General features: G+C 72.2%; 64 protein-coding genes (1 of these 64 running past the window's edge). 55 read left to right on the forward strand and 9 right to left on the reverse strand.

Features of this window, described 5'->3' with window-relative positions; translation table 11 throughout:
* Nucleotides 1-2,577: DUF11 domain-containing protein (locus GTY84_RS16105; protein WP_202551221.1), on the forward strand; the 2,577-nt coding region annotated here is incomplete at its 5' end.
* A gap of 195 nt (nt 2,578-2,772) precedes the next feature.
* Nucleotides 2,773-3,105 (forward strand): cupin domain-containing protein, encoded by a 333-nt coding sequence (locus tag GTY84_RS16110; protein WP_161226980.1) that lies wholly within the window; start codon nt 2,773-2,775, stop codon nt 3,103-3,105.
* 65 nt (nt 3,106-3,170) lie between these two features.
* Here the strand turns inward: GTY84_RS16110 and GTY84_RS16115 are convergent, their stop codons facing one another.
* A complete protein-coding gene (locus GTY84_RS16115) occupies nt 3,171-4,280 on the reverse strand; it encodes a DUF2776 family protein (protein WP_161226981.1) in 1,110 nt (369 codons plus the stop codon).
* A gap of 112 nt (nt 4,281-4,392) precedes the next feature.
* Between GTY84_RS16115 and GTY84_RS16120 the strand changes: the two genes are divergently transcribed.
* Nucleotides 4,393-4,572 (forward strand): hypothetical protein, encoded by a 180-nt coding sequence (locus GTY84_RS16120; protein ID WP_161226982.1) that lies wholly within the window; start codon nt 4,393-4,395, stop codon nt 4,570-4,572.
* A 99-nt stretch (nt 4,573-4,671) separates the two neighbouring features.
* Here the strand turns inward: GTY84_RS16120 and GTY84_RS16125 are convergent, their stop codons facing one another.
* Nucleotides 4,672-4,977, reverse strand: a complete 306-nt coding sequence (locus GTY84_RS16125) for a hypothetical protein (RefSeq protein WP_161226983.1) — start codon at nt 4,975-4,977, stop codon at nt 4,672-4,674.
* Nucleotides 4,978-5,693: 716 nt separating this feature from the next.
* Between GTY84_RS16125 and rpsJ the strand changes: the two genes are divergently transcribed.
* The 31 genes from rpsJ to truA all read left to right on the forward strand — a co-directional run bounded on the left by rpsJ (nt 5,694) and on the right by truA (nt 23,090).
* Nucleotides 5,694-6,002 carry a 30S ribosomal protein S10 gene (gene rpsJ / locus GTY84_RS16130; RefSeq protein ID WP_003948644.1) on the forward strand — a complete coding sequence of 103 codons (309 nt, stop codon included), beginning with the start codon at nt 5,694-5,696 and terminating at the stop codon, nt 6,000-6,002.
* Between the two features lie 17 nt (nt 6,003-6,019).
* Nucleotides 6,020-6,664, forward strand: coding sequence for a 50S ribosomal protein L3 (rplC, locus tag GTY84_RS16135; RefSeq protein WP_161226984.1), 645 nt, complete (start codon nt 6,020-6,022; stop codon nt 6,662-6,664).
* An 8-nt stretch (nt 6,665-6,672) separates the two neighbouring features.
* Nucleotides 6,673-7,332: a 50S ribosomal protein L4 gene (gene rplD / locus GTY84_RS16140; RefSeq protein WP_161226985.1), complete on the forward strand. Its 660-nt coding sequence runs from the start codon at nt 6,673-6,675 to the stop codon at nt 7,330-7,332.
* Nucleotides 7,332-7,751: a 50S ribosomal protein L23 gene (gene rplW, locus GTY84_RS16145; RefSeq protein ID WP_161226986.1), complete on the forward strand. Its 420-nt coding sequence runs from the start codon at nt 7,332-7,334 to the stop codon at nt 7,749-7,751. The genes rplD and rplW overlap by 1 nt, the downstream gene beginning before the upstream one ends.
* Nucleotides 7,752-7,803: 52 nt before the next feature.
* Complete coding sequence (gene rplB / locus GTY84_RS16150; RefSeq protein WP_161226987.1) at nt 7,804-8,640, forward strand: 50S ribosomal protein L2; 837 nt, start codon at nt 7,804-7,806, stop codon at nt 8,638-8,640.
* A 12-nt stretch (nt 8,641-8,652) separates the two neighbouring features.
* Complete coding sequence (gene rpsS, locus GTY84_RS16155; protein WP_161226988.1) at nt 8,653-8,934, forward strand: 30S ribosomal protein S19; 282 nt, start codon at nt 8,653-8,655, stop codon at nt 8,932-8,934.
* A gap of 42 nt (nt 8,935-8,976) precedes the next feature.
* Nucleotides 8,977-9,324 carry a 50S ribosomal protein L22 gene (gene rplV, locus GTY84_RS16160; protein WP_006130776.1) on the forward strand — a complete coding sequence of 116 codons (348 nt, stop codon included), beginning with the start codon at nt 8,977-8,979 and terminating at the stop codon, nt 9,322-9,324.
* A complete protein-coding gene (gene rpsC / locus GTY84_RS16165) occupies nt 9,324-10,148 on the forward strand; it encodes a 30S ribosomal protein S3 (protein ID WP_161226989.1) in 825 nt (274 codons plus the stop codon). The genes rplV and rpsC overlap by 1 nt, the downstream gene beginning before the upstream one ends.
* A 5-nt stretch (nt 10,149-10,153) precedes the next feature.
* Complete coding sequence (gene rplP / locus GTY84_RS16170) at nt 10,154-10,573, forward strand: 50S ribosomal protein L16 (RefSeq protein WP_018564810.1); 420 nt, start codon at nt 10,154-10,156, stop codon at nt 10,571-10,573.
* Complete coding sequence (gene rpmC / locus GTY84_RS16175; RefSeq protein ID WP_161226990.1) at nt 10,573-10,797, forward strand: 50S ribosomal protein L29; 225 nt, start codon at nt 10,573-10,575, stop codon at nt 10,795-10,797. Before rplP ends, rpmC begins: the two co-directional genes overlap by 1 nt.
* Nucleotides 10,797-11,081, forward strand: coding sequence for a 30S ribosomal protein S17 (gene rpsQ, locus GTY84_RS16180; protein ID WP_161226991.1), 285 nt, complete (start codon nt 10,797-10,799; stop codon nt 11,079-11,081). Before rpmC ends, rpsQ begins: the two co-directional genes overlap by 1 nt.
* A gap of 106 nt (nt 11,082-11,187) precedes the next feature.
* Nucleotides 11,188-11,556, forward strand: a complete 369-nt coding sequence (gene rplN / locus GTY84_RS16185) for a 50S ribosomal protein L14 (protein WP_003998823.1) — start codon at nt 11,188-11,190, stop codon at nt 11,554-11,556.
* Nucleotides 11,557-11,558: 2 nt separating this feature from the next.
* A complete protein-coding gene (gene rplX / locus GTY84_RS16190) occupies nt 11,559-11,882 on the forward strand; it encodes a 50S ribosomal protein L24 (protein WP_030685463.1) in 324 nt (107 codons plus the stop codon).
* Nucleotides 11,882-12,439 (forward strand): 50S ribosomal protein L5, encoded by a 558-nt coding sequence (gene rplE, locus GTY84_RS16195; RefSeq protein ID WP_019329632.1) that lies wholly within the window; start codon nt 11,882-11,884, stop codon nt 12,437-12,439. Before rplX ends, rplE begins: the two co-directional genes overlap by 1 nt.
* A 5-nt stretch (nt 12,440-12,444) precedes the next feature.
* Entirely contained in the window at nt 12,445-12,630 is a 186-nt protein-coding gene (locus GTY84_RS16200) for a type Z 30S ribosomal protein S14 (protein ID WP_003948630.1), read from the forward strand.
* 234 nt (nt 12,631-12,864) lie between these two features.
* Complete coding sequence (gene rpsH / locus GTY84_RS16205) at nt 12,865-13,263, forward strand: 30S ribosomal protein S8 (protein ID WP_161226992.1); 399 nt, start codon at nt 12,865-12,867, stop codon at nt 13,261-13,263.
* Between the two features lie 24 nt (nt 13,264-13,287).
* Nucleotides 13,288-13,827 (forward strand): 50S ribosomal protein L6, encoded by a 540-nt coding sequence (gene rplF, locus GTY84_RS16210; RefSeq protein ID WP_161226993.1) that lies wholly within the window; start codon nt 13,288-13,290, stop codon nt 13,825-13,827.
* A 3-nt stretch (nt 13,828-13,830) separates the two neighbouring features.
* Nucleotides 13,831-14,214: a 50S ribosomal protein L18 gene (rplR, locus tag GTY84_RS16215; protein ID WP_161226994.1), complete on the forward strand. Its 384-nt coding sequence runs from the start codon at nt 13,831-13,833 to the stop codon at nt 14,212-14,214.
* A gap of 41 nt (nt 14,215-14,255) precedes the next feature.
* Complete coding sequence (rpsE, locus tag GTY84_RS16220; RefSeq protein ID WP_019753099.1) at nt 14,256-14,861, forward strand: 30S ribosomal protein S5; 606 nt, start codon at nt 14,256-14,258, stop codon at nt 14,859-14,861.
* A gap of 2 nt (nt 14,862-14,863) precedes the next feature.
* Entirely contained in the window at nt 14,864-15,046 is a 183-nt protein-coding gene (rpmD, locus tag GTY84_RS16225) for a 50S ribosomal protein L30 (protein WP_003974250.1), read from the forward strand.
* Between the two features lie 2 nt (nt 15,047-15,048).
* Nucleotides 15,049-15,504: a 50S ribosomal protein L15 gene (gene rplO, locus GTY84_RS16230; protein WP_161226995.1), complete on the forward strand. Its 456-nt coding sequence runs from the start codon at nt 15,049-15,051 to the stop codon at nt 15,502-15,504.
* Between the two features lie 238 nt (nt 15,505-15,742).
* Nucleotides 15,743-17,056 carry a preprotein translocase subunit SecY gene (secY, locus tag GTY84_RS16235; protein WP_161226996.1) on the forward strand — a complete coding sequence of 438 codons (1,314 nt, stop codon included), beginning with the start codon at nt 15,743-15,745 and terminating at the stop codon, nt 17,054-17,056.
* On the forward strand, nt 17,056-17,709 hold the full coding sequence (locus tag GTY84_RS16240; protein ID WP_161226997.1) for an adenylate kinase: 654 nt from the start codon (nt 17,056-17,058) through the stop codon (nt 17,707-17,709). Before secY ends, GTY84_RS16240 begins: the two co-directional genes overlap by 1 nt.
* Nucleotides 17,710-17,862: 153 nt before the next feature.
* Nucleotides 17,863-18,699, forward strand: coding sequence for a type I methionyl aminopeptidase (gene map / locus GTY84_RS16245; protein WP_161226998.1), 837 nt, complete (start codon nt 17,863-17,865; stop codon nt 18,697-18,699).
* Between the two features lie 154 nt (nt 18,700-18,853).
* Nucleotides 18,854-19,075, forward strand: a complete 222-nt coding sequence (gene infA, locus GTY84_RS33880) for a translation initiation factor IF-1 (RefSeq protein WP_003948620.1) — start codon at nt 18,854-18,856, stop codon at nt 19,073-19,075.
* Between the two features lie 84 nt (nt 19,076-19,159).
* Nucleotides 19,160-19,273: a 50S ribosomal protein L36 gene (gene rpmJ, locus GTY84_RS16255; RefSeq protein ID WP_003974245.1), complete on the forward strand. Its 114-nt coding sequence runs from the start codon at nt 19,160-19,162 to the stop codon at nt 19,271-19,273.
* Between the two features lie 188 nt (nt 19,274-19,461).
* Nucleotides 19,462-19,842, forward strand: coding sequence for a 30S ribosomal protein S13 (rpsM, locus tag GTY84_RS16260; protein WP_004984507.1), 381 nt, complete (start codon nt 19,462-19,464; stop codon nt 19,840-19,842).
* A 66-nt stretch (nt 19,843-19,908) separates the two neighbouring features.
* Entirely contained in the window at nt 19,909-20,313 is a 405-nt protein-coding gene (rpsK, locus tag GTY84_RS16265) for a 30S ribosomal protein S11 (protein WP_003956432.1), read from the forward strand.
* Between the two features lie 170 nt (nt 20,314-20,483).
* Nucleotides 20,484-21,506, forward strand: coding sequence for a DNA-directed RNA polymerase subunit alpha (locus GTY84_RS16270; RefSeq protein ID WP_024755423.1), 1,023 nt, complete (start codon nt 20,484-20,486; stop codon nt 21,504-21,506).
* 137 nt (nt 21,507-21,643) lie between these two features.
* Complete coding sequence (gene rplQ / locus GTY84_RS16275) at nt 21,644-22,150, forward strand: 50S ribosomal protein L17 (protein ID WP_161226999.1); 507 nt, start codon at nt 21,644-21,646, stop codon at nt 22,148-22,150.
* Between the two features lie 85 nt (nt 22,151-22,235).
* Nucleotides 22,236-23,090 carry a tRNA pseudouridine(38-40) synthase TruA gene (gene truA / locus GTY84_RS16280; RefSeq protein WP_161227000.1) on the forward strand — a complete coding sequence of 285 codons (855 nt, stop codon included), beginning with the start codon at nt 22,236-22,238 and terminating at the stop codon, nt 23,088-23,090.
* A gap of 18 nt (nt 23,091-23,108) precedes the next feature.
* Here truA and GTY84_RS16285 read toward each other — a convergent pair whose 3' ends face one another.
* Nucleotides 23,109-23,984: a hypothetical protein gene (locus GTY84_RS16285; RefSeq protein WP_345943453.1), complete on the reverse strand. Its 876-nt coding sequence runs from the start codon at nt 23,982-23,984 to the stop codon at nt 23,109-23,111.
* A gap of 125 nt (nt 23,985-24,109) precedes the next feature.
* On the opposite strand from GTY84_RS16285, the gene GTY84_RS16290 reads away from it, so the two are divergent.
* From GTY84_RS16290 to GTY84_RS16310, 5 genes are all read left to right on the forward strand, one after another.
* The gene (locus tag GTY84_RS16290) at nt 24,110-25,291 is read left to right on the forward strand and encodes a CapA family protein (protein WP_161227001.1); all 1,182 of its coding nucleotides are present in this window, start codon (nt 24,110-24,112) and stop codon (nt 25,289-25,291) included.
* A 207-nt stretch (nt 25,292-25,498) separates the two neighbouring features.
* Nucleotides 25,499-27,748: a HAMP domain-containing protein gene (locus GTY84_RS16295; RefSeq protein ID WP_202551223.1), complete on the forward strand. Its 2,250-nt coding sequence runs from the start codon at nt 25,499-25,501 to the stop codon at nt 27,746-27,748.
* Between the two features lie 6 nt (nt 27,749-27,754).
* Nucleotides 27,755-29,599 carry a poly-gamma-glutamate synthase PgsB gene (gene pgsB / locus GTY84_RS16300; RefSeq protein ID WP_345943454.1) on the forward strand — a complete coding sequence of 615 codons (1,845 nt, stop codon included), beginning with the start codon at nt 27,755-27,757 and terminating at the stop codon, nt 29,597-29,599.
* Nucleotides 29,596-30,078 carry a poly-gamma-glutamate biosynthesis protein PgsC/CapC gene (locus tag GTY84_RS16305; protein WP_161227003.1) on the forward strand — a complete coding sequence of 161 codons (483 nt, stop codon included), beginning with the start codon at nt 29,596-29,598 and terminating at the stop codon, nt 30,076-30,078. Before pgsB ends, GTY84_RS16305 begins: the two co-directional genes overlap by 4 nt.
* Before the next feature lie 25 nt (nt 30,079-30,103).
* Nucleotides 30,104-31,180 carry an NlpC/P60 family protein gene (locus tag GTY84_RS16310; RefSeq protein WP_161227004.1) on the forward strand — a complete coding sequence of 359 codons (1,077 nt, stop codon included), beginning with the start codon at nt 30,104-30,106 and terminating at the stop codon, nt 31,178-31,180.
* Nucleotides 31,181-31,332: 152 nt separating this feature from the next.
* On the opposite strand, the gene GTY84_RS16315 is transcribed toward GTY84_RS16310, so the two are convergent.
* Nucleotides 31,333-32,211: a hypothetical protein gene (locus tag GTY84_RS16315; RefSeq protein ID WP_161227005.1), complete on the reverse strand. Its 879-nt coding sequence runs from the start codon at nt 32,209-32,211 to the stop codon at nt 31,333-31,335.
* A 292-nt stretch (nt 32,212-32,503) separates the two neighbouring features.
* On the opposite strand from GTY84_RS16315, the gene GTY84_RS16320 reads away from it, so the two are divergent.
* The 4 genes from GTY84_RS16320 to glmM all read left to right on the forward strand — a co-directional run bounded on the left by GTY84_RS16320 (nt 32,504) and on the right by glmM (nt 36,545).
* Entirely contained in the window at nt 32,504-33,721 is a 1,218-nt protein-coding gene (locus tag GTY84_RS16320; RefSeq protein ID WP_161227006.1) for a glycosyltransferase 87 family protein, read from the forward strand.
* Nucleotides 33,722-33,928: 207 nt separating this feature from the next.
* A complete protein-coding gene (gene rplM, locus GTY84_RS16325; protein ID WP_137303147.1) occupies nt 33,929-34,372 on the forward strand; it encodes a 50S ribosomal protein L13 in 444 nt (147 codons plus the stop codon).
* 42 nt (nt 34,373-34,414) lie between these two features.
* Entirely contained in the window at nt 34,415-34,927 is a 513-nt protein-coding gene (gene rpsI, locus GTY84_RS16330) for a 30S ribosomal protein S9 (protein WP_161227007.1), read from the forward strand.
* 259 nt (nt 34,928-35,186) lie between these two features.
* Nucleotides 35,187-36,545, forward strand: coding sequence for a phosphoglucosamine mutase (gene glmM, locus GTY84_RS16335; RefSeq protein ID WP_161227008.1), 1,359 nt, complete (start codon nt 35,187-35,189; stop codon nt 36,543-36,545).
* A gap of 153 nt (nt 36,546-36,698) precedes the next feature.
* Here glmM and GTY84_RS16340 read toward each other — a convergent pair whose 3' ends face one another.
* Both GTY84_RS16340 and coaA read right to left on the reverse strand, forming a co-directional pair.
* Nucleotides 36,699-37,646: a DUF389 domain-containing protein gene (locus tag GTY84_RS16340; protein ID WP_161227009.1), complete on the reverse strand. Its 948-nt coding sequence runs from the start codon at nt 37,644-37,646 to the stop codon at nt 36,699-36,701.
* A gap of 30 nt (nt 37,647-37,676) precedes the next feature.
* Nucleotides 37,677-38,666 (reverse strand): type I pantothenate kinase, encoded by a 990-nt coding sequence (gene coaA / locus GTY84_RS16345; RefSeq protein WP_161227010.1) that lies wholly within the window; start codon nt 38,664-38,666, stop codon nt 37,677-37,679.
* A 371-nt stretch (nt 38,667-39,037) separates the two neighbouring features.
* On the opposite strand from coaA, the gene GTY84_RS16350 reads away from it, so the two are divergent.
* From GTY84_RS16350 to GTY84_RS16360, 3 genes are all read left to right on the forward strand, one after another.
* Complete coding sequence (locus tag GTY84_RS16350; protein ID WP_161227011.1) at nt 39,038-39,859, forward strand: hypothetical protein; 822 nt, start codon at nt 39,038-39,040, stop codon at nt 39,857-39,859.
* Between the two features lie 243 nt (nt 39,860-40,102).
* The gene (gene glmS, locus GTY84_RS16355; RefSeq protein ID WP_161227012.1) at nt 40,103-41,950 is read left to right on the forward strand and encodes a glutamine--fructose-6-phosphate transaminase (isomerizing); all 1,848 of its coding nucleotides are present in this window, start codon (nt 40,103-40,105) and stop codon (nt 41,948-41,950) included.
* A gap of 177 nt (nt 41,951-42,127) precedes the next feature.
* Entirely contained in the window at nt 42,128-42,499 is a 372-nt protein-coding gene (locus GTY84_RS16360) for a holo-ACP synthase (protein ID WP_161227013.1), read from the forward strand.
* Nucleotides 42,500-42,738: 239 nt separating this feature from the next.
* Here GTY84_RS16360 and GTY84_RS16365 read toward each other — a convergent pair whose 3' ends face one another.
* Nucleotides 42,739-44,175, reverse strand: a complete 1,437-nt coding sequence (locus GTY84_RS16365) for an NAD(P)H-hydrate dehydratase (protein ID WP_161227014.1) — start codon at nt 44,173-44,175, stop codon at nt 42,739-42,741.
* Between the two features lie 154 nt (nt 44,176-44,329).
* Here GTY84_RS16365 and alr point away from each other — a divergent pair, with 154 nt between their 5' ends.
* The 4 genes from alr to GTY84_RS33020 all read left to right on the forward strand — a co-directional run bounded on the left by alr (nt 44,330) and on the right by GTY84_RS33020 (nt 48,920).
* Complete coding sequence (gene alr, locus GTY84_RS16370) at nt 44,330-45,511, forward strand: alanine racemase (RefSeq protein WP_161227015.1); 1,182 nt, start codon at nt 44,330-44,332, stop codon at nt 45,509-45,511.
* 89 nt (nt 45,512-45,600) lie between these two features.
* A complete protein-coding gene (locus GTY84_RS16385; protein ID WP_345943455.1) occupies nt 45,601-47,010 on the forward strand; it encodes an alpha/beta hydrolase in 1,410 nt (469 codons plus the stop codon).
* Nucleotides 47,011-47,309: 299 nt separating this feature from the next.
* Nucleotides 47,310-47,834: a tRNA (adenosine(37)-N6)-threonylcarbamoyltransferase complex ATPase subunit type 1 TsaE gene (gene tsaE, locus GTY84_RS16390; protein ID WP_161227016.1), complete on the forward strand. Its 525-nt coding sequence runs from the start codon at nt 47,310-47,312 to the stop codon at nt 47,832-47,834.
* A 924-nt stretch (nt 47,835-48,758) separates the two neighbouring features.
* The gene (locus GTY84_RS33020) at nt 48,759-48,920 is read left to right on the forward strand and encodes a hypothetical protein (RefSeq protein WP_202551224.1); all 162 of its coding nucleotides are present in this window, start codon (nt 48,759-48,761) and stop codon (nt 48,918-48,920) included.
* Between the two features lie 52 nt (nt 48,921-48,972).
* Here the strand turns inward: GTY84_RS33020 and GTY84_RS16395 are convergent, their stop codons facing one another.
* A complete protein-coding gene (locus GTY84_RS16395) occupies nt 48,973-49,527 on the reverse strand; it encodes a hypothetical protein (RefSeq protein WP_161227017.1) in 555 nt (184 codons plus the stop codon).
* Between the two features lie 165 nt (nt 49,528-49,692).
* Here GTY84_RS16395 and tsaB point away from each other — a divergent pair, with 165 nt between their 5' ends.
* The 4 genes from tsaB to GTY84_RS16415 all read left to right on the forward strand — a co-directional run bounded on the left by tsaB (nt 49,693) and on the right by GTY84_RS16415 (nt 52,328).
* On the forward strand, nt 49,693-50,346 hold the full coding sequence (gene tsaB, locus GTY84_RS16400; RefSeq protein ID WP_161227018.1) for a tRNA (adenosine(37)-N6)-threonylcarbamoyltransferase complex dimerization subunit type 1 TsaB: 654 nt from the start codon (nt 49,693-49,695) through the stop codon (nt 50,344-50,346).
* A gap of 74 nt (nt 50,347-50,420) precedes the next feature.
* Nucleotides 50,421-50,924, forward strand: a complete 504-nt coding sequence (gene rimI / locus GTY84_RS16405) for a ribosomal protein S18-alanine N-acetyltransferase (protein ID WP_161227108.1) — start codon at nt 50,421-50,423, stop codon at nt 50,922-50,924.
* Nucleotides 50,917-52,062 (forward strand): tRNA (adenosine(37)-N6)-threonylcarbamoyltransferase complex transferase subunit TsaD, encoded by a 1,146-nt coding sequence (tsaD, locus tag GTY84_RS16410; RefSeq protein WP_161227019.1) that lies wholly within the window; start codon nt 50,917-50,919, stop codon nt 52,060-52,062. Before rimI ends, tsaD begins: the two co-directional genes overlap by 8 nt.
* On the forward strand, nt 52,059-52,328 hold the full coding sequence (locus GTY84_RS16415; protein ID WP_161227020.1) for a hypothetical protein: 270 nt from the start codon (nt 52,059-52,061) through the stop codon (nt 52,326-52,328). The genes tsaD and GTY84_RS16415 overlap by 4 nt, the downstream gene beginning before the upstream one ends.
* A gap of 159 nt (nt 52,329-52,487) precedes the next feature.
* Here GTY84_RS16415 and GTY84_RS16420 read toward each other — a convergent pair whose 3' ends face one another.
* Nucleotides 52,488-53,672 (reverse strand): class I SAM-dependent methyltransferase, encoded by a 1,185-nt coding sequence (locus GTY84_RS16420; RefSeq protein WP_161227021.1) that lies wholly within the window; start codon nt 53,670-53,672, stop codon nt 52,488-52,490.
* A 123-nt stretch (nt 53,673-53,795) separates the two neighbouring features.
* Between GTY84_RS16420 and GTY84_RS16425 the strand changes: the two genes are divergently transcribed.
* On the forward strand, nt 53,796-53,897 hold the 5' portion of the coding sequence (locus tag GTY84_RS16425; RefSeq protein WP_161227022.1) for a polysaccharide deacetylase family protein. Its footprint extends 876 nt past the window's final position; only the first 102 of its 978 coding nucleotides appear in the window; its start codon is at nt 53,796-53,798; the stop codon falls past the right edge of the window.

Consider the following 53,897-nt stretch of genomic DNA (forward strand, 5'->3'; position numbering starts at 1 on the left):
AACACCGGGAACGTCACGGTCAAGGACGTGAAGGTCGTCGAGGGCGAGTTCAGCGGCAGCGGCAAGCTGGGTGCGGTGGACTGTCCGGAGGAGGGGACCGCGTCCCTGGCTCCTGGCGAGACGGTGACCTGCACCGCCGCCTACACGGTCACGCAGGCCGATGTGGACGCGGGTTCGGTGGAGAACTCGGCGACGGCGACGGGTACGCCGCCGTCGGGTGAGCCGCCGGTGTCGCCGCCGTCGAAGACGACGGTGGAGACGGATGACGACCCGGGTCTGTCGGTGGTCAAGTCCGTCTCCGCGGCCGCTCCGGCGGTGGGTGAGGAGATCACCTACCTGTTCGAGGTCACCAACACCGGCAACCTCACGATCAAGGACATCGAGATCAAGGAGGGCGACTTCACCGGCAGCGGGAAGCTCGGCGAGGTGGTCTGCCCCGCCGGGGCGGGTTCGCTGGCGCCGGGTGCGTCGGTGACCTGCACCGCCGCCTACACGGTCACCCAGGCCGATATCGATGCGGGCACGATCACCAACTCGGCGACCGCGACGGGTGTTCCTCCTCGGGGTGAGCCGCCGGTGTCGCCGCCGTCGAAGACCATCGTCACCCCGCCGGCCGAGCCGGGCCTGAGCGTGGTCAAGACGGGCCGCAGTGCCGAGCCCGACAAGCTGGTCCTGGGCGAGGAGGTCACCTACGACTTCACCGTCACCAACACCGGCAACGTCACGATCAAGGACATCAAGGTCAAGGAAGGAGAGTTCACCGGCAGCGGCAAGCTCGGCGACGTGGTCTGCCCGGAGGACGCGGTGTCGCTGGCGCCGGGTGCGTCGGTGACCTGCACCGCCGCCTACACGGTCACCCAGGCCGACGTGGACGCCGGGTCCATCGAGAACAGTGCGACGGTGACGGGTACGCCGCCCTCCGGTGAGCCGCCGGTGTCGCCGCCGTCGAAGACCATCGTCCCGGCGCCGCAGGAGCCTGCTCTCGCGGTGGTCAAGACCGCCTCCGTGGACAGGCTCGTCGCAGGTGAGGAGATCACCTACCGGTTCGCCGTCACCAACACCGGCAACGTCACCCTCACCGACGTCAAGGTCGACGAGGGCGACTTCACCGGCCACGGGAAGCTCGGCGCGGTGGACTGCCCCGCCGGTACGGCCTCCCTGGCGCCGGGCGACAGCGTCCTGTGCACCGCCCTCTACACGGTCACCCAGGCCGACGTGGACCAGGGCTCGGTGGAGAACAGCGCGACCGCGACCGGTACCCCGCCGTCGGGCGAGCCGCCCGTCTCACCGCCGTCGAAGACCACGGTGGACGCGCCCGGCGAGCCCGGCCTGTCCGTCGTCAAGTCCGCCACCGGCGGTGCGGAGGGTGAACTCGTCGTGGGTGAGGAGATCACCTACGCCTTCACCGTCCGCAACACCGGCAACGTCACCCTCAAGGACGTGAAGGTCGAGGAGGGCGAGTTCACCGGCCACGGCAAGCTCGGCGACATCGACTGCCCCGAAGGTGCCGCCTCCCTCGCACCCGGGGACACCCTCACCTGCACCGCCGTCTACACGGTCACCCAGGCCGACGTGGACCAGGGCTCGGTGAAGAACACGGCCACCGCGACCGGCACCCCGCCCTCCGGTGAGGTCCCCGTCTCCCCGCCGTCCGAGGTGAGCGTGCCGCAGGACCCGAAGCCCGCGCTGACCGTGGTCAAGAGTGCCGGCGACGACACCCCCGCCACACTCGTCGCGGGTGAGGAGATCACCTACCGGTTCACCGTCACCAACACCGGCAACGTCACCCTCAAGGACGTCAAGGTCAAGGAAGGAGAGTTCACCGGCACCGGCAAGCTCGGCGCAGTCGACTGCCCCGAGCAGGCCGCCTCCCTCGCCCCGGGTGCCACGCTGACCTGCACCGCCCTCTACACGGTCACACAGGCCGACGCGGACGCCGGGTCGATCACCAACACCGCCACCGCGACCGGCACCCCGCCCTCCGGCGGGACGCCCGTCTCCCCGCCGTCCGGGGTGACCGTCCCGTCCGACGGACGGGCCCTGCTCACCCTCACCAAGACGGCCGACGTCACCGACACCGACCGCGACGGCACCACGGGCACCGGTGACCGGATCGACTGGAAGCTCCTGGCCGCCAACCAGGGCACCCTGACCGTCACCGACATCAAGGTCTCCGACCCCACCGCCGGAGAGGTCACCTGCCCCGCCACCAGCCTCGCCCCCGGCGAGACCATGGAATGCACCACCAGGCCCCACACCATCACCGCCGACGAGGCCGCCACCGGAAAGGTCACCAACACCGCCACCGCCTCCGGCCGCGCCGGCACCACCCCGGTCGTCTCACCCGAGGCCACCGCAACCGTCCCCACCCAGCCCGGCCAGCCCACCCCCGGCCAGCCCGGCCAGCCCGCAACCCCGGGCCAGCCCGGCCAGCCCAGCACCCCGGCCCCCGGCGGGATCTCCGGGATCATGGCCCGCACCGGCACCACGGTGTTCATCGCGGCCGCCCTGGCCACCGCCCTCCTGATCACCGGAGGAACAGCCCTGGCCATCACCAGACGGCGGCGCCGCACCTGACGCCCGCCACCCCGACCCGGTGACCGCGACAACCAGCCACGGCCACCGGGCCCCAACACGCGGGGCACCCTCCCCACCCCGCACCACCCACCACGCCCCCGCCCCGCACCACGGGACGGGGGCGCGGTGCCGTCACGGCCCGGGATACCCCACTCGGCCCTTGGGCGGGGGAGGGGCGGTGGCGAGACTGGGGGCATGCAGAAGATCTCGCTCGACGCGCTCGCCCGGGAACACCTCGAACGCGCCGCCGCCTCCTCCAGCGGGCGCAGCGCCACCACGGTGCACGGCGGCCATGAACTGGTGCTCCGGCAGACCCTGCTCGCCCTCACCGCAGGCACCGGCCTCGCGGAGCACGACAGCCCCGGTGAGGCGACCCTCCAGGTGCTGCGCGGCCGGGTGCGCCTGACCAGCGGCGACGATGCCTGGGAGGGCCGGGACGGCGACCTCGTGGTGATCCCGCCCGCCCGGCACGCCCTGGACGCCCTGGAGGACTCCGCGGTCCTCCTCACCGTCGCCAAGCCCGCCTAGGGCCTCTCGTCCGGATCATGCCGGGCTCGCGGGCCCCGGCCCGATCCAAACGGAAGACCCTTGTACTACAACGGTGCTTGGCCTCCGACGGCGTCGGCCTCTTCCGGGTCGGTGCCACCGCTGCCGCCGGTGCCGCTCTCGAGAATGGAGACGATCGAGAACAACGAGAAGCAAACGCCTCCGAGACCGACCAGGACCCGCGCCGCAATGATCACTGAGGGGTCGGCGGACTCGAACAGGAACGTGGAGAGGAACAGGCAGAGCAGGGCCGTGCCGACCGGTATCAGTGGAACCCGGTTGGCCAGCGGAGCCCTTCGCCGCCAGACCAGGGCCAGCAGCAGCACCTTGCTGAGAATGCTCCAGCAGATCAGTCCGAGACCGATCAGAACGTAGGCGGCGGCGAGCTGGGAGGACCGGGTGTGCACGGAGATGAGAACCAGAGCCCACACGACACCCATGGCGCCGAGCGCGGCGGCCGCAGTGGGCCAGACGACGCGCTCGCGGGGGATGTAGGTGTTCTGGATCTGCCGCAGAATGCTGGCCACCAGTCCGATCAGGCTGGTGCAGACGAGCGCCAGGCCGACCATCACGTGGCCGGCGGTGAAACGCTCGTCCTCTCCTCCGCCGCCTCCGCCCGCGAGCAGGACGATGGCCCATGCCCAGGTGGCGAGGGACGCCAGGGCCGGGAGCGCCGGCAGAGTGCGGACGGTGAGCGGGCCGAAGGGCGCCGGCGTGAGAGGCGGAGATCCCTCGGGCAGCGCGGAGTTCTTGGTGATCTGCACGAACCGGGTGGAGGCACTCGCCACACAGGAGACGCAGACGCAGATCATGCCGAGCCCGAAGACCACGTGTCCGGCGATGAAATCGGCCGGCGGTCCGGGCGTCCCGGCCAGCAGGGAGAGCCCGTAGCCGATGGTGACACCACTGACCGCGAAGCCGAGCACCGGATACATCATCCGGTCCAGGGCCGTGTACCGGTCGATGAGCTGTCTGATGATCGTCGCCGCGGTGGCGAACAGGCACAGGCAGATCGACGCCAGGAAGACGAGGACCAGGCCGGCGACCCGCGCGCTCGGCCCGGACGCGTGTGCGAGGACATAGCCGCCCAGGGCGGCGGACACGGCGCTCATGAGCAGGGGAATGGCCCGGAACAGGACACTGATCCTGTAGTTCATCAGGACTCCTGAGAACGATGTCTCAGCCAATCGTCATGCCGAGTCCGTCGAGCTGCCACCGGGAGATCGTCTGGTGACCTGCGCCGGGAGCGTCTGATCAACGGCGGATCCGATGATCAAGGAAACGCCGGAGACGACCGAGACTGTCGTCGAGCGGGAGTCCGTGGAGAAGTCGGCGGTCACGCCGGTGCCGGCCGCGTCGGACGAGCAGTTCGTCGCGATGCCCGTCAAACTCAACGACCAAGGGCAGAGGTTGAGTTGGCACACCCGCGTGCCGCGGGCACGCACCTGACGCCGGGCGGCCGTCCCACGGGCGACGGCGGCGGTCGCCGGACAGGACCCGGGCCGTCCCGCGTCCCGGCGCCGTCCGGCCAGGGACGCCGACGCCCGCCTACGACCGCGCGTCGCCGCCCGCCGTCAGTCTCGACAGACGGCCCAGCAGCCGCGCGTGGACCGTGGTCGCCGCCGCGACGACGCTCGCGAGGGTCGCCGGGCCGAGCACGCCCAGCGGGGCCGGCCACTGGCGCAGCTCGCTGTCGCAGCCGTGGCCGGGCCGCTGGAACGGGGCCATCAGCGGGCCCTCGCACCGCGGCTCACCGGCGTAGCTCTCGGGGCCGTAGGAGGAGGGCATCAGGACCGCGAGGCACAGCCACAGCGCCGGCGCCACGACCAGGAACGCCATCGACCACTTGTCCATGCGACCCGCGTCCCGCGCCAGGCGCCGCCGCTCGGCGTCCCCGGCGCCCGGGACGCCCCCGTCGGCCCGGCCGTCGCCGGTGGCGGGGACGCTCCCGCCGTCCGCGGTCCGCGGTCCGCGGTCCCGGCTCCGGCCTCGGCTCCGTCGGTGGCCCGGGGCCGGGTTCCGTCCCCGGCCCGGGTCCCGGCCCCGCCCCCGTTTGTCCCGTTCGTGCCGGTCGCCGTCATACCGTCCCCCGGATCAAGATCGTCGGATGAGCGCCGGACGACCTCTGACGCGGGGGTGTGCGGGGGTGGCCGCGTGTGAGCGGCGGTGAGCTGGGGTACAGTCATCCGCTTCGATTGGCCAGTGCGGCGCCCCGTGTGGCAGACTAGCGGGGTTGCTCGGTCGAGTGCCGATGCTGTGCGCCTCCCGCCGGGAGGACCGGAAGCGAGTCCCACAGTACTCGTCGCCCCAACTGCCCACCGGGCAGCGCTGAGGCGGACGTACGGGAATCTTCCGGGAAGTGTCAGCGGGGTACCGGCCAGGCGCCCGGTGGGCCTCTCGCCCCCGGTCCGCGGTTCCGGAAGGGCCCGCACTTCCCCGTGCAGGGATGTTCGAACAAGGGACATCTGTGTCAGCGGAAGCGCGACACGCCCGACCGCGTGGGTCGGAGAAGAGAAGTACGGAACACCGGGCTCCGGAGCGTTTACGAGAGACAGGACTACGAAGTAGCCATGGCGGGACAGAAGATCCGCATCCGGCTCAAGGCCTACGACCACGAGGTCATCGACTCCTCGGCGAAGAAGATCGTCGAGACGGTGACCCGCACTGGTGCGTCGGTCGCGGGCCCGGTGCCGCTGCCCACTGAGAAGAACGTGTACTGCGTCATCAAGTCGCCGCACAAGTACAAGGACTCGCGCGAGCACTTCGAGATGCGCACGCACAAGCGCCTGATCGACATCCTCGACCCGACGCCCAAGACCGTTGACTCTCTGATGCGACTCGACCTCCCGGCCGGTGTCGACATCGAGATCAAGCTCTGAGGGCCGGTGATCTGAAGATGACCAAGCAGATCAAGGGCATCCTGGGCGAGAAGCTCGGCATGACGCAGGTGTGGGACGAGAACAACCGCGTTGTTCCCGTCACCGTCGTCAAGGCCGGCCCCAACGTCGTCACCCAGGTCCGCACGAACGACGCCGACGGCTACGAGTCCGTCCAGATCGCCTTCGGCGAGATCGACCCGCGCAAGGTGAACAAGCCCCTCAAGGGCCACTTCGCCAAGGCCGACGTCACCCCCCGCCGCCACCTCGTGGAGATCCGCACGTCGGACGCCAGCGAGTACACCCTCGGCCAGGAAGTCACCGCCGAGGTGTTCGAGGCCGGCGTGAAGGTCGACGTCACCGGCAAGAGCAAGGGCAAGGGCTTCGCCGGTGTCATGAAGCGCCACAACTTCCACGGTCTCGGCGCCGGACACGGCACGCAGCGCAAGCACCGCTCGCCCGGTTCCATCGGTGGCTGCGCCACCCCGGGCCGCGTGTTCAAGGGCCTCCGCATGGCCGGCCGCATGGGCAACGAGCGGGTCACCACCCAGAACCTGACCGTCCACGCCGTTGACGCGGAGAAGGGTCTGCTGCTCATCAAGGGCGCGGTTCCCGGTCCGAACGGCGGCCTCGTCCTGGTCCGCACCGCGGCCAAGGGGGCCTGAGGTAACCGATGAGCACTGTTGACATCCTTTCGCCTGCCGGCGAGAAGACCGGAAGCGTCGAACTCCCCGCGGAGATCTTCGGCGTGGAGAAGATCAGCATTCCGCTGATCCACCAGGTCGTCGTCGCGCAGAACGCCGCCGCGCGTCAGGGCACGCACAAGACCAAGCGTCGTGGCGAGGTCCGCGGTGGCGGCAAGAAGCCGTACCGCCAGAAGGGCACCGGCCGCGCCCGTCAGGGCTCGACCCGCGCTCCGCAGTTCGCCGGCGGTGGCGTCGTCCACGGCCCGCAGCCGCGTGACTACTCGCAGCGGACCCCCAAGAAGATGAAGGCCGCGGCCCTGCGCCACGCCCTCACCGACCGGGCCCGCCACAACCGCATCCACGTCGTCACCGGCGTGATCGAGGGCGAGACCCCCTCCACGAAGTCCGCCCGGACGCTGTTCGGCAAGATCTCGGAGCGCAAGAACCTGCTCCTGGTCGCCGTCCGCGCCGACGAGGCCGCGTGGCTGTCCGCCCGCAACCTGCCCCAGGTCCACATCCTGGAGCCGGGCCAGCTCAACACGTACGACGTTCTCGTCTCGGACGACGTGGTCTTCACCCAGGCCGCTTTCGAGTCCTTCGTCGCCGGCCCGAACAAGGCCAACGACACCGAAGGGAGCGAGGCCTGATGGCTACGCGTCACCCCTCCATCGCCTCCAAGGCGGCCAAGGCCGCCAAGGCCGCGCGGGTCGCCAAGGCGCGCCGCCACGCCGCCGAGGGCAAGAACACCGTCGTCACCCCGGCCAGCAAGGCGTACACGGACCCCCGTGACGTGCTGCTGAAGCCGGTCGTGTCGGAGAAGAGCTACGCCCTCCTCGACGAGAACAAGTACACGTTCGTCGTCGACCCGCGGGCCAACAAGACCCAGATCAAGGAGGCCGTGCAGTCGGTCTTCTCGGTCAAGGTCACCGGGGTCAACACGATCAACCGCCAGGGCAAGCGCAAGCGCACCCGCACGGGCTTCGGCAAGCGCGCCGACAGCAAGCGCGCGATCGTGACCCTTGCCGAGGGCGACCGTATCGACATCTTCGGCGGTCCGACCTCCTGACGGAGGTCCGGATCGTCCCGGATTTCGGAACACTTCCGAGGACTGAGAGACAATGGGAATCCGCAAGTACAAGCCGACGACGCCGGGCCGCCGTGGCTCCTCCGTCGCCGACTTCGTCGAAGTAACGCGGTCCACGCCGGAGAAGTCGCTGGTCCGCCCCCTGCACAGCAAGGGCGGCCGTAACAACGCCGGTCGTGTGACCGTTCGCCACCAGGGTGGCGGACACAAGCGCGCCTACCGCGTGATCGACTTCCGTCGTCACGACAAGGACGGCGTGCCGGCCAAGGTCGCGCACATCGAGTACGACCCCAACCGCACCGCGCGCATCGCGCTGCTGCACTACGCCGACGGCGAGAAGCGCTACATCCTCGCCCCGCGCAACCTGCAGCAGGGCGACCGGGTGGAGAACGGCCCGACGGCCGACATCAAGCCCGGCAACAACCTGTCGCTGCGCAACATCCCGGTCGGTACCACGATCCACGCGATCGAGCTCCGCCCCGGTGGCGGCGCCAAGCTCGCGCGCTCGGCCGGTACCTCCGTGCAGCTGCTCGCGAAGGAGGGCGCCTACGCCCACCTGCGCATGCCGTCCGGTGAGATCCGCCTGGTCGACGTCCGCTGCCGCGCCACCATCGGCGAGGTCGGCAACGCCGAGCAGAGCAACATCAACTGGGGCAAGGCGGGCCGCAAGCGGTGGCTGGGCGTCCGCCCGACCGTCCGTGGTGTGGTCATGAACCCGGTGGACCACCCGCACGGTGGTGGTGAGGGCCGGACCTCCGGTGGCCGTCACCCCGTGTCCCCGTGGGGCCAGAAGGAAGGCCGTACTCGTTCGCCCAAGAAGGCGTCGAACAAGTACATCGTCCGCCGCCGCAAGACGAACAAGAAGCGCTAAGGACGGGTTGAGATGCCTCGTAGCTTGAAGAAGGGGCCCTTCGTCGACGACCACCTGATCAAGAAGGTGGATTCCCAGAACGAAGCCGGCACCAAGAACGTCATCAAGACCTGGTCCCGTCGCTCGATGATCGTCCCGGACATGCTCGGACACACGATCGCGGTGCACAACGGCAAGACCCACATCCCGGTGTTTGTCACCGAGTCCATGGTCGGCCACAAGCTCGGCGAGTTCTCGCCGACCCGCACCTTCCGGGGTCACGTCAAGGACGACCGGAAGTCGAAGCGCCGCTGACGCGGGGTGGAATGACCAATGACAGACACTGAAGGGACAACCATGGAAGCCAGGGCCCAGGCGCGGTACATCCGCGTCACGCCCATGAAGGCCCGCCGCGTGGTGGACCTCATCCGTGGCATGGATGCCACGGAGGCTCAGGCGGTCCTGCGTTTCGCCCCGCAGGCCGCGAGCGTGCCGGTCGGCAAGGTGCTGGACAGCGCCATCGCCAACGCCGCGCACAACTACGACCACACCGATGTCGACAGCCTCTTCATCTCCGAGGCCTACGTCGATGAGGGCCCGACCCTGAAGCGGTTCCGTCCGCGTGCCCAGGGCCGCGCCTACCGGATCCGCAAGCGGACCAGCCACATCACCGTGGTCGTCAGCAGCAAGGAAGGAACCCGGTAATGGGCCAGAAGGTAAACCCGCACGGGTTCCGGCTCGGCGTCACGACCGACTTCAAGTCGCGTTGGTACGCCGACAAGCTCTACAAGGACTACGTCAAGGAAGACGTCGCCATCCGCCGGATGATGACGTCCGGCATGGAGCGCGCCGGCATCTCCAAGGTCGAGATCGAGCGCACCCGTGACCGTGTCCGCGTGGACATCCACACGGCGCGTCCGGGCATCGTGATCGGCCGCCGCGGCGCCGAGGCCGACCGCATCCGCGGTGACCTCGAGAAGCTCACGGGCAAGCAGGTCCAGCTCAACATCCTCGAGGTCAAGAACCCCGAGACGGACGCCCAGCTCGTGGCCCAGGCCGTCGCCGAGCAGCTCTCCTCCCGCGTCTCCTTCCGCCGCGCCATGCGCAAGAGCATGCAGTCGGCCATGAAGGCGGGCGCCAAGGGCATCAAGATCCAGTGCGGTGGCCGCCTCGGCGGCGCCGAGATGTCCCGCTCGGAGTTCTACCGCGAGGGCCGTGTGCCCCTGCACACGCTCCGCGCGAACGTGGACTACGGCTTCTTCGAGGCCAAGACGACCTTCGGCCGCATCGGTGTGAAGGTCTGGATCTACAAGGGCGACGTCAAGAACATCGCCGAGGTCCGCGCCGAGAACGCCGCCGCCCGTGCCGGCAACCGCCCGGCCCGTGGTGGCAACGACCGCCCGGCCCGTGGCCGCGGTGGCGAGCGTCGCGGGCGCAAGCCGCAGCAGCAGGCTCCGGCCGCCGAGGCTCCCAAGGCCGAGGCTCCGGCGGCTGCCGCTCCGGCTGAGAGCACCGGAACGGAGGCCTGACCACCATGCTGATCCCCCGTAGGGTCAAGCACCGCAAGCAGCACCACCCGAAGCGCGACGGCATGGCCAAGGGTGGCACGCAGGTTGCGTTCGGCGAGTACGGCATCCAGGCGCTGACCCCGGCCTACGTCACGAACCGCCAGATCGAGGCGGCTCGTATCGCGATGACCCGCCACATCAAGCGTGGCGGCAAGGTCTGGATCAACATCTACCCGGACCGTCCCCTCACCAAGAAGCCTGCCGAGACCCGCATGGGTTCCGGTAAGGGTTCTCCGGAGTGGTGGATCGCCAACGTCAAGCCCGGACGCGTCATGTTCGAGCTGTCGTACCCCAACGAGAAGATCGCCCGTGAGGCGCTGACCCGTGCGGCCCACAAGCTGCCGATGAAGTGCCGGATCGTCAAGCGCGAGGCAGGTGAAGCGTGATGTCGGCCGGTACCAAGGCGTCCGAGCTGCGCGAGCTGGACAACGAGGAGCTTCTGGCGAAGCTCCGCGAGGCCAAGGAAGAGCTGTTCAACCTCCGCTTCCAGGCGGCCACGGGTCAGCTCGAGAACCACGGCCGACTGAAGGCGGTCCGCAAGGACATCGCCCGGATCTACACCCTCATGCGTGAGCGTGAGCTCGGCATCGAGACGGTGGAGAACGCCTGATGAGCGAGAGCAACGTGACTGAAGAGAACACCGCGCGCGGCTTCCGCAAGACCCGTGAGGGCCTTGTCGTCAGCGACAAGATGGACAAGACCGTCGTCGTCGCCGTCGAGGACCGGGTCAAGCACGCGCTGTACGGCAAGGTCATCCGCCGTACCGAGAAGCTCAAGGCGCACGACGAGCAGAACGCCGCGGGCGTCGGCGACCGTGTCCTCCTCATGGAGACCCGGCCGCTGTCCGCGACGAAGCGCTGGCGCGTCGTCGAGATCCTCGAAAAGGCCAAGTAATTCTCCTGCGAGGCGCCCCTCGCAGGTCGTTCCGCCAGGCTCCGGGAGCCGTCCGCCCACGTGGTGAACGGCCCCCGGGGAACCGGCAGACAATCAGGAGATAGACGTGATCCAGCAGGAGTCGCGACTGCGCGTCGCCGACAACACGGGTGCGAAGGAGATCCTCTGCATCCGTGTGCTCGGTGGCTCCGGTCGCCGCTACGCGGGCATCGGTGACGTCATCGTCGCCACCGTCAAGGACGCGATCCCCGGTGGCAACGTGAAGAAGGGTGACGTCGTCAAGGCGGTCATCGTTCGCACCGTCAAGGAGCGCCGCCGTCCGGACGGCTCGTACATCCGCTTCGACGAGAACGCCGCCGTCATTCTGAAGAACGACGGCGACCCCCGCGGCACCCGTATCTTCGGCCCGGTCGGCCGTGAGCTGCGCGAGAAGAAGTTCATGAAGATCATCTCCCTCGCGCCGGAGGTGCTGTGAGCATGAAGATCAAGAAGGGCGACCTGGTCCAGGTCATCACCGGTAAGGACAAGGGCAAGCAGGGCAAGGTCATTGCCGCTTACCCGCGCGAGGAGCGCGTCCTGGTCGAGGGTGTCAACCGGGTCAAGAAGCACACCAAGGCCGGCCCGACCGCCAGCGGTTCGCAGGCCGGCGGCATCGTGACCACCGAGGCCCCGGTCCACGTCTCCAACGTCCAGCTGGTCGTGGAGAAGGACGGGAACAAGGTCGTCACGCGCGTCGGTTACCGCTTCGACGACGAGGGCAACAAGATCCGCGTTGCCAAGCGGACGGGTGAGGACATCTGATGGCTACCACCACCACTCCGCGTCTGAAGACGAAGTACCGCGAGGAGATCGCGGGCAAGCTGCGTGAGGAGTTCTCCTACGAGAACGTCATGCAGGTTCCCGGCCTCGTCAAGATCGTGGTCAACATGGGTGTGGGCGACGCCGCCCGCGACTCCAAGCTGATCGAGGGCGCCATCCGCGACCTCACCACGATCACCGGTCAGAAGCCGGCCGTCACCAAGGCCCGCAAGTCCATCGCGCAGTTCAAGCTGCGCGAGGGCCAGCCGATCGGTGCCCACGTCACGCTTCGTGGCGACCGCATGTGGGAGTTCCTGGACCGCACCCTGTCGCTGGCGCTCCCGCGCATCCGCGACTTCCGCGGTCTGTCCCCCAAGCAGTTCGACGGCCGTGGCAACTACACCTTCGGTCTCACGGAGCAGGTCATGTTCCACGAGATCGACCAGGACAAGATCGACCGCGTCCGGGGTATGGACATCACCGTGGTGACCACGGCGACCAACGACGCTGAGGGCCGTGCGCTCCTTCGTCACCTCGGCTTCCCGTTCAAGGAGGCGTGAGCGAGATGGCGAAGAAGGCTCTGATCGCTAAGGCTGCTCGCAAGCCCAAGTTCGGTGTGCGTGGCTACACCCGCTGCCAGCGCTGTGGCCGCCCGCACTCCGTCTACCGCAAGTTCGGCCTGTGCCGCGTGTGCCTCCGTGAGATGGCTCACCGCGGCGAGCTGCCGGGCGTGACCAAGAGCTCCTGGTAATCCGGTAGTTCCGGGTTATTCAGACTCTCGGTAAGCACCGGGTCGGCAGAGGTCCGGCCCCGCATGCCTTAGGCTTGTGGGGTTGGGCGTCTGCCACCCGTACGCCCGCGGGCCAGGCCCGCTACTGTTTGCTTACTACGCCGTAGGTCCACCGCGCCGCACCCGTCCCGTCTCGGATCGGGGAGAGGGATGGCGCACCAGGAAACCCCGGCGAGAGAGGCCGAAGGCCAATTCATGACCATGACTGATCCGATCGCAGACATGCTGACCCGTCTGCGGAACGCGAACTCGGCGTACCACGACTCCGTGACGATGCCGGCGTCCAAGATCAAGTCTCACATCGCGGAGATCCTCCAGCAGGAGGGCTTCATCACGGGCTGGAAGGTCGAGGACGCCGAGGTCGGCAAGAACCTCGTCCTCGAGCTGAAGTTCGGCCCGAACCGTGAGCGCTCCATCGCGGGCATCAAGCGGATCTCCAAGCCCGGTCTCCGGGTGTACGCGAAGTCCACCAACCTGCCGAGGGTGCTCGGAGGCCTGGGCGTGGCGATCATCTCCACGTCGCACGGGCTCCTCACCGACAAGCAGGCCGGCAAGAAGGGCGTGGGTGGGGAAGTCCTCGCCTACGTCTGGTAGCGGAAGGGAACGGAGGAAACAGCTATGTCGCGCATCGGCAAGCTCCCCATCGCGGTTCCCGCCGGAGTGGACGTCACCATCGACGGCCGCACGGTCGTGGTGAAGGGCCCCAAGGGCACCCTGACCCACACCGTCGTCGCGCCGATCGACATCGCCAAGGGTGAGGACGGCGTCCTGAACGTCACCCGCCCCAACGACGAGCGTCAGAGCAAGGCCCTGCACGGCCTGTCCCGCACGCTGGTGGCGAACATGATCACCGGCGTGACCCAGGGTTACGTGAAGAAGCTCGAAATCAGCGGTGTCGGTTACCGCGTGATCGCCAAGGGTTCGAACCTGGAGTTCTCCCTCGGCTACAGCCACCCGATCCTGGTCGAGGCCCCCGAGGGCATCACCTTCAAGGTGGAGACCCCGACCCGTTTCTCGGTCGAGGGCATCGACAACCAGAAGGTCGGCGAGGTTGCGGCCAAGATCCGCAAGCTCCGCAAGCCCGACCCGTACAAGGCCAAGGGCGTCAAGTACGAGGGCGAAGTCATCCGCCGCAAGGTCGGAAAGGCGGGTAAGTAAGCCATGGCATACGGGCAGAAGATCCTCAAGGGCGACGCCTACAAGCGCGCCGCGATCAAGCGCCGTCACATCCGCATCCGCAAGCGGATCGCGGGTTCCGCGGAGCGTCCCCGTCTGGTCGTGACCCGCTCGAACCGTCACATCGTGGCCCAGGTGATCGACGACATCAAGGGTCACACCCTGGCGTCGGCGTCCACCCTGGACACGTCGGTCCGCGGCGGCGAGGGCGACAAGTCCGCGCAGGCCAAGCAGGTCGGGGCCCTGGTCGCCGAGCGTGCCAAGGCCGCCGGTGTCGAGGCCGTGGTGTTCGACCGCGGTGGCAACCAGTACGCCGGGCGCATCGCCGCCCTGGCCGACGCCGCCCGCGAGGCCGGGCTCAAGTTCTGAGTCGGTTCCGGAGCTAGCGGAAACAGAGAGAGGTAATTCCAATGGCTGGACCCCAGCGCCGCGGCAGCGGTGCCGGTGGCGGCGAGCGGCGGGACCGGAAGGGCCGTGACGGCGGCGCAGCTGCCGCCGAGAAGACCGCTTACGTTGAGCGCGTCGTCGCGATCAACCGCGTCGCCAAGGTTGTGAAGGGTGGTCGTCGCTTCAGCTTCACCGCGCTGGTCGTGGTGGGCGACGGTGACGGCACCGTGGGTGTCGGATACGGCAAGGCCAAGGAGGTGCCGGCCGCCATCGCCAAGGGCGTTGAGGAGGCCAAGAAGCACTTCTTCAAGGTCCCCCGCATCCAGGGCACCATCCCGCACCCCATCCAGGGTGAGAAGGCTGCCGGCGTCGTCCTGCTCAAGCCGGCCTCGCCGGGTACCGGTGTGATCGCCGGTGGTCCCGTGCGTGCCGTGCTGGAGTGCGCGGGCATCCACGACGTGCTGTCGAAGTCGCTCGGCTCCGACAACGCGATCAACATCGTGCACGCCACCGTGGAGGCCCTGAAGGGCCTGCAGCGTCCCGAGGAGATCGCGGCCCGCCGCGGTCTGCCGCTCGAGGACGTCGCCCCCGCGGCCCTGCTGCGTGCACGCGCCGGGGCGGGTGCGTGATCATGGCGCAGCTGAAGATCACGCAGGTCAAGTCCTACATCGGCAGCAAGCAGAACCACCGCGACACCCTGCGTTCCCTTGGTCTCAAGGGCATCAACACGCAGGTCGTCAAGGAGGACCGCCCCGAGTTCCGCGGAATGGTGCACACCGTCCGCCACCTCGTGACGGTCGAGGAGGTCGACTGATCATGGCGGAGCAGAACCCGCTCAAGATCCACAACCTCCGTCCCGCCCCGGGCGCCAAGACCGCCAAGACCCGCGTCGGTCGTGGTGAGGCGTCGAAGGGTAAGACGGCCGGTCGTGGTACGAAGGGCACCAAGGCCCGTTACCAGGTTCCGGAGCGCTTCGAGGGCGGCCAGATGCCGCTCCACATGCGCCTCCCGAAGCTGAAGGGCTTCAAGAACCCGTTCAAGACCGAGTTCCAGGTCGTGAACCTGGACCGTCTGGCCGCGCTCTACCCCGAGGGTGGCGAGGTCACGGTCGAGGGTCTGGTGGCCAAGGGAGCCGTTCGCAAGAACCAGCTCGTGAAGGTCCTCGGCCAGGGTGAGATCACCGTGGCGCTGCAGGTGACGGTCGACGCCGTCTCCGGCTCCGCCAAGGAGAAGATCACCGCCGCGGGCGGTACCGTCACCGAGCTCGTCTGATCCTTTCGGGCGCCTCGATGACGTGAGCGATCCCGACCGGGGATACCCCACAAATGGGGTATCCCCGGTTGGTCGTTCCTAGGGGGGCGGTGTCGCCGGTAAGGTGGCCTGCGCTGTCCTTTCACGGCTGCCACACATGGGGCACCCTGAACGGCAGTCATCCGTTACTCAATTGTCGTCAGTCGAACCTCAAGACCGTCACCCTTGACGCAGTAGCGCGGGGGTCGCAGGAGGCACCGTGCTCACCGCGTTCGCCCGGGCGTTCAAGACGCCCGACCTGCGCAAGAAGCTGCTCTTCACGCTCGGCATCATTGTGGTGTACCGAATCGGCACCAATATTCCGATTCCGGGCGTCGACTACAAGAACGTCCAGGAATGCGTGGACCAGGCGTCCGGCAATCAGGGCCTGTTCGGTCTGGTCAACATGTTCAGCGGTGGGGCCCTGCTGCAGATCACGATCTTCGCGCTGGGCATCATGCCCTACATCACGGCGAGCATCATTCTGCAGCTGCTGACCGTGGTGATCCCGCGCCTGGAGGCCCTGAAGAAGGAGGGTCAGGCGGGTACCGCGAAGATCACGCAGTACACCCGCTACCTGACCGTCGCCCTCGGCGTCCTCCAGGGCACCGGCCTGGTCGCCACCGCCCGCAGCGGCGCGCTCTTCTCCGGCTGCACCGTCGCCGGCCAGATCGTGCCCGACCGCTCGATGCTGACCACCATCATCATGGTGCTGACCATGACCGCCGGTACGACCGTCGTCATGTGGCTCGGCGAGGTCATCACCGACAAGGGCATCGGCAACGGCATGTCGATCCTGATGTTCATCTCGATCGCCGCGACCTTCCCGTCCGCCCTGTGGACGATCAAGACCTCGGGCACGCTGGCCGACGGCTGGATCGAGTTCGGCATCGTGATGCTCGTCGGGTTCGTGATGGTCGGCCTGGTCGTCTTCGTGGAGCAGGCGCAGCGCAGGATCCCCGTCCAGTACGCCAAGCGCATGATCGGCCGCCGCTCCTACGGCGGCACATCCACCTACATCCCGCTCAAGGTGAACCAGGCGGGTGTCATCCCGGTCATCTTCGCGGCCTCGCTGCTCTACATCCCGGCGCTCATCGTGCAGTTCTCGGGTTCGCAGTCGGGCTGGGCGGTGTGGATCCAGAAGAACCTGGCCGATCCGGCAGCGGCGGCCCACATCAGCCTGTACTTCCTTCTGATTGTCTTCTTCGCGTTCTTCTACGTGGCGATCTCCTTCAACCCCGAGGAAGTCGCGGACAACATGAAGAAGTATGGTGGTTTCATCCCGGGCATCCGGGCTGGCCGACCGACCGCGGAGTACCTGAGCTACGTACTCAACCGGATCACCTGGCCGGGCTCGCTGTATCTGGGGCTGATCTCTCTCGTACCGACAATGGCGTTGGCGGGTTTCGGGGCAAACCAGAACTTCCCGTTCGGCGGGACCAGCATCCTCATCATCGTGGGTGTCGGCCTTGAGACGGTGAAGCAGATCGAGAGCCAGCTCCAGCAGCGTCATTACGAAGGGTTCCTCCGCTGATGCGAATCGTCCTCGTCGGGCCGCCGGGTGCTGGAAAGGGTACGCAGGCCACCCGCCTCGCCGAAACGCTGCACATCCCGCACATCTCCACGGGTGACCTGTTCCGCGCCAACATCAGCCGGCAGACGGAGCTGGGCAAGCTCGCCAAGTCCTACATGGACGCCGGCAACCTCGTTCCCGACGAGGTCACCATCGCCATGGCCAAGGACCGCATGCTGCAGCCCGACGCCGAGGGCGGCTTCCTGCTGGACGGCTTCCCGCGCAACGTCTCGCAGGCCGAGGCGCTGGACGAGCTGCTCGCCTCCGAGGGCATGCGGCTCGACGCCGTGCTGGACCTGGAGGCCCCCGAGGACGAGGTCGTCAAGCGGATCGCCGGACGGCGGGTGTGCCGCAACGACTCGGCGCACGTCTTCCACGTGACGTACAACGCGCCGAAGACCGAGGGCGTCTGCGACGTCTGCGGCGGCGAGCTGTACCAGCGCGACGACGACTCCGAGGAGACGGTCCGCACCCGGCTTGAGGTCTACCACACGCAGACCGAGCCGATCATCGACTACTACAAGGCCCAGGGCCTGGTCGTGACCATCTCCGCGACCGGTGCGGTCGACGAGGTCACCACCCGCGCGCTGGAAGCGCTCAAGCGCGACGAGTGACCCTCGCGGTCCGTCCGCGCCACCACACGGCCGCGGCTCCCCCTCGGGAGCCGCGGCCGTGGTCGTGGGGCGGACACGGCACGGTGCGGTCCGCCGCGGCCCGTATCGTGGACACGTTCCCCACTTCCCCGGTCCAGAAAGGCCGCAGCCCCCATGGTGCAGATCAAGAGCCCCGAGCAGATCGCCAGGATGCGTGAGGCGGGGCTGGTCGTCGCCGCCATCCACGCGGCCACGCGGGAGGCGGCGGTGCCCGGCGCCACCACCAGGGACCTGGACCAGGTCGCCCGCAAGGTGCTCGCGGAGCACGGCGCCAAGCCGAACTTCCTCGGCTACGGCGGCTTCCCGGCGACCATCTGCACCTCGGTGAACGAGGTCGTGGTGCACGGCATCCCCTCCGACGACGTGGTCCTCAAGGACGGCGACGTGATCTCGATCGACTGCGGCGCGATCATCGACGGCTGGCACGGCGACGCCGCCTACACGGCCTTCGTGGGCTCCGGTCACTCCCCGGAGCTGGTCGAGCTGTCCCGGGTGACCGAGGAGTCGATGTGGGCGGGGATCGCGGCCATGCGGCAGGGCAACCGCCTGGTCGACATCTCCCGCGCCATCGAGACCTACATCCGCCGCCAGCCCCGGCCCGGCGGCGGCAAGTACGGGATCATCGAGGACTACGGCGGCCACGGCATCGGCACCGAGATGCACATGGACCCGCACCTGCTGAACTACGTCGACCGCCGGCGCGGCAAGGGCCCCAAGCTGGTCCCGGGCTTCTGCCTGGCCATCGAGCCCATGGTCTCCCTCGGTACCCCCCGCACGGAGGTCCTGGAGGACGAGTGGACGGTCGTCACGACCGACGGCACCTGGTCCTCGCACTGGGAGCACTCGGTCGCCCTGACCCCCGAGGGGCCCCTGGTGCTGACCGCCCCCGACGGCGGCCGGGCGAAGCTGGCCGAGCTGGGCGTGACGGCGGCCCCGGATCCGCTCGCATGATGATCTCGCGGGTGGGGCAGAATTCCTCGTTTCGCCTTTCCGAGGGTGCTGACGTAGACTGACTCGTCGGCTCTGGTGCATCCTCATGTCTGCATGCGGCTCGTTCGCGCGAGGCACCCGAGTTGATCAAGGTAGTCGATTCGAAGGGCGAAGCGTGGCCAAGAAGCAAGGTGCCATCGAGATCGAGGGCACTGTCGTCGAGTCTCTGCCGAACGCCATGTTCAAGGTCGAGCTCCAGAACGGCCACCAGGTCCTGGCACACATCAGCGGCAAGATGCGCATGCACTACATCCGCATCCTCCCTGACGACCGGGTCGTGGTGGAGCTGTCTCCGTACGACCTGACGCGTGGCCGGATCGTCTACCGGTACAAGTAGATCTTGCTTGCGTCCCGCGCGCCTCGCCTTCACCCGCGATCCGCGTAGGGCCGTCGGCAACTGACCCGGAGAACCTCACATCCCATGAAGGTCAAGCCGAGCGTCAAGAAGATCTGCGACAAGTGCAGGGTGATCCGCCGTCACGGTCGGGTCATGGTCATCTGCGACAACCCGCGCCACAAGCAGCGCCAGGGCTGACGCACGACCGTTCCCTCTGCGATTCGCAGAACTTCGCGCGACGCGAACTGATTTCGTTCATACGCAGGACCCGGGCGCCCTGGTGCCCGACACCCCCGGCTCGGAGGCCGGGGACCCAGTTCGTACCTGGTACGGCGGCTGGGAGCCGGTTCTGCGGAAGACCTCCGACCATCAACTGGAGCCATTGAATGGCACGCGTTTCCGGTGTTGACATCCCGCGCGAAAAGCGCGTGGAGATCGCCCTCACCTACGTGTTCGGCATCGGCCGGACCCTTTCCCAGCAGACGCTGGCCGCCACCGGCGTGGACCCGAACACCCGTGTTCGGGACCTCTCCGAGGAGCAGCTGGTCGCGATCCGCGAGTACGTCGACAACAACATCAAGACCGAGGGTGACCTCCGTCGCGAGATCCAGGCCGACATCCGCCGCAAGGTCGAGATCGGTACCTACCAGGGTCTGCGCCACCGCCGCGGCCTGCCCGTCCGCGGTCAGCGCACCAGCACCAACGCACGTACCCGCAAGGGCCCGCGTCGCGCCATCGCCGGCAAGAAGAAGCCGGGCAAGAAGTAGTCCGCAGCGGACTCGCCGTCCAGCGGTCTTCGCTGTAGGACCGACCACCTCCCGTAGGAGAACGACATGCCCCCCAAGGGACGTCAGGGCGCTGCCAAGAAGGTGCGCCGCAAGGAAAAGAAGAACGTCGCTCACGGCCACGCGCACATCAAGAGCACGTTCAACAACACCATCGTGTCGATCACGGACCCGTCCGGCAACGTGATCTCCTGGGCCTCCGCCGGCCACGTCGGCTTCAAGGGCTCGCGCAAGTCGACGCCGTTCGCCGCGCAGATGGCCGCCGAGTCGGCCGCCCGCCGCGCCCAGGAGCACGGCATGCGCAAGGTCGACGTGTTCGTCAAGGGCCCGGGCTCCGGTCGTGAGACCGCGATCCGCTCCCTCCAGGCCACCGGCCTCGAGGTCGGCTCGATCCAGGACGTCACGCCCACCCCGCACAATGGTTGCCGTCCGCCGAAGCGCCGCCGCGTCTGACGCGTAGGTCCGGTCCGGGCGGTGTCCGGCCGGGGGTGCGGGGGTTCGTCCCGCACCGTGCGGCACCAGGGTTTTCCGGGCGGTACGGCCCCTTTCGGCCGTATCGCCCGTACCCTTGCAGTACAGAGTCGGGCGTCAAATAGCGGGCGCCCCTGACTGAAGGAATACACATGCTGATCGCTCAGCGTCCCTCGTTGACCGAAGAGGTCGTCGACGAGTTCCGCTCCCGGTTCGTCATCGAGCCGCTGGAGCCGGGCTTCGGCTACACCCTCGGCAACTCCCTGCGGCGCACGCTCCTCTCCTCGATCCCGGGTGCGGCGGTCACGTCCATCCGCATCGACGGTGTCCTGCACGAGTTCACCACCGTGCCGGGCGTCAAGGAGGACGTCACCGACCTGATCCTCAACATCAAGCAGCTCGTCGTCTCCTCGGAGCACGACGAGCCGGTCGTGATGTACCTGCGCAAGCAGGGCCCGGGTCTGGTCACCGCCGCCGACATCGCGCCCCCGGCCGGTGTCGAGGTGCACAACCCCGACCTCGTCCTCGCCACGCTCAACGGCAAGGGCAAGCTGGAGATGGAGCTGACGGTCGAGCGCGGCCGCGGCTACGTCTCCGCCGTGCAGAACAAGCAGGCGGGCCAGGAGATCGGCCGCATCCCGGTCGACTCCATCTACTCGCCCGTCCTCAAGGTCACGTACAAGGTCGAGGCCACGCGTGTCGAGCAGCGCACCGACTTCGACAAGCTGATCGTCGACGTCGAGACCAAGCAGGCGATGCGTCCCCGCGACGCCATGGCCTCCGCGGGCAAGACCCTGGTCGAGCTGTTCGGTCTCGCGCGCGAGCTGAACATCGACGCCGAGGGCATCGACATGGGCCCGTCCCCGACGGACGCCGCGCTCGCCGCCGATCTGGCGCTGCCGATCGAGGAGCTCGAACTCACCGTCCGGTCGTACAACTGCCTCAAGCGCGAGGGCATCCACTCCGTGGGTGAGCTGGTCGCGCGCAGCGAGGCCGACCTGCTGGACATCCGCAACTTCGGCGCGAAGTCCATCGACGAGGTCAAGGCCAAGCTGGCGGGCATGGGCCTCGCGCTCAAGGACTCGCCCCCCGGGTTCGACCCGACCGCCGCCGCCGACGCCTTCGGCGCCGACGACGACGCGGACGCCGGGTTCGTCGAGACCGAGCAGTACTGACGGCTCGGGACCGACGGTCCCCCTCCGGGAGCCACCCCCCCCCGCGGGCGGCTCCCGGATCTCCGACAGGCGGCCGCCTGCTCGGATACTGACTCCGGTACCTGGTACGGCCGGGGCAGACACTGAGGAGAATCACCATGCCGAAGCCCACCAAGGGTGCCCGTCTGGGCGGCAGCGCCGCGCACGAGAAGCTGCTCCTCGCGAACCTCGCGAAGAGCCTCTTCGAGCACGGCCGCATCACCACCACCGAAGCCAAGGCGCGCAGGCTGCGCCCGTACGCCGAGCGGCTGGTCACCAAGGCGAAGAAGGGCGACCTGCACAACCGTCGCCAGGTGCTCCAGGTGATCACGGACAAGAGCATCGTGCACACGCTCTTCACCGAGATCGGCCCGCGCTACGAGAACCGCCCCGGTGGCTACACCCGCATCACCAAGATCGGCAACCGCCGTGGCGACAACGCGCCCATGGCCGTGATCGAGCTGGTCGAGGCGCTGACGGTCGCGCAGGAGGCGACGGGTGAGGCCGAGGCCGCCACCAAGCGTGCCGCCAAGGACGCGGAGGCCGCCCAGGCCGTCGAGGCCGCTCCGGCCGACGACGCCAAGGTCGACGTGACCAAGGACGCCGAGGAGTCCAAGGACGCGTAGGTGTCCCGCCCCTCCAGGGCGTTCACGGGCCCGTCCCTCCTCACCGGGGGGCGGGCCCGTTCTGGTTGGCTGAGAGGATGCGGGAGTGAGTGACGAAGTACGGTCCGGGAGCGTCCGGGTACGGCTCGACCTGTCCTACGACGGGTCCGGGTTCTCCGGCTGGGCCAAGCAGGCCGGCGGGCGGCGCACCGTGCAGGGCGAGATCGAGGACGCGCTGCGGACCGTGACCCGCTCGGGGGAGACCCACGAGCTGACGGTGGCGGGGCGGACCGACGCCGGGGTGCACGCCCGGGGCCAGGTGGCCCATGTGGACCTGCCGCGCGAGGTGTGGGCCGAGCACCGCGACAAGCTGCTGAAGCGGCTGGCGGGGCGGCTGCCCCGGGACGTGCGGGTGTGGTCCGCGCGGGAGGCGCCCGACGGCTTCGACGCGCGGTTCTCGGCCGTCTGGCGGCGCTACGCCTACCGGATCACCGACCATCCGGGCGGGGTGGACCCGCTGCTGCGCGGCCATGTGCTCTGGCACGACTGGCCGCTGGACGTGGACGCCATGAACGAGGCGGCGCGCGGGCTGGTGGGGGAGCACGACTTCGCGGCCTACTGCAAGAAGCGGGAGGGCGCCACCACCATCCGCACCCTCCAGGAGCTGAGCCTGGTGCGGGACGGGGAGGGGATCGTCACCGCGACCGTGCGGGCCGACGCCTTCTGCCACAACATGGTCCGCTCCCTGGTCGGGGCCCTGCTCTTCGTCGGCGACGGCCACCGGCCGCCCGCGTGGCCGGCCGAGGTGCTGGCCGCCCGGGTACGGGACTCGGCGGTGCACGTGGTGCGTCCGCACGGGCTGACCCTGGAGGAGGTCGGCTATCCGGCCGACGGCCTGCTGGCCGCCCGGAGCCGGGAGGCGCGGAACAAGAGGACGCTGCCGGGCGCCGGCTGCTGCTGAAACGGCGGCGGGCGGCGGTCAGCCCTTCGCCCAGGCGCTGAGCAGCCCGCCCGCCGCGGCGGCGAGCTCCTCGGTGTCGCGGCCCCCGGTGCGGAAGCCGGGGGCGAGTTCCAGGTGGACGAAGGTGACGTGGCGGCGCTGGGCCGCCCTGCCCTGGACGTTCCGGGCGCCCTCCAGCGGGCAGCGGGCCGCCCAGCCCCGGCAGACCCGGATGCCGTCGGCCTTCAGCCGGTCGGCGAGGGCGTGCACCTCGGCCGGGGCGCTGCGGGCGGCGCCGGTGGAGAGGACGGCGTCGTACTTCTTGGCGGACGAGCCGGACTTGCCGTGCAGCTGGAGTCCGGGCACGCCGCGCTTCTGGAGTTCCAGGACGATGGCGTGGAAGGCGCTGTCCTCGCGGTGGGCCACGTCGGCGGCGCCCTCGTCCCCGGCCCTGCGGTGGGCGCCCGCGAGGACCAGGGAGCCGCCTGGGGTGCCCTCCAGGAGCCGGACGCCGAGCGACTCGGTGGCCCGGTCGGCGACGGGGTGCGGGACCTGGACGTTCCAGCGGACCCGGGAGTCGGCGGTCAGGTACAGCCGCCCCCAGTGGGTGCCGGGGCCGGGGCGGGTGGCCGCGATCTCGTCGTAGCGGCGGCGGGAGTCGGTGTCGGTGAGCCGGGTGACCCCGAGACCGAGCGGGGCGAGCAGCCGCTCCGCCCCCCGCGCGTCGCCCTCGACGAGACGGCCCACGGCGCGGGCGAGCTGCTCGCGCTGTTCCCCGTCGGGGGCGTCGTAGTCGCCGTCAGGCCGGAAGCCCTGGGTGTAGCCGAGGATGCGCCCGCGCAGATCGACCAACTCCCGGTTGGCCGGAACGGTTTGGTCCGTATCGGCGCCCGGGGAGTCCTGACATCCCGTCACTGTCAGAAATAGTCCTATCGCGGTCATAAAGACAAGCAAACGTGACAGTTTTGTGACGGCAAAGCCAGGGGCGCGGAAGGGGCGCGTGTGACCATGTCTCGGTGACATTGCGTAAGTCTCTCCGTATGGGTCGTGTTGCCGCCACTCTGGCGCTGGTGACCGGTCTCACCGTTTCCTGCACGTCCCGGTCCGCGGAGCCGCAGGCGAAGCCCGGCGGCCGGTCCTTCACGCTGGCGGCGGCGGGCGACGTGCTCATCCACCCCGAGCTGGTCGAGCAGGCGGCCAAGGACGCCCAGAAGACCGGCAAGGGCCAGGAGGGACTGGACTTCGGCCCGCTGCTCGCCGGTGTCCAGCCGGTGATCAGCAAGGCCGACCTCGCGATCTGCCACATGGAGACCCCGGTCGGCGACCCGAAGGGCCCCTTCCAGGGCTACCCCGAATTCCTGGTGCCCCCGCAGATCCTCACCGCGCTGAAGGGTGTGGGATACGACACCTGCTCCACCGCCTCCAACCACACCTTCGACCACGGCATGAAGGCCGTGAAGCGGACGCTGGACGCGATGGACGAGGCGGGTCTCGGCCACACCGGTTCCGCGCGCACCCCCGAGGAGGCGGAGAAGGTCAACATCCGCGAGGTCAACGGGGTGAAGGTGGCGCACCTCTCGTTCTCCTGGGAGTCGTTCGTCCACCCGGTGCCGAAGAAGGTGAGCTGGGCCTTCAACCGGACCGGTCTGAAGGAGATCAAGAAGGCCGAGACCCGGGCCCGGCAGAAGGGCGCCGAGGTCGTGATCCTCTCCATCCACTGGGGAGCGGAGCACTACAACGAGCCGGGTGTCGTCCAGGTCCGACTGGCGGAGCAGATCAGCGAGCAGACCGGTGTCGACCTGGTCATCGGGCACCACTCGCACGTGGTCGAACCCATCCAGAAGGTCAACGGCACCTGGGTCGCCTACAGCCTCGGCAACCAGGTGGCCCGGCACTCCTCCCCGACCGGACTGACCGAGGAGGGCGCGATCGGCTGGTTCGAGTTCCGGGAGGCGGCCGGGGGCGGCTGGACCGTCGACGCCCGGTACCGCACGACGCTGATCGAGATCCCGCCGGAGCTCCAGCCCGAGGAGAAGCTCCCCGAGGGGGCGGTGGAGGACCACCGGCTGGTGGACGTGCGCGACGCGCTCGACCGTCCCGGCGAGGTGTCCGAGGAGCGCCTGGCCCGCTACCGGCTGGCCTCCGACCGGACCCGAGGATTCCTCTACAACCGCGGTGCCCCCGGCGGTGACGGATTGCAGCCGTTGGTGCTGAAGAAGTGATCAGTAACACATGTGATGGTGTGGCCAGTTGAGCAACCTTGACAGTTTTTAACTGTCCTTTAAATCAGAGCGCCGTGCACTGCGGCAGTGGTGTGTCCACTTCCCGCTCTGGACACCCGCAGCGACCAAGGAAGAAGACCGGTGACATCGAGTCCTGCCGCGCACTCCGGACGGAAGGGGCGGCGACGCAGCCGCAGACGGGCGGACATGCCGCTCCTGGGTGGCATCCGTCCCCCGATCGCGCTGCTCTGCCTGCTCATCCTCGCCCTGGCCGGACTCACGGCCAAGGTGCTCGGTCCCCGTCCCGACGAGGCGGTGCCCAAGGCGGTCCTCTCCTCGCAGCAGCACTTCGCGGAGGACGGCGCCATCGCGCTGCGCGCCTCCATCGACGAGCGCGTCACCGACCTCCAGCGCACCGCCGCGGCGCTCAACGCCGGCCGGCCCACCAAGGCCGAGGACGTGCTGTCCGGCCTCGGCAGCGCCTACCAGAAGTGGACCGGCACCACGGTCATCGACCTGGAGGACGGCAAGGTCCTCGCCGCCCGCGGCGAGCACATCCCGCTCGCCTGGCTCGACAAGGACGTCCTCACCGGCAAGCAGGCCCTCACCCCCCGCATGGTGCGGCTGGAGACCGGTGACGTCCGGCTCATGACGATGGCCGTGCTCGACTGGAAGGACCGGCCCCAGCAGCTGCTGATCGCCTCCAACAGCCTGACCGTGCCGCAGATCACCCTGGGCCCGTTCCGCACCATGGCGGTCGCCACGCGCGAGGGCGAGATCCTCGCCACCGCCGGGTTCGAGCAGTCCGAGGCGCTGAACTCGGACACCCAGCGTGAGGAGCTGAACTTCCTCCAGAAGCAGATGAGCCGCCTCGCCGACCAGGCCGCCGAGCGCACCGAGCAGCACCCCGTCAGTGCCCGGGAGCCCGGCGCGCGCGGCTACCCCGGCGTCAGCGGCAGCCTCCTCGGCGACCGCTACAACGGCCGCGTCGCCACCGCCGGATACGCCTCCCTCGCCGCCTCCGACCCGGAGGAGAAGGACAGCGTCGCGGCCGGGCTGGGCCTGACCGTCGTCGCCATGCTCCCCGTGGTCCAGCAGCAGGGCGCCGCCGAGTCCGGCCGCGAGCTGTACGGGCTGATCGCCGCCGGGGCGCTGGTCGGGCTCGGGCTGCTGGCCGCCGCCGTGCTGTGGGCCGCCGTGCAGCGCCCCCTGCTCCGGCTGTTCCTGGAGTCCCGCCGGCTCGCCCGGGGCGATCTGACCCGGCCCGTCGCCGTGCCCCGCTGGGGCGAGGCCGCCCGGGTCGGCACCGCCCTGGAGCGGCTGCGCACCCAGCTCAACGGCATGGGGGGCGAGCAGCCGCCCGCCGCCCGGGTGCGCGGACTGCGCCTCGGCGTCCGCGCCCCGCTCGGGATCACCGCCGTCCTGCTGCTGCTCTGGTGCGTCCCCGTCGGCCTGCTGGTCAACCGCACCGACGGCTCGGTCAGCGTGCCCGCCACCATCGTCAACGACCAGCGCGACCGCACCGACCTGATCGGCGACCGGGTCCGCCGGGCACTGAACGAGGCCCAGGCCGACCTCGTCTCCACCTCCCGCCTGATCGAGGGCAAGGACGCGGCCGCCACCGAGACCGTCCTCAAGGACGCCCTGCGCAAGCACACCCGCTACCAGGCCCTCTACGTCACCGACGCCGGGGGAGCCGTCCTCGCCAGGGCCGGGGGCGACCCGCACTCCTGGAAGGACGGCAAGGGACTGCCCCTGGTCCGGGTCTCCGGCCAGGGCGGGAAGAAGCCGGTGATCCAGGCGGGCGCCCCGGTGGCGGAGCCCAAGGGCGCCACCCTCGTCGGCGAGGTGCGGGTGGAGTTCCTCAACTCCCTGCTCAAGCGGCCCGGCCTCGGCGAGGTCCGGGTGGTGGGCCCCGACGCGAAGACCGTGGCCGGCAACGCCGGGTTCCTGGCCTTCGAGAAGCTGCCCCACTCCTCCCTGACCGACCTGGTGCGGGCCGGGCAGCTCCCGGTGGGCGCCGGGCCCATGGAGAACGGCCTCCTCATCCGGGACGGCGGCGCCGTCACCGTCGCGGCGGCGGCCCCCTTCTCCGGCGGCGGTGTCGCCGCCGATCTCGGCTGGACGGTGGTGAGCTGGCAGAAGGCCAACCACTTCGAGATCGCCGCCTACGAGCGGGAGGACCGCAGCGTCCTCGCCGGAATGCTCGGGCTCGCCGCGATCGTCGTCTGCCTGGGCTGGATCCATCTGGTCGTCGCCAGGCCGCTGCGGGCCCTGGCCGCCGGCGCCGAGAAGCTCGCGGACGGAGACCTCAAGACCGTGCAGTACCCCCGCTACCAGGACGAGGTCGGTGCCGTCGTGCGCAGCCTCGAACTGATCCGGCAGCAGTTGCAGGCCCAGCGGCAGAGCCAGGCGCGCCGGGCCGCAGACACCCGGACCGGCGTCGGAGGAAGGTGACCCGTCGTGCTCTACCTGTACTTCGTGCTGCTGGTCGGCAGCCTGTTCCTGCTGGCCGCGGGCATCGTGGAGCAGCGCCGCCACTACGCCGCGCTGCACTCCATCCCCTCGCGGGTGCTGGTCAACGGCATCCGGGGCAAGTCCTCCATCACCCGGCTGTGCGCGGGCGCGCTGCGCGGCGGTGACCTGGTCACCGTCGCCAAGACCACCGGCACGGCGGCCCGCTTCATCCACCCCGACGCCACCGAGGAGCCGGTCTACCGCAAGTTCGGCATCGCCAACGTCGTCGAGCAGATCGGCATCGTGCGCCGGGCGGCCACCTACCGCCCCGACGCGCTGGTCATCGAGTGCATGGCGGTCATGCCGGCCCTCCAGGAGGTCAACCAGAGCAAGCTGATCCGCTCCACCATCGGCGTCCTGTGCAACGTCCGTGAGGACCACCTCGCGGAGATGGGCCCCACCCTGGACGACGTGGCCCGCTCGCTGTGCCGCTCGATGCCGGAGAACGGCATCTGCGTCACCGCCGAGAAGGACCGCTTCCACATCCTCCAGGAGGAGGCCGACGCCCGGAACTGCAAGCTCGTCTACGCCGACCCCGAGATGGTCACCGACGACGAGCTGCGCGGCTTCAGCTGGTTCACCTTCAAGGAGAACGTCGCCATCGCGCTGGTCGTGGCGGAACTGCTCGGCGTGGAGCGCCAGGTCGCCCTCCAGGGCATGTACGACGCCCCGCCGGACCCCGGTGTGCTCTCCGTGGAGCGCTACGCCACCCCCGAGGGCAAGCGGCTCGCCTTCGCCAACGTCTTCGCGGCCAACGACCCCGAGTCGACGCTGATGAACATCAACCAGCTCCTGGACCTCGGCGCCATCCGCCGCCCGCTGAACGTCGTGATCAACTGCCGCCCGGACCGCGTCGAGCGCAACGGCCAGATGGGCGAGATCATCCCGGACCTGGAGCCGGACAACGTCTTCGTCATCGGGCACCCGGCCAAGAGCGCCATCGACGCCATCCCCGCGCAGTGGCGCGACCGCGCCGTCGACCTCGGCGGTGAGCGGCGCGCCGCCGACGAGTTCATGCCCGCCCTGCTCGGCCGGATGTCCGACGGCTCCTCCCTGGTCGCCATCGGCAACATCCACGGCCAGGGCGAGGAACTCCTGGAGTACCTGGCCGAACTGCCCGCCGACGAGAGCGAGGCCGGCGACGGCGCCGCCCCGGCCGCGGCCGCACCGGCCCAGCCGCAGCGCATCGACCCCTACGCCTCGTACCCGATGGCCTACGAGGAGCGCTACCAGGCCACGCGGACCCAGGAGATCCCGGTCGTCCGCATCCCCGAGCAGCCGGCCGGCCCCTACGGGCAGCAGCCCTACCAGCAACAGCAGCACCAGCCCTACCAGCAGCACCCGCAGCCTGCGTACCCGCCGCAGCGGGAGCCCCACCAGCAGCCGCAGGACCCGCACCGGCAGCACCAGGGTGAGCCGCATCAGGGTGAGCCGCACCGGCAGCACCAGGGTGAGCCGCATCAGCGGGAGCCGCTGGAGCCGCGTCACCAGGCGCCCCGGCAGCGGGGCCCGCAGGACCCCCGGCAGCAGCACCCCGAGGATCCGCAGGACGCCCCGCAGTACCCGCCGCAGCGGGAGCCGCACCACGCGCCCCAGCAGCATCCCCAGGACCCGCGGCACCCGCAGGACACCGAGCCGTACCCGCCGCAGCAGCGGCAGCAGTACCAGGAAGAGCAGTACGGGCACTACGGGCAGTACGTCCCCACGCAGCAGTCCTGGCCGCCCCATGACGATCCGCACGACGACCCCTACGGCGGGTCCGCCCGCCCGCCCGCCCGGAGACCCCGTTGACCACCGCCGCCCTGACCCCCGAGATGGCCGCCCTGGGCATCGCCATCGGGCTGTTCTTCTCCCTGCTGTGCTACCTCACCACCAATTTGTCGCCCGGCGGCATGATCACGCCCGGCTGGATCGCCCTCACCCTCATCGAGGACCTCCAGCGCGCCGCCATGATGGTCGGCGTCACCGCGCTGACCTACGCGGGCACCAAGCTCATGCAGCGGCTGGTGATCCTCTACGGCAAGCGCCTGTTCGCCGCCGTGGTCCTGCTGGGCGTGCTGCTCCAGGCCACGGTGATGATCGTGCTCTCCATGGAGTTCCCGCTGCTCTACGGCAACCAGACACTGGGCTTCATCGTGCCCGGACTGGTCGCCTACCAGATGGTGCGCCAGCCCAAGGGGGCCACCCTGCTGGCCACCGGAACGGTCTCCCTCATGGCCTACATCGTCGTCGCCGCAGGACTGCTGCTCGGCGTCATGCCCACCGTCTGACATACGAGAAGCAGAGGAGAACACCATGGCAGCGAAGACGAAGAAGAAGTCGCGCCCGGTCGTCTCGGGTCTCGTGGTGCTGGCACTCGTCGGGGCCTCCACCTACCTCACCCTGGAGCTGCGCAAGCAGGACCAGGAGGGCGTCACCTCGGTGCGCAACGTCGGCGTCCTGGACGGCAGCCGCCCCTCCGCCAAGGAGGAGGGCGAGGCGAGCTGGTCCCGGCTGGAGAACCCGGCCCGCTCCGTGCTGCGCGGCGAGGACGGCCGGATCATGGGCGTCTTCACCGACGGGGCCCGCACCGCCACCCTGACCGGCCCGGCCCGCACCTTCACCGAACCGGCCTCCACCGCCTCCAAGGTCTCCACCACCGACTGGGTCCGGCTGATGCCGGAGCTGTGGAAGAAGGGCGCCGAGAAGGAGGCGTGGTTCAAGGACTGGTACGCCGAGTCCCGGGACAGCAAGGAGGACGACCTCTTCGCCATCGCCTTCCAGTACGTGGCGGGCGCCCCGCAGAAGAAGGACGAGACCGGCCTCGTCTACGCCGGCGACGCCAACTTCGGCCCCCTCAACACCACCGGCGCCGAGGGCGGCGACCTGCGCCTGGAGCAGTCCGACTTCTACGACTACCTCGGCGTCACGTACCCCTTCCGGGACGGCTCGGTGGGCCAGCCGGAGACGATGCGCGCCAAGTCCCTGGACTGCTCGGGCTTCATCCGGATGGTCCTCGGCTACCGCGCCCGCTACCCGCTGATGTCCTCCGACACCTCCGGGGACGGGCTGCCGCGCACCGCCAACGGCATGGCCCGCTCCGAGGAGGGCACCGACGTGCTCCCCCTGACCGGCATCACCCCGGACGACCGGCCCTCCGCCATCGACCAGCTCCAGCCCGGCGACCTGGTCTTCTTCAAGCTCGACACCCGCACCGCCGAGCGGCTGGACCACGTCGGCATGGTGCTCGGCTACGACACCGAGGGGCACCTGATCTTCGTCTCCAGCCGTGAGGAGATCAACGGCCCGACCATCGGCGACGTGGGCGGCGTCTCCCGCCTGGACGGCAACGGCTACTACGCCAAGACGCTGCGCAGCGCCAAGCGGCTCTGACCCTCCCGTGCGGGCGCGGCGCCGGGTGCGACCACCGGTGTCCGTGCCCGCGGGTGGCTCCAGCCGCCGGAACCCCGGTCCGCGGTGTCCGTCGCCCGGGCCGGTGCCCGCGGCGGCCGTGCTCCCGGGCGGTGCCGTCCGGCCGGGGGCGGTCAGTCCGCGACGGCCGCCGCCGAGGCCTGGGCCCGGCCCCGGCGGTGGATCTGCCGGAAGGTGAACTCGGCCAGGTCGTCCCCGGCCCGGAAGACCGCCGCGTCGCCCTGCGTCACGTCCTTGCCGTCGACGCGGCCCGCCAGGGTGAAGTAGGCGTAGCGGCCGTAGGAGTTGGTGGTCGAACGGCAGACGGCGCCCGCGCAGAAGACGGGGACCCCCTCGCCGGACAGGGAGCGGACGGTGCTCCGCCGGTCGGTACCGGCCCGCGCCGCGGACGCCTTCGCCGCCGTGTCGAACACGGCCACCCCGACCGTCACCGCCACCCCGTCCCGCCGGTACGTCACGCGTATCAGACGGGTGCAGTCGTGGGCGTCGAGCGCCTGCGGCAGCGTGCCCCGGGCGGCGGTGGCGCAGGACCGGGTGTCGGCCACCGGGCCCTTCCCGTACACCGCGTCGCCCATGGTCATGCGGGTGCCGGGGAAGAGGGTCCCCGGGTCGAGGGGCGCCCGGTCCTTGGCGGCGCTGGAGACGAAGTCCTTCGGGTCCAGCGGCGGCGGCGCGCTGGTCGGGGCGAAGGAGGGGGCCGAGGCGGTGGCGCCGGACGGCCCGGCCGCCGACGCCGTCCCGGGGGCGGGGGAGGCCGCCGCCCCGCCGGGGCCGCCCGAGGAGACCACGGCCATCGCGACCGCGACGGCCGCCGCCACGGCGGCCAGCGCGCCGCCGCCGACGAGGAACAGTCTCCGGCGCCTGCCGCGGGCCGCGGAGCGCTCCGCGAGCGCGGCCCAGTCCGGGGTCCCGGCACCTCCGTTCCCGGTCTGCTCGGAGTGCGGCCGCCACGGGTCCCACGGCTGCTGGGGTCCCCCCTGCCCAAAGCTCATGGGCGGCATCCTAGAGGTGCCCGGCACCGTCCCGCGGCGCCGTCGGCGACCTCGCGGCGCCCCCGCGCCCCATGCCCACCGAGCGCCCCGGCGGCCCGCCGCCTCCGGAGTGGGCGGGCACGGGGCCGACGACGCATCCGCCCCGCGCGGTCCCGGTACCCGCCCCGCCGCCGGGAGGTCCGCCCGTACCCGCCGTCCCGTCGGGGAGTCCGCCCGGCCCCGCCGTTCCGTCGGGGCGCGCGGCCCGGCGGGGTCCGGGCCGGAGCGGGCCCGAGACCCTAGGGTTCGGTGCATGGCGACGCGCGAGGGCGACATCCGCGGATGGTGGGTGCGACCGGCCGGCCGGGCACCGTGGGCGGTGCTCGCGGCGGTGCTGGCCGCCTCGGCCGCCGCCGCGGCCCGGTCCGGTCCGCCCGGCGGGATGGACAACGCGATCGTGGTGCGGGCCGCCCGCACCTGGCTGTCCGGCGGCTCCCCCTACGACGACCCGCACTTCCTCTACCTCCCCAGCGCCGTCCTGGCCGCCGCCCCCGAGGCCCTGCTGCCCGCCCCCGTGCTGCGGGCGGCGGCCCCCTGCGCGGTGGTCCTGCTGCTGGCGCTCGGCTGGGCCTGTGCCCTCGCGCTGCACCGGGTGCCGCTCGGCAGCCGCCTGGCCGCCCTGGGGCTGACCGGGCTGGCGGCGGGCTTCGCCCCCTTCGGGCACCTGGTGCGGCTCGGCAACTGGACCGTGACGGCGGCCGCGGCACTGCCGCTGTGCCTGCTGCTGGCCAGCCGGGGGCGGTGGACGGCGGCGGGCGGTGTGATCGGCGCGGCGGTGGCGCTCAAGCCGCTGCTGGCGCCGGTGGCCCTGCTCCTCCTGTTCGCCGGGCGCGGTCGGGCCCTGGCGGTGGCCGTCCTGGTGCCGGTGGCCGCCTCCGGGGCGGCGGCCCTGCTGATGCCCGGCCCCGGCGGCTTCTTCACCCGCACCCTCCCCTTCCTGCTCCACGGCGACGACGGCTTCGTCCGGCTCTACGAGGCGTCCCCGGCGGCCGTGCTGCCCCGGCTCGGGGTGCCGGGGGCGGCGGCGGAGGGGGCGGCGGCGCTGGCGGCCGCGGCGGGGGTGCTGTGCGCCCTGCTGCGCTGGCGGCGGGGCGACGCCGGACCGCTGCGGTACGCGGAGACCGGCACCGGGCTGATGCTCTCCGCCTTCCTCGTCTCCCGGCCGTCCTACGACCACTACCTCCTGGTCGTGGTGCCGCTGCTGCTCGCCGGGCTGCCGTACGCCGGGTCGGTGGCCCGGGGGCCCTGGTTCTGGGCGGCGCTGGTGCCCCAGCTCCCCGGGGTGACCTGGCCCTGGCTGGAGGGGGTGCGGCGGCGGGCGTTCAAGGACGCCTTCACGCTGTGCGTGCTCGCGGTGACCGTGGCGCGACGGGCGCGGAACGCCCCGGTGACGGTACGGGCTACCATGGACGGTCACGACCGTGCCGGGGAAGCCCGGGACCCCGTGCGGGCGTCGGCAGCGCCGTTTTGACCCGGCTGCGACCGGACGGGTATTCTGCACAGTCGTTATGTGTATTGGCTTGCTCATTCTCACGTGAGGGGCCCTTACACCGGTCCACCGGGACCGATGACCAGCGACCAGCACACGGTTTGCGTCACCGTGGTGCGGTCAGGGCTGTCTGATCGTCTTCGGTGACCTTGTCAGGACCCATCACTGAAGAAGCGAAGGCTACGAACCGTGCGTACGTACAGCCCCAAGCCCGGCGATGTGACGCGCCAGTGGCACGTCATCGACGCTCAGGACGTCGTCCTGGGTCGTCTGGCCTCCACCGCCGCCTCCATCCTGCGTGGCAAGCACAAGCCGATCTACGCGCCCCACGTCGACACCGGTGACTTCGTCATCATCATCAACGCCGACAAGGTGCACCTCTCCGGCAACAAGCGGACCCAGAAGATGGCGTACCGCCACTCCGGCTACCCGGGCGGTCTGCGCTCCGTGCGCTACGACGAGCTGCTGGACAAGAACCCGGAGAAGGCCATCGAGAAGGCCGTCAAGGGCATGCTCCCGAAGAACTCCCTGGGCCGTCAGATGCTCTCGAAGCTGAAGGTCTACAAGGGTGACCAGCACCCGCACGGCGCGCAGCAGCCGCAGCCGTTCGAGATCACCCAGGTCGCGCAGTAAGTCCGGCCACCCCCTAAGACTGAAGAGAATCTGAGGAGCATCGTGGCCGAGACCACTGCCGAGCAGCCGCTCGAAGAGATCGACATCGACAGCTACACCAGCGAGTCCGAGGTGCCCGTCGAGGGCGAGTACACCTCCGAGTCCCTCGCCTCCCGTTTCGGCGAGCCGCAGCCGGCCGCCGGCCTGGGCCGCCGCAAGAACGCCATCGCCCGCGTCCGGATCGTCCCGGGCACCGGCAAGTGGAAGATCAACGGCCGCACCCTTGAGGACTACTTCCCCAACAAGGTGCACCAGCAGGAGGTCAACGAGCCCTTCAAGGTGCTCGAGCTGGAGGGCCGTTACGACGTCATCGCCCGCATCGCCGGCGGCGGCGTCTCCGGCCAGGCCGGTGCGCTGCGCCTGGGTGTCGCCCGTGCGCTGAACGAGGCCGACGTCGACAACAACCGCGGCCCGCTCAAGAAGGCCGGCTTCCTGCGCCGCGACGACCGCGCGGTCGAGCGGAAGAAGGCCGGTCTGAAGAAGGCCCGCAAGGCCCCGCAGTACAGCAAGCGCTAAGCTTCGCTGCCTGCTCGTGCGTCTCGCGAGCCGGTCCGGCTCGCCCGTACGTACTCCGAACGCCCCGGCGGCACGCCTATGTGCTGCCGGGGCGTTCGTGTATCCCCGCCGTTAGGCGTATAACGACACAAGACGCTCTGATGCTTGTGTGTTCGTATGGCTTGGCAGTGCGCCTACCGCGCGTCCCGGGCCTCGGGAGTCGACTGGGCGGGCCGCACCGGCAGCCGCTTCCGGAATTGACGTTTCCTCAGGAGGACAAGTGGGACGACTCTTCGGCACGGACGGCGTGCGCGGCGTCGCCAACGCGGATCTGACGGCCGAGCTGGCGCTCGGGCTCTCCGTCGCCGCGGCGCACGTACTGGCCGAGGCGGGCACCTTCGCCGGACACCGGCCGACCGCCGTGGTCGGACGCGATCCGCGCGCCTCCGGGGAGTTCCTGGAGGCCGCCGTCGTGGCCGGGCTGGCCAGCGCCGGCGTGGACGTGCTGCGGGTCGGCGTGCTGCCGACGCCCGCCGTCGCCCACCTCACCGGGGCCCTCGGCGCCGACCTCGGCGTGATGCTCTCCGCGAGCCACAACGCGATGCCCGACAACGGGATCAAGTTCTTCGCCCGCGGCGGCCACAAGCTCGCCGACGAGCTGGAGAACCGCATCGAGGCCGTCTACGCCGAGCACCGCACCGGTGCCCCCTGGGACCGCCCGACCGGCTCCGGCGTGGGCCGCGTCCGCGAGTACGAGGAGGGGCTCGACCAGTACGTCGCCCACCTCATCGGCGTCCTGCCCAACCGGCTCGACGGGCTGAAGATCGTCCTGGACGAGGCGCACGGTGCGGCCTCCCGGGTCTCGCCGGAGGCGTTCGCCCGCGCCGGGGCCGAACTGGTCACCATCGGCGCCGTGCCGGACGGCCTCAACATCAACGACGGCTGCGGCTCCACCCACCTGGACCTGCTCCGGGCCGCCGTCGTGGAGCACGGCGCCGACCTCGGCATCGCGCACGACGGCGACGCCGACCGCTGCCTCGCCGTGGACCACACCGGCGCGGAGGTCGACGGCGACCAGATCCTCGCCGTGCTGGCGCTCGCGCTGCGGGAGCGGTCGGCGCTGCGGGAGGACACCGTTGTCGCCACCGTCATGTCCAACCTGGGCTTCAAGCTGGCCATGGAGCGCGAGGGCATCCGGTTCGTGCAGACCGGGGTCGGCGACCGGTACGTGCTGGAGGAGATGAAGGCCAACGGGTACGCCCTCGGCGGCGAGCAGTCCGGGCACGTGATCATCCTCGACCACGCCACCACCGGGGACGGCACGCTGACCGGGCTGATGCTGGCGGCGCGGATCGCCCAGACCGGGCGGTCGCTGCGGGAGCTGGCGTCGGTGATGGAGCGGCTGCCGCAGGTGCTGGTCAACGTGCGCGACGTGGACAAGGCGCGGGTGGGCACGTCGGCGGAGCTGGCCACCGCGGTGTCGGAGGCGGAGCGGGAGCTGGGGAGCACCGGCCGGGTGCTGCTGCGGCCCTCCGGGACCGAGCCGCTGGTGCGGGTGATGGTGGAGGCGGCGGACCTCGACCAGGCCCGCTCGGTGGCGGGACGGCTGGCCGACGCGGTCAAGTCCTCCCTGGGCTAGGGTCTCCCGTCTGGATCAGGCCGGGCTCGCGGGCCCCGGCGCCGCACCTCGCCGCGTTGTCGTCGGTCGCCGGGGCTCCGTCCTGACTCCTTCCTCCGCCCTGCGATGCACGGCGCCGGACCCCGCTCCCTGATCCGGCCCGATCCAAACGCGTTACGGCGTTCCGGGCTTCGTCAGGCGCTTGCGCTGGGTGGACCAGAGGGACTTCTGGGCCAGCAGGGTCACCGTCCCGGCGACCGTGATGCCGGTCAGGTTCACCAGGAGCTGCTCGGCGGAGCCCACCGTCTGGGTGAGGTCGCCGAAGCTCAGGGCCACCGCCGTGTTCGCCGCCGCCGGGACCGTGGTGACCGAGATGGCGACGCCCACCAGGGCGCCGGACTTGGCCGAGGTCAGCGACAGGGTGCCCGCGATGCCGGCCATGACCGCCACCGCGAACGAGAGGGCGTCGGGGGAGTAGACGAAGCCGGTGTTGGGCCGGGGACCCTCCAGCCGTTCCGCACTGAACAGTCCCAGCGCGGTCATGCCCCAGCTCAGCACCACCGTCGCCGCCATCGCCACCGCGAAGCCCACCAGCAGGGCGAGCAGCGACCGCGCCGCCAGCCGCGGCGCCCGCTGCACCACGGCGGTGGAGATCCCGGCCAGCGGTCCGAAGTCCGGGCCCACCGCCATCGCGCCCACGATCAGGACCGCGTTGTCGAGGACCACCCCGCAGGCCGCGATCATCGTGGCGAGCACCATGAAGGCGACATAGGTGATCGACAGCGAGGACTCCTCGTTCGTCGCCTCCTCCAGCTGCTCCCACAGCACCGCGTCCGCGGGCGACCCCGGCGCCTCCCGCTCGGCCCGGTCGGCGTGGTCGGACAGCGACATCCCGATCGACTCGGCGGTGATCGCGCCGTCCCGCTGGATGCCCAGCCGCCGCAGCCGGCGCACCAGTTCGTCCGCCGACTCGCGGGCCACGTCGCACAGCACGACGTCGCCCTCCGGTTCGCGGGCGGCACCCGGCAGGACGACGAGATGGGTGGTGCCGACCGTCTCCCGGACGAGCCGGACGGCGTCGTCGGTCCGGTCGGCCGGGACGATCAGGCGCAGATGCAGCATCCGGCATTTCTACCGGCCGCGGCCCCTCCGTCACAGCTTGCGCAGGCTGAGCCGCCGCACCTTGTGGTCGGGTCCCTTGCGCACCACCAGGGTGGCCCGCCCCCGGGTGGGCGCCACGTTCTCCACCAGGTTGACCCGGTTGATGGTGCGCCAGGTGGTGCGGGCGTAGTCGAGGGCCTCCTCCTCGGACACCTGCGTGTACCGGCGGAAGTATGAGGAGGGGTCCTGGAAGGCGGTCGCGCGCAGCTTGCGGAAGCGGCTGAGGTACCACTGCTCGATGTCCTCGGTGCGCGCGTCGACGTAGACGCTGAAGTCGAAGTAGTCCGCGAGCCCGACCCGGGTGCGGCCGTCGCCGCCGGGCAGTGCGGGCTGGAGGACGTTCAGCCCCTCGACGATCAGGATGTCGGGGCGGCGGACCACGAGCTTCTCGTCCGGGACGATGTCGTAGATGAGGTGGGAGTAGACGGGCGCGGTGACCTCGTCCTTGCCCGCCTTGATGTCGGCGACGAAGCGGGTCAGCGCCCGGCGGTCGTAGGACTCGGGGAAACCCTTCCGCGACATCAGCCCCCGGGCCTGCAGTTCCCTGGTCGGCAGCAGGAAGCCGTCCGTGGTGACCAGTTCTACGCGCGGGTGCTCGGGCCAGCGGGACAGGAGTGCCTGGAGCAGCCGGGCGACGGTGGACTTGCCGACGGCGACCGAGCCGGCCACCCCGATGACGAAGGGGGTCCCGGACTGGGAGCCCTGCTCGCCGAGGAAGGTGTTCAGGGCCCCGCGCAGGCCGTCGGTGGCGCCGACGTAGAGGTTGAGCAGCCGCGACAGCGGGAGGTAGATGTCCCGCACCTCGTCGAGGTCGATGACGTCGCCGAGGCCGCGCAGCCGTTCGACCTCCTCGGCGGTGAGCGGCAGCGGCGTCTTGTCGCGCAGCGCGCTCCACTCGGCTCGGGTGAGGTCGACGTAGGGAGTCGCCTCCGGCCGCTGCCGGTGGGCGCTCCGGGGTATCGAGGAGACCGGAGAGATCACAGTCCATTGTTAACGGAGTTTGAACGGGGCGACAGGTGGGCTGTGTCACGCCGGACGGGGCGGAGGGGCCGGGCGGCGCGGAAGGGGACACGGGGGCGGGCGCGGGACGTGCGGTGATGTGGCGGGACGTGTCGGGACACCGGTGGATCCGGCGCGGCGCGGTCGTGGGGTTGGGCGCGGAGAGGGGCGCGGGAGGCGTCCGGACGCGCGGGGCGGGGGGACAGGTCGGTCACGCCGGACAACGCCGGACACGCCGGTCACGGTCGCGTTCCGGCTGCCGGACCGGGTGGCGGAATCCGCGCCACCGGTGCGTAAAGTGCCCGCAGACTTCCCGGAGTTCACCGGGCCCCGGCTACGAAAGAGTCCCCGCCGTGACCACGACCGCCGTCCGCCGTACCGCCCTCGCGGCGTCCGCCGCCGCCCTGGCCCTCCTCGTCACCGCCTGCGGCGGCTCGTCGGACGACGGCGAGGGGGACGACAGGGCGAGCACCGCCCCCAGCCCCACCCCCTCCGCGAGCGCCAGCGCCACCGGCAGCGCCACCCCGTCCCCGGAGAACCAGCGGACGCACTCCAGCGCCGAACTGGACATGCGCGCGCTGACCCAGTCCGACCTCGACGGCATCACGGTCACCGAGGTCGTCAAGGTCGACGACGCCACGCGCGACGAGGTGACGGCGGAGGACGCCGCCTGTCTGCCGCTCGCCCTGGCGCAGAGCGGCGTCGCCCAGGCCGACCCGGCCGCGGCGGTCAAGCGGTCCTGGGCCTCGGCGCCGAAGGAGCCCTCCGGGAAGGAGCAGGGGAGCGACCCCACGGAGCGCATGTACGGCATGTCCAAGGGGCTGCTGACGCTCTCGTCCTACCAGGGCGACGGTGCCACGAAGGCCGTCGACGCCCTGCGGAAGTCCTTCGAGGCGTGCAAGGACGGCTTCGTCTTCACCGCCAAGGGGCAGCGCACCAGGATCGACAAGGTGGTCCCCGGCGACGTGGCGCCCGCCGGTGCCGACGAGACGGTCGCCCTCACCCTGACGCTGGACCCCGAGAAGGGCTCCAGCTTCCCGGTCAAGGTCATCGTCACCCGCAAGGGCTCCACCCTCGCCGCCTTCGCCGAGCTCAACCTGGGCGCCGCCGCCACCGGCAAGGACTTCCCCTTCCCCGAGGACGTCGCCGGGGCCCAGGTCACCAAGCTGGGCTGACCGGGGACCCGCCGGGGCCGCCGGTGACCCGCCGGGCCGTGCGGTCCCCGGCGGGAACGTCCGGTCCCGGGCACGACGGGACCGCTCCGAGGTGGGATCAAGGCCGCTCCGGGGCCGGTTCGAGGCCGCTCCGGGCCGGGTTCGCGGGTGACTCCGGGGCCGGGGGCCGACCCGCGCCCTCCGGTGTCCGACGCCGCGCGCTGATCCACCGGGGATCACCGGCCAGCCCTTAGGCTGCCTTTTATGTGCGGAATTGTGGGATATGTGGGTCCGCAGTCGGCGCTGGACGTCGTACTGGCCGGGCTGAAGCGTCTGGAGTACCGCGGCTACGACTCGGCGGGCGTCGCCCTGCCCGCGGACGGCGGCCTGGCCACCGCCAAGCGCGCCGGGAAACTCGTCAACCTGGACAAGGAACTGTCCGAACGGCCGCTGCCGGCCGCCACCACCGGCATCGGCCACACCCGCTGGGCCACCCACGGCGGCCCCACCGACTCCAACGCCCACCCGCACGTCGACAACGCGGGCCGGGTGGCCGTCGTCCACAACGGCATCATCGAGAACTTCGCCCCGCTCCGCGCCGAACTGGAGGAGCGCGGCCACACCCTGGCCTCGGAGACCGACACCGAGGTCGTCGCCCATCTGCTCGCCGAGGAGTTCTCCGCCCATCCCGACCTCGCGGAGGCGATGCGGCGGGTGTGCCGGCGGCTGGAGGGCGCCTTCACCCTGGTCGCGGTGCACGCCGACGCCCCCGGCGTGGTGGTCGGCGCCCGGCGCAACTCCCCGCTCGTGGTGGGCCTGGGCGACGGCGAGTCCTTCCTCGCCTCCGACGTGGCCGCGTTCATCGCGCACACCCGGGAGGCCGTCGAACTGGGCCAGGACCAGGTCGTCGAGCTGAGCCGGGACGGGGTGACGGTCACCGGGTTCGACGGCGCCCCGGCCGACGTGCGCGCCTACCACATCGACTGGGACGCCTCGGCCGCCGAGAAGGGCGGCTACGACTACTTCATGCTCAAGGAGATCGCCGAGCAGCCCAAGGCCGTCGCGGACACCCTGCTCGGCCGCATCGACGGCTCCGGCACGCTGAGCCTGGACGAGGTGCGCATCCCCGCCGGGGTGCTGCGCGAGCTGGACAAGGTCGTCATCATCGCCTGCGGCACCGCCTTCCACGCAGGGCTGATCGCCAAGTACGCCATCGAGCACTGGACGCGCGTGCCCTGCGAGGTCGAGCTGGCCAGCGAGTTCCGCTACCGGGACCCCATCCTCGACCAGCGCAGCCTCGTCGTCGCCGTCTCCCAGTCCGGGGAGACCATGGACACCCTGATGGCCGTGCGCCACGCCCGCGAGCAGGGCGCCAGGGTCCTCGCCATCTGCAACACCAACGGGTCCACCATCCCGCGCGAGTCCGACGCCGTGCTCTACACGCACGCCGGGCCCGAGGTCGCCGTCGCCTCCACCAAGGCCTTCCTGACCCAGCTCGTGGCCTGCTATCTGGTCGCCCTCTACCTCGGCCAGGTGCGCGGCACCCAGTACGGCGACGAGATCCGCGCCGTGGTGCGCGACCTGTCCCGGGTGCCCGAGGCGGTCGAACGGGTCCTGGGGACCATGGAGCCGGTGCGGGAGCTGGCCCGCTCCCTCGCCCACAAGGACACGGTGCTCTTCCTCGGCCGCCACGTGGGCCACCCGGTCGCGCTGGAGGGCGCCCTCAAGCTCAAGGAACTCGCCTACATGCACGCCGAGGGGTTCGCCGCCGGGGAGCTGAAGCACGGGCCGATCGCGCTCATCGAGGAGGACCTGCCGGTCGTGGTGGTGGTGCCGTCGCCGCGCGGCCGGTCCGTGCTGCACGACAAGATCGTCTCCAACATCCAGGAGATCAGGGCGCGGGGGGCGCGGACCATCGTCATCGCGGAGGAGGGCGACGAGGCCGTCGTGCCCTACGCCGACCACCTCGTCCGGGTCCCGGCCACCCCGACGCTGCTCCAGCCGCTCGTGACGACGGTGCCGCTCCAGGTCTTCGCCTGCGAGCTGGCGACCGCCCGGGGCAACGAGGTGGACCAGCCGAGGAACCTGGCGAAGTCGGTGACGGTGGAGTGAGGCCGGTGCCGGCGGAGCGGGGCCCGGTCGGCCGCGCTCCGGGCGGCCGGGGCCGTCGTGGCCGTCGGCGTCGCGGGGCCGTCGTGACCGCCGGGGCCGTCGCGGTCGCCGTGGGCTCCGCGGGTGGCCGCGGGCGGTGCCGGGGCGGGGCCGGGCCGTCGCCGTAGGGTGTGCGGCATGAGCATCATCGGGGTCGGGATCGACGTGGCCGAGATCGAACGGTTCGGGGCGTCGCTGACCCGCACCCCGGCCCTGGCGCGGCGCCTGTTCCTGCCCGGCGAACTGCTGCTGCCCAGCGGGGAGCGGCGCGGCGTCGCCTCCCTCGCGGCGCGGTTCGCGGCGAAGGAGGCGCTGGCCAAGGCGCTGGGCGCGCCCGGCGGGCTGCTGTGGACGGACGCCGAGGTGTACGTGGGGGAGGCGGGACGCCCGCTGCTCCGGGTGAGCGGCACGGTGGCCGCGCGGGCGGCTGAACTGGGCGTGGCCTCCTGGCACGTGTCGCTGAGCCACGACGCCGGGGTGGCGTCGGCGGTGGTGATCGCGGAGGGATAGGCCCCGGGCCGGGCCCGCGGCCGCTCCAGGGCGGCGGCGGGGCCGCGCCGCGAGGGGACCTCTCCCGGGGGCCGGGGGAGGGCTGCGCCCTGGGGCGCCGGGGGAAGGCTGCCCAGGGGAGCCGCAGGGGGCTGCGCCCAGGGGAGCCGGAGGAGGGCGGCCCCGGGGGATCCCCGCCCGGGTGGGGGCGCCCCCGGAGGTGGGACGCCCCGGGGACTCACCGCCCGGCCGACGCGGCGTCAGAGCGCGCGGATGCAGCGCCAGGCGTCCGGCAGGTGGTCCGCCACCTCGTGGGCGGTCGCCGGGGCCGACCGGGACGCCAGGCGCCCCGACAGCCCGTGGAGGTAGGCCGCGGCCGCGCCCGCGTCCGGGGCCGGCAGCCCGGCCGCCAGGAGCGAACCGGCCAGGCCCGACAGCACGTCGCCGCTGCCCGCCGTGGCCAGCCACGGCGTTCCCGTGGCGTTCGCCCGCACCGGCCCTCCGTCCGCCGCCGCGACCAGCGTGGTGGAGCCCTTCAGCAGCACCGCCGCCCCGTAGCGCGCCGAGAGTTCCCGCACCGCCGCCAGCCGGGCGGCCTCCACCTCCTCGCGGCCCACGCCCAGCAGGGCCGCCGCCTCCCCGGCGTGCGGGGTCATCAGCGTCGGCGCCGTACGGGCCCGCACCGCCCCGGCGTCGGCCAGCCGCAGCCCGTCCGCGTCGATCAGCAGCGGCACCTCCGCCGCCACCGCCTCGGCCACCGGCGCGGCGTCGTCGCCGATCCCGGGGCCGACGACCCACGCCTGCACCCGCCCCGCCCCCTTCGGCCCCCCGGCCGACACCAGCGCCTCGGGGAACCGGGCGATCACCGCGTCCCCGGCCGGGCCCGCGTACCGCACCGCCCCGGCCCCGCCCCGCAGCGCGCCCGCCACGGCGAGCACGGCCGCGCCCGGATACCGCGCCGACCCGGCGGCGACGCCCACCACCCCGCGCCGGTACTTGTCGCTCTCCGCGCCCGGCACCGGCAGCAGCGCCGCCACGTCCGCGTGCTGGAAGGCCTCCAGCACCGCCCCCCTGCCGGGCAGCGCCAGCCCGATCTCCACCAGCCGCACCGACCCGGCGTACTCCCGGGCGGGGTCGACCAGCAGCGCGGGCTTGTGGGTGCCGAAGGTCACCGTCAGATCGGCCCGCACCGCCGCGCCGCGCACCTCGCCGGTGTCGGCGTCGACCCCGCTCGGCAGGTCCACGGCGACCACGGCCGCCCGGGACCGCTCCGCCGCCGCGGCCAGCGGCACCGCCCCCGGCCGCAGCCCGCCCCGCCCGCCGATGCCCGTGATGCCGTCCACGACGAGGTCGGCCCGGCCGATCAGCTCCTCCCCGGCACCGTCCGGCGCGATCCGCCCCCCGGCCCGGCGCAGCGCCGCCAGGCCCCCGGGATGCGCCCTGCCGGGGGTGAGCAGCACCGCCGCGACCCCCGCCCCCCGACCGGCGAGCCGCGCCCCGGCGTACAGGGCGTCACCCCCGTTGTCGCCGCTGCCGACCAGCAGCACCACCCGGCTGCCGTAGACCCGGCCGAGCAACTGGGCACAGGCCGCGGCGAGTCCGGCGGCGGCGCGCTGCATCAGCGCCCCTTCCGGCAACCGCGCCATCAGTTCCCGCTCGGCGTTCCTGACCGTCTCCACGCTGTACGCACTCCGCATGCCCCCAGTGTTCCCCGCCCGGCGCCGCACCCTCCGGCGCACCCGCCCCACGCGTCCCCACGGACCCGTTCCGGCGCGCCGTCCGGGCCGCCCCGGGCCCCGCCCGGCCCTCCGACCGGTGGGCATCCTGCCTGCTCTGAGAGACTGTGCGGTGATGAGTGAGAGTGTGGTACGGCCGGAAACGGGCCCGAGGGCCCGGGCCGAGATCGATCTGGACGCCCTGCGGGACAATGTGCGCACCCTGCGCGAACGGGCACCCGGCGCGGCCCTGATGGCCGTCGTCAAGGCCGACGCCTACGGCCACGGAGCCGTCCCGTGCGCCCGCGCGGCCGTCGAGGCGGGGGCGGGCTGGCTGGGCACCGCCACCCCGCAGGAGGCGCTCGCGCTGCGCGCCGAGCCCGCGCTCGCCGGAGTGCGGATCATGTGCTGGCTGTGGACCCCCGGCGGGCCCTGGCGGGAAGCGGTCGAGGCGGGCATCGACGTCTCCGTCAGCGGGATGTGGGCCCTGGAGGAGGTCACCGCGGCGGCCCGCCGCGCCGGGCGCCCCGCCCTGATCCAGCTCAAGGCCGACACCGGCCTCGGCCGCAACGGCTGCCAGCCGGGCCCGGAGTGGGCCGCGCTGGTCGCCGCCGCGCTCGCCGCCGAGCGCGCGGGCCTGGCGCGCGTCACCGGGCTCTGGTCCCACTTCGCCTGCGCCGACGAGCCGGGACACCCCTCCATCGCCGCCCAGCTCACCCGCTTCCGGGAGATGACCGGATACGCCGAGGGGGAGGGGGTGCGCCCGGAGGTGCGGCACATCGCCAACTCGCCGGCCACGCTCACCCTGCCCGAGACCCACTTCGACCTGGTCCGGCCCGGCATCGCGATGTACGGGCTGTCGCCCAGCCCGGAGGTCGGCACCTCCGCCGACTTCGGGCTGCGCCCGGTGATGACGCTGTCCGCCCCGCTGGCCCTGGTCAAGCGGGTGCCCGCGGGCCACGGCGTGAGCTACGGGCACCACTACACCACCCCCGGCGAGACCACCCTCGGCCTCGTCGCCCTCGGCTACGCGGACGGCGTCCCCCGGCATGCCTCCGGGACCGGCCCGGTCCTGGTCGAGGGCAAGTGGCGGACCGTCGCGGGGCGGGTGGCGATGGACCAGTTCGTCGTCGACCTCGGCGGCGACCTGCCCGACCCCGGCACCGAGGCGGTGCTGTTCGGGCCGGGCGACCGGGGCGAGCCCACAGCCGAGGACTGGGCGCAGGCGGCGGGCACGATCGCGTACGAGATCGTCACCCGGATCGGTCCGCGCGTCCCCCGGGTCCTCGTGGACCGGCGGAGCACCGTGCGCGGGTGACCCCGTCCCGTGCATGATGCACCCGTCCGGGTGATGCCGGACGGAGACGAGAGCGACCGGCGCGGCGCCCCGGCGAGGAGGAGCGGTACGTGAGCGAGAGCGGTGCGGACGCCGTCGTGGACGCGGCCACCGGCGGCTGGCGCCGGGCCACCGGCATCGCGGGCCTGGCCCTGGGCGTGGTCGCGGCGGGCGCGGCGGCAGGTGTGGCGGTGGAACGGCTCACGGTCGGCCGGGAGATGCGCCGTGAGGCCCGGATGGTGCTGGACTCGGCGGGCCCGTTCGGCGAACTGCGCGGCACCCCCGGCAGGGCGTACGCCGACGACGGAACCGAGCTGTACTACGAGATCGACGAGATCGACGGGGCCGACGGGGCCGTGGAGATCGGCGGGGCCGACGGGGACGGGGGGCCGGGCGCGGCCGAGGGGGCCACGACCGGGGCCGTGACCGGGGCCGAGGGGGCACCTGCCCCCCGTGGCTCTCGCGCCGCCCATGACGCGGACGGAGCGGATGCCGCCGGTGCGGCGGGGGCCGGGGCCGACGGTGGCGCCGCGGCCGGGGGCGGCTCCGCGGGGGGAGCGCGGCGGCCGTCCGGGCGGCGGGCGCCCGCGCCGGTGACCGTCGTCTTCTGCCACGGCTACTGCCTCAACCAGGACTCCTGGCACTTCCAGCGCGCCGCCCTGCGCGGCGCGGTCCGCGGCGTGTACTGGGACCAGCGCAGCCACGGCCGCTCCGGACGGGGCGTGACCCAGGGCCGCGACGGCGAGCCGGTCACCATCGACGGGCTGGGCCGCGATCTGCGCGCCGTCCTCGACGCCGCCGCGCCCGAGGGGCCCGTGGTGCTCGTCGGCCACTCGATGGGCGGGATGACGGTGATGGCCCTGGCGGACCAGTTCCCCGAGTTCGTCCGGGAGCGGGTGGCCGGTGTCGCGCTGGTCGGCACCTCCTCGGGAAGGCTCGGCGAGGTGAACTTCGGGCTGCCGGTGGCCGGGGTCAACGCGGTGCGGCGGCTGCTGCCGGGTGTGCTGAGGGCGCTGGGGCAGCGGGCGGAGCTGGTGGAGCGGGGGCGCCGGGCCACCGCCGACCTGTTCGCCGGGATCGTCAAGCGCTACTCCTTCGCCGGACGGGACATCGACCCGGCGGTGGCCCGGTTCGCGGAGCGGATGATCGAGTCGACGCCCATCGACGTGGTCGCCGAGTTCTACCCGGCCTTCGACGACCACGACAAGACCGCCGCCCTGGCCCGTTTCCGCGAACTGCCGGTGCTCGTGCTCGCCGGGGTGCGGGACCTGGTCACGCCCGGCGGGCACAGCGAGGCCATCGCGGAACTGCTGCCCGGGGCCGAGCTGGTGATGGTGCCCGACGCCGGGCACCTGGTGATGCTGGAACACCCCGCACTGGTCACGGACCGCCTGACCGGCCTGATCGCCCGGGCCCGTGAACGGGCCCGGGGGGACGCGGCGGGCCCGGGGGACGGCGGGGCCCGGGGCCCGGCGGGTTGAGGGCCCCGGCGACCGGTTGACGGACGCGGGACGGTTGACGGCACGGGCCGGGCGACACGCGCCGCGCGCCGTGACGGGCCCCGCCTGGTCGGCGGCACCGTGGCGCGGCCGTGCGGGGACCGCTCCGGGCCGGGCGCTCCGGCCGGGACGTACGGCACCGGTGACGGGGTGCGGCCGTGGAGGCGACCGGGCGCGGGCGGCCGTGCGGCGGACGCGCCGGGGGCCGTACCGGGGACGTCGGCCGCGACGGCCCCGGGGGCGGGCCGCCGGGCGCCGTCCAGCGGCTACCGTGGGGTGCCATGGAAGCACCCGCAGCACCGTCCGGCCCCGCCGAGCCCGCTCCCGAGGCCGAGATCACCGTCACCTCCCCCGACCGGATGCGGGAGTTCGGCCGCAGGCTGGCCGCCACGCTGCGCGCCGGTGACCTGCTGATGCTCAGCGGGGAGCTGGGCGCGGGCAAGACGACCCTGACCCGGGGGATCGGCGAGGGCCTCGGGGTGCGCGGCGCCGTCACCTCCCCGACCTTCGTGATCGCCCGGGTGCACCCCCCGCTCGGCGACGGTCCGCCGCTCGTCCACGTCGACGCCTACCGGCTGTCCGGCGGGCTCGACGAGATGGAGGACCTCGACCTGGACGTCTCCCTGGCCGACTCGGTCATCGTGGTCGAGTGGGGCGAGGGCAAGGTCGAGGAACTGACCGAGGACCGGCTCCAGCTCACCATCCACCGCGCCGTCGGCGACACCACCGACGAGGTGCGGCGGGTCACCCTCAAGGGCGTCGGCGCCCGCTGGACCGGGGCCGACCTGGACGCCCTCACCGGCTGAGCGCCCCGCGCCGGCGCGGGCCGGCGCGCACGGCCTCCCTCCCGCTCCCGGTGCGCCCCTCCGCTCCGGGCGCACCCCGGCCTGTACGGCGCTTGCCCTGCCTCGTTCCGCCTCGCCTCGCCTCGTCCCGTTCCGTCCCGCCTCGTCCCGGCCCTGTCCGTCCGGCGTCCTCCCGCCAGGTCCTCGTCCCGAGCCCGGCCCGTGCCGTCGCGTCTGTCCCCTCGCCGTGCGCCCGTTTCCGTCCCGTGTCCGGTCCCGGGCGGTCCGCCGCGGGGTCCTTCCACATCGGCTCGTGCGGCCTCCGTTCAGCGGTGCTCCGCTTCGCGTCCGGAGCGTGTCCGCCCCGGGTCCGGCCCGGTTCGTCGTGCCGTGCCGGGGTCGGCCGCGGTTCGTCGTGGGGCCGTTCCGGCCCGGACCGTACGGTGTGCTTCCCGTCCGTCGCGCCGCTGGGCCCGCACGCCGTTCCGCCCGCCCCGCCTGTCACCGGCTCCGCGTCCGGAGGGCGTCCGGTCCGGGACGGGCCCGAGGGGCGTTCCCCGGGCCCGTCCCGTTCCCGCGCACCACGGCCGGTCCCCGCCGCCGCGCCCGTCCCGCCGCGGGGCCGGTCCCCGCCGCCGCGCCCGTCCCGCCGCGGGAGGAGCGGATGATCCGGCCGCCCGATGCCGCCCGATGCCGCCCGATGCCGCCCGATGCCGCCCGATGCCGCCCGGTGCCGCCCGGTGCCCGCGTGGGCCGCCGGTGGTCCGTGGGTCCGGCGGGCGTCGGCCGGCGTCGGCCGGGCGTCCGTTGGCGGAGGCGGATCACCGGGTTTCCGACATCGTGTCGGAAAAATGTTGCCTTCGGCCTCCCTCCGTGGTCACATGGTGTCCGGGCCGTGGTTAGGCACGCCTAACCAGGACGGCCCCCGAGCCCCAGGAGGCGTCCATGCCGGAGACCAGGGACCCGTCGCGCACCGCTCCCGCGGTGTCCATGAAGGAACTGCTCGCGGCCGGTGCCGCCGCGGCGGCCGTCTCGACCCCGCCGTCCGCGCCCGGGCCGCTGCCGAGCCCGTCGGTGTCACCGGAGCGGCCCCGCGAGGCCGCCTGACCGGGCAGCCCCGCCCGTCCGCCGCGCGCCGCCCGCCCCCGACCCCGCGCGGTCAGCGGATGACGACCACCTGGCGGCCGATGGTCGCGAAGTCCCACATGGCGTCGCCGTCCGCCCGGGACTCCCGGATGCCGCCGGTCGGCGCCGACAGGTCGGGCTCGGGCGGCTCGTCGTCCACGGCCGCGCTGAACCCGATGACCACCCCGTCGACCGCGGTGAACCGCACCACGTGCTCGATCGGGACGCCGTCGGTGCCGATCACCCGGTTCGAACGGGACGTCACCGCGTAGCCGCCCGGTGCCGGGTCGACCGTGCCGGGGGTCACCCGGAAGGTGCGCCGCGCCGCGCCGTCCGCACCGACCAGCCAGACCCGGTCGTCGTCCACCGAGTACACGACCCGTTCACCCGTTCCGGACCGCGCGGGCAGCGCCTCCGGGTGACGGCGGTCGCGCGGCGCCTTGACGGCGCCGGGGGCGGGCGGGCCCGACGCCCGCGGCCGGGCGGGGGGCTCCGGCGCCTCCGCCGCCGCGCGGTAGGCGAGAGTGCCCACGGTCACCAGGGCCGCCGTGGTGAGTGCGGCCACGAATCCGGCGCTGCTGGCTGCCACTGGCGACCACCCCGTCGTCGTATCCCGTGCGTCCCGGGCGCCGCGCGCGCCCCGCGGGGTCCGGACGCTCCGGACGCCGTACGCGTTCCGTGGGCGACGGTAGCAGTCCGTGACGACCGCTCCCGGCCGTCCGACACGGGCGCCGCGGCGCCGTACGCTGTTCGCGTGCTCTTGCTCGCTCTGGATACCGCCACGCCCGCCGTGACCGTCGCGCTGCACGACGGCACGGACGTCATCGCCTCGTCGAGCCAGGTGGACGCGCGCCGCCACGGTGAGCTGCTGCTGCCCGCCGTCGACCGGGTGCTCTCCGAGGCCGGTCTGCGGCTGGACGCCGTCACCGGCGTCGTCGCCGGGACCGGTCCCGGCCCGTACACCGGGCTGCGCGTCGGCCTGATGACGGCGGACGCCTTCGGGCTCGCGCTCGGCGTGCCCGTGTACGGCGTGTGCACCCTGGACGGCCTGGCCCGCGCCACCGACCTGGAGGGCCCCTTCGTGGTGGCGACCGACGCCCGCCGCAAGGAGGTCTACTGGGCCCGGTACGCCGACTCCCGCACCCGGCTGACCGACCCGGCCGTCGACCGTCCCGCCGACATCGCCGAGCGGGTGGCCGGGCTCCCCGCCGTCGGCGCCGGGGCCCTGCTGTACCCGGACACCTTCCCCCGGGCCCACGAGCCCGAGCACGTCTCCGCCGCCGCGCTGGCCCGCCTCGCCGCCGAGCGGCTCGCGGCCGGGGAGGAACTGCCCGCGCCCCGGCCGCTCTACCTGCGGCGGCCGGACGCCCAGGTCCCCAAGAACTACAAGGTGGTCACCCCCAAGTGACGGCACCCGAACCCGGCCCCGCCGGGCCCGTCCCCGAGCCCGAGCCCCCGCCCGGCCCCGCCGCCCTGCGCGAGATGCGCTGGTGGGACATCGACGCGGTGCTCCTGCTGGAACGCGAGCTGTTCCCGGAGGACGCCTGGTCGCGGGGGATGTTCTGGTCCGAGCTGGCGCACGCGCGCGGTCCGGCGGCCACCCGCCGCTATCTGGTCGCCGAGGCCGACGGCCGGATCGTCGGCTACGCGGGCCTCGTCGCCTCCGGCGACCAGGGCGACGTGCAGACCATCGCCGTGGCCCGCGGGCGCTGGGGCACCGGACTGGGCGCCCGGCTGCTGACCGAGCTGCTGCGGGCCGCCACCGCCTTCGAGTGCGCCGAGGTGATGCTGGAGTGCCGGGTGGACAACACCCGCGCCCAGCGGCTCTACGAGCGCTTCGGCTTCGAGGCCATCGGCTTCCGCCGCGGCTACTACCAGCCGGGCAACGTGGACGCCCTGGTCATGCGCCTGACCGATCCGTCCGCCTCCGTGGCGGGTACCGACCCCCTGCCGGGAACCGAGCGAGGAACCGAGATCAATGGCTGACGAACCCCTGGTCCTGGGGATCGAGACCTCCTGCGACGAGACCGGCGTCGGTGTCGTCCGCGGCACCACCCTGCTGGCCGACGCGGTCGCCTCCAGCGTCGACGAGCACGCCCGGTTCGGCGGGGTCGTCCCGGAGGTGGCGAGCCGTGCCCACCTGGAGGCGATGGTCCCCACCATCGACCGCGCGCTGAAGGAGGCGGGCGTCAGCGCCCGCGACCTGGACGGCATCTCGGTCACCGCCGGTCCCGGTCTCGCCGGCGCCCTCCTGGTCGGCGTCTCGGCCGCCAAGGCGTACGCCTACGCCCTCGGCAAGCCCCTCTACGGCGTCAACCACCTCGCCTCGCACATCTGCGTCGACCAGTTGGAGCACGGCCCGCTGCCCGAGCCCACGATGGCGCTGCTGGTCTCCGGCGGGCACTCCTCGCTGCTGCTCTCCACGGACATCACCGCCGACGTCCGCCCGCTGGGCGCCACCATCGACGACGCGGCCGGCGAGGCCTTCGACAAGGTCGCCCGGGTGCTGAACCTGGGCTTCCCCGGCGGCCCCGTCATCGACCGGTACGCGCGCGAGGGCGACCCGGGCGCCATCGCCTTCCCGCGCGGGCTGACCGGGCCGCGCGACGCCCCGTACGACTTCTCCTTCTCCGGCCTCAAGACGGCCGTGGCCCGCTGGATCGAGGCCCGGCGGGCGGCGGGGGAGGAGGTGCCGGTGCGCGACGTGTCGGCGTCCTTCCAGGAGGCCGTGGTGGACGTGCTGACCCGCAAGGCCGTGCGGGCCTGCAAGGACAACGGCGTCGACCACCTGATGATCGGCGGCGGGGTCGCGGCCAACTCCCGGCTGCGGGAGCTGGCGCGGGAGCGCTGCGAGGCGGCGGGCATCCGGCTGCGGGTGCCGCGCCCCAAGCTGTGCACGGACAACGGCGCGATGGTCGCCGCGCTCGGCGCCGAGATGGTCGCCCGGGGCCGGTCCGCCTCCGACTGGGACCTGTCGGCGGACTCCTCCCTGCCGGTGACCGACCCGCACGTCCCGGGGAGCGGCCACGGCCGTGACCACGGGCATGACCACGGCCATGACCATGTGCACGGTCATGGCCACGACCATGTGCACGAGGTCAGCAAGGAGAACCTGTACCCGTGACCGTCGCGCTGATGTGGGAGGCGCGGGCGGTGCCCGGCCGGGGCGGGGAACTGCTGGAGTGGGCGCGCTCGCGCGACCTCGGCGCCGAGCCCCTGCGCCGGGAGGCCCTGCGCGCCCCCCAGGACCGGGTCCTCGTCATCACCTGGTGGGACGCCCCGTACGACGCCGAACTGCCGGAGCTGCCCGAACCGGCGGCCGAGCTGGTCACCCGCCCGGTGCACCGCTGGCGCTTCGAGTCGGTGGGGGTGACCGGGCCGGGGCGGTGAGCGGCACGGGACCGGGGCGGCCCCTCCGTGGGCGGGGCGGCGCGGCCGCTCCGTTGGCCGTGCCGCCCCGCGGGCCCGGCCGCCCCTCGTCGTAGGACCGCGCCCGGCCTCCCGGCTCCCCGGCGGGCCGCGGACGGCGCGGGCGGGGCGCCCGCCCGCTCACCGGGCCGGGTGGCCCAGCAGCATCGTGGGCGCGCCCGCGACCCGGGTGAGGAAGACCGTCGCCGCGTTCGGCCCCTGGGGGCGGACCTTGCGGCGCAGCTCCTCCGGCTCCACCGCCGAGCCCCGCTTCTTCACCGTCAGCGTGCCGACCTCCCGCTCCCGGAGCAGCGCCCTGAGCCGCTTCACATGGAACGGCATCCGGTCGGTGATCTCGTAGGCCGTCGCGTAGGGCGTGGGCCGCAGCTCGTCCGCCGTGACATAGGCGATGGTCGCGTCCAGCAGCCCGCCGTCGACCCGTTCGGCCACGTCGGCCACCAGATGGGCGCGGATGACGGCGCCGTCGGGCTCGTACAGGTAGCGGCCGGGCTCGCGGACCGGCGGGTCGGGCAGGCCGGCGCCGACGAGGGTGCGGGGGCCCGGCAGCAGCGTGGCCCGCACGGTGCCCGGCGCCGTGCCGAACCACAGCACCGCCTCCTTGACGTCCCCGCCGTCGGAGATCCACTCGGCCTCGGCGTCCTCGGGCACCACCTCGTGGGGGATGCCGGGCGCGACCTTCAGCGCGGCGGCGACCGGGGCCCGGCGGGCCGCCCCCACCGCCCAGGACAGCGGCGGCGAGTACGCCTCGGGGTCGAAGATCCGCCCGCCCGTTCCCCGGCCGCCGCGCCCGCCGCGCCGTGCCGGGTCCACGAACACCGCGTCGTACCCGGTGGTGTCGACCTCCGTCACGTCCGCCTCGCGCACCTCGACCAGCCCCTCCAGCCCCAGCGCCTCGGCGTTGGCGCGGGCCGCCGCCGCGGTCACCGGGTCGCGGTCCACGGCGAGCACCCGGATGCCCGCGCGGGCCAGCGCGATCGCGTCGCCGCCGATCCCGCAGCACAGGTCGGCCACCGAGGCCACGCCCAGCTCGCGCAGCCGCCCGGCGCGGTGCGCGGCCACGCCGGCGCGGGTCGACTGCTCGACCCCGTCGGGCGTGAAGAACATCCGCCCGGCGTCCTCGGCCCCGAACTTCGCCGCCGCGCGCTGCCGCAGCCGCGCCTGCCCGAGCGCCGCCGACACCAGCTCGGCCGGGTGGGTGCGGCGCAGCCGGGTGGCCACGGCCAGCTCGTGCGCGGGATCGGTGTCGCGGACCTCGTCGAGGAGGGCGCGGCCTTCGGGGGAGCGGAGGGCGTCGAGCTGGTTCACCGGGACATTGTGGGCCAGTCGGTGGACCGTCCGCTCCCGGCGCGGTGTCGGACCGGGTCCCCGGGCCGGGGACTGCGAGCATGCCGCACTATGCACGAAGTCGTACAAACAGATAAAAAGCGGATGCCGGAGAGAGGGCCGTCATGGTCGCTTCGGGCAACCTCCTCCGCGTCCCGGACGCCCCGCGCGCGCCCCGCCCTCCGCGCCGCCTGCGCCCGCCGTACC

The organism is Streptomyces sp. SID8352 (assembly GCF_009862265.1).
GTDB lineage: Bacteria > Actinomycetota > Actinomycetes > Streptomycetales > Streptomycetaceae > Streptomyces.

What these genes read in the sequence shown, in the direction of transcription:
- GTY84_RS16110 (WP_161226980.1), top strand. Translation starts at nt 2,773, where the DNA reads ATGCAGAAGATCTCGCTCGACGCGCTCGCCCGGGAACACCTCGAACGC.
- GTY84_RS16115 (WP_161226981.1), bottom strand. Translation starts at nt 4,280, where the DNA reads ATGAACTACAGGATCAGTGTCCTGTTCCGGGCCATTCCCCTGCTCATG.
- GTY84_RS16120 (WP_161226982.1), top strand. Translation starts at nt 4,393, where the DNA reads ATGATCAAGGAAACGCCGGAGACGACCGAGACTGTCGTCGAGCGGGAG.
- GTY84_RS16125 (WP_161226983.1), bottom strand. Translation starts at nt 4,977, where the DNA reads ATGGACAAGTGGTCGATGGCGTTCCTGGTCGTGGCGCCGGCGCTGTGG.
- rpsJ (WP_003948644.1), top strand. Translation starts at nt 5,694, where the DNA reads ATGGCGGGACAGAAGATCCGCATCCGGCTCAAGGCCTACGACCACGAG.
- rplC (WP_161226984.1), top strand. Translation starts at nt 6,020, where the DNA reads ATGACCAAGCAGATCAAGGGCATCCTGGGCGAGAAGCTCGGCATGACG.
- rplD (WP_161226985.1), top strand. Translation starts at nt 6,673, where the DNA reads ATGAGCACTGTTGACATCCTTTCGCCTGCCGGCGAGAAGACCGGAAGC.
- rplW (WP_161226986.1), top strand. Translation starts at nt 7,332, where the DNA reads ATGGCTACGCGTCACCCCTCCATCGCCTCCAAGGCGGCCAAGGCCGCC.
- rplB (WP_161226987.1), top strand. Translation starts at nt 7,804, where the DNA reads ATGGGAATCCGCAAGTACAAGCCGACGACGCCGGGCCGCCGTGGCTCC.
- rpsS (WP_161226988.1), top strand. Translation starts at nt 8,653, where the DNA reads ATGCCTCGTAGCTTGAAGAAGGGGCCCTTCGTCGACGACCACCTGATC.
- rplV (WP_006130776.1), top strand. Translation starts at nt 8,977, where the DNA reads ATGGAAGCCAGGGCCCAGGCGCGGTACATCCGCGTCACGCCCATGAAG.
- rpsC (WP_161226989.1), top strand. Translation starts at nt 9,324, where the DNA reads ATGGGCCAGAAGGTAAACCCGCACGGGTTCCGGCTCGGCGTCACGACC.
- rplP (WP_018564810.1), top strand. Translation starts at nt 10,154, where the DNA reads ATGCTGATCCCCCGTAGGGTCAAGCACCGCAAGCAGCACCACCCGAAG.
- rpmC (WP_161226990.1), top strand. Translation starts at nt 10,573, where the DNA reads ATGTCGGCCGGTACCAAGGCGTCCGAGCTGCGCGAGCTGGACAACGAG.
- rpsQ (WP_161226991.1), top strand. Translation starts at nt 10,797, where the DNA reads ATGAGCGAGAGCAACGTGACTGAAGAGAACACCGCGCGCGGCTTCCGC.
- rplX (WP_030685463.1), top strand. Translation starts at nt 11,559, where the DNA reads ATGAAGATCAAGAAGGGCGACCTGGTCCAGGTCATCACCGGTAAGGAC.
- rplE (WP_019329632.1), top strand. Translation starts at nt 11,882, where the DNA reads ATGGCTACCACCACCACTCCGCGTCTGAAGACGAAGTACCGCGAGGAG.
- GTY84_RS16200 (WP_003948630.1), top strand. Translation starts at nt 12,445, where the DNA reads ATGGCGAAGAAGGCTCTGATCGCTAAGGCTGCTCGCAAGCCCAAGTTC.
- rpsH (WP_161226992.1), top strand. Translation starts at nt 12,865, where the DNA reads ATGACCATGACTGATCCGATCGCAGACATGCTGACCCGTCTGCGGAAC.
- rplF (WP_161226993.1), top strand. Translation starts at nt 13,288, where the DNA reads ATGTCGCGCATCGGCAAGCTCCCCATCGCGGTTCCCGCCGGAGTGGAC.
- rplR (WP_161226994.1), top strand. Translation starts at nt 13,831, where the DNA reads ATGGCATACGGGCAGAAGATCCTCAAGGGCGACGCCTACAAGCGCGCC.
- rpsE (WP_019753099.1), top strand. Translation starts at nt 14,256, where the DNA reads ATGGCTGGACCCCAGCGCCGCGGCAGCGGTGCCGGTGGCGGCGAGCGG.
- rpmD (WP_003974250.1), top strand. Translation starts at nt 14,864, where the DNA reads ATGGCGCAGCTGAAGATCACGCAGGTCAAGTCCTACATCGGCAGCAAG.
- rplO (WP_161226995.1), top strand. Translation starts at nt 15,049, where the DNA reads ATGGCGGAGCAGAACCCGCTCAAGATCCACAACCTCCGTCCCGCCCCG.
- GTY84_RS16240 (WP_161226997.1), top strand. Translation starts at nt 17,056, where the DNA reads ATGCGAATCGTCCTCGTCGGGCCGCCGGGTGCTGGAAAGGGTACGCAG.
- map (WP_161226998.1), top strand. Translation starts at nt 17,863, where the DNA reads ATGGTGCAGATCAAGAGCCCCGAGCAGATCGCCAGGATGCGTGAGGCG.
- rpmJ (WP_003974245.1), top strand. Translation starts at nt 19,160, where the DNA reads ATGAAGGTCAAGCCGAGCGTCAAGAAGATCTGCGACAAGTGCAGGGTG.
- rpsM (WP_004984507.1), top strand. Translation starts at nt 19,462, where the DNA reads ATGGCACGCGTTTCCGGTGTTGACATCCCGCGCGAAAAGCGCGTGGAG.
- rpsK (WP_003956432.1), top strand. Translation starts at nt 19,909, where the DNA reads ATGCCCCCCAAGGGACGTCAGGGCGCTGCCAAGAAGGTGCGCCGCAAG.
- GTY84_RS16270 (WP_024755423.1), top strand. Translation starts at nt 20,484, where the DNA reads ATGCTGATCGCTCAGCGTCCCTCGTTGACCGAAGAGGTCGTCGACGAG.
- rplQ (WP_161226999.1), top strand. Translation starts at nt 21,644, where the DNA reads ATGCCGAAGCCCACCAAGGGTGCCCGTCTGGGCGGCAGCGCCGCGCAC.
- GTY84_RS16290 (WP_161227001.1), top strand. Translation starts at nt 24,110, where the DNA reads ATGGGTCGTGTTGCCGCCACTCTGGCGCTGGTGACCGGTCTCACCGTT.
- GTY84_RS16295 (WP_202551223.1), top strand. Translation starts at nt 25,499, where the DNA reads ATGCCGCTCCTGGGTGGCATCCGTCCCCCGATCGCGCTGCTCTGCCTG.
- GTY84_RS16310 (WP_161227004.1), top strand. Translation starts at nt 30,104, where the DNA reads ATGGCAGCGAAGACGAAGAAGAAGTCGCGCCCGGTCGTCTCGGGTCTC.
- GTY84_RS16315 (WP_161227005.1), bottom strand. Translation starts at nt 32,211, where the DNA reads ATGAGCTTTGGGCAGGGGGGACCCCAGCAGCCGTGGGACCCGTGGCGG.
- GTY84_RS16320 (WP_161227006.1), top strand. Translation starts at nt 32,504, where the DNA reads ATGGCGACGCGCGAGGGCGACATCCGCGGATGGTGGGTGCGACCGGCC.
- GTY84_RS16340 (WP_161227009.1), bottom strand. Translation starts at nt 37,646, where the DNA reads ATGCTGCATCTGCGCCTGATCGTCCCGGCCGACCGGACCGACGACGCC.
- glmS (WP_161227012.1), top strand. Translation starts at nt 40,103, where the DNA reads ATGTGCGGAATTGTGGGATATGTGGGTCCGCAGTCGGCGCTGGACGTC.
- GTY84_RS16360 (WP_161227013.1), top strand. Translation starts at nt 42,128, where the DNA reads ATGAGCATCATCGGGGTCGGGATCGACGTGGCCGAGATCGAACGGTTC.
- GTY84_RS16365 (WP_161227014.1), bottom strand. Translation starts at nt 44,175, where the DNA reads ATGCGGAGTGCGTACAGCGTGGAGACGGTCAGGAACGCCGAGCGGGAA.
- alr (WP_161227015.1), top strand. Translation starts at nt 44,330, where the DNA reads ATGAGTGAGAGTGTGGTACGGCCGGAAACGGGCCCGAGGGCCCGGGCC.
- tsaE (WP_161227016.1), top strand. Translation starts at nt 47,310, where the DNA reads ATGGAAGCACCCGCAGCACCGTCCGGCCCCGCCGAGCCCGCTCCCGAG.
- GTY84_RS33020 (WP_202551224.1), top strand. Translation starts at nt 48,759, where the DNA reads ATGCCGGAGACCAGGGACCCGTCGCGCACCGCTCCCGCGGTGTCCATG.
- rimI (WP_161227108.1), top strand. Translation starts at nt 50,421, where the DNA reads ATGCGCTGGTGGGACATCGACGCGGTGCTCCTGCTGGAACGCGAGCTG.
- tsaD (WP_161227019.1), top strand. Translation starts at nt 50,917, where the DNA reads ATGGCTGACGAACCCCTGGTCCTGGGGATCGAGACCTCCTGCGACGAG.